Genomic DNA, 57,671 nt, shown 5'->3' on the forward strand with positions numbered 1-57,671 from the left:
CCGACATAGTCGGCCAGTGTTAAGGGTCTGAGTCTGGCGGCGAGGGGCCGGACATCAGGCTGAAAATCAAAACTCAGGCTGTTCACTTGTTGCGTAAGTCGTCCACTTCAACCCCAGCCGGAACTTCAAACTTAAACAGGCTGCTGTCGATATTGATATTGTTCTGAATGGCTAAAAATTCAAAATCGGTTTTCTGGCCGTTGTTATCCAGCACCGCCATATGTGACAAACCTGTACCTGCAAAAGTCAGCACCAGCTGGCGCACCGGATTGTCTTTATCTTTTGGTGTGATAATAAACTGCTGGCCTTCACCACTAACCTCATATTGTGCCCACAGGCTGGCGTCGTTGGAAGTTAATAGCACGAAGGGCGTGCGGTTCACTTCTTTCTTGGCATCATAGAGGCTGACTTGTTCGAGCAGCTCGTTGTAATGCCATAAGGTTTTACCATCACCAATAAACAGGTTTGGCTCAGGGCTTAAGGTTTCAAACCGAAACTGTGAGGGTTGTTTTAAGGTTAATACCCCTTCACCTTGTTCCTGCACCGGCTGGTTTTTGGCATCGACCACAGTTTGCTGAAAACTGGCCTGATAACTGTAAAGCCTGGCCAGTTTGTTTTTTAGTTCTGCCGCCTGATTGGCGGCAAAGGCAGTTTGACTGAACAGCACTGTGTTGCTTAATAAAACTGTACCAAGCACAAATAATAACTTCTTCATTTAAAACCCTTTTGGCGGCGGAGGTGCCAACACTTCTCTGTTACCGTTATGGCCAGGGCCACTGACGATACCGACTTGTTCCATGGTTTCGACTAAACGGGCAGCGCGGTTATAACCAATACGGAAACGACGCTGCACACCGGATACCGACGCTTTACGGCTTTCCGTGACAAAAGCCACAGCCTGGTCAAACAGCGGATCGGACTCAGCATCTTCATCTTCCAGTGTTTCACCTGGTAACAGGTTTTCTTCACTGGTTTCGCCGCTTAAAATGTCCGGAATATAATTTGGCCGGCCACGTTTTTTCCAGTCTGCCACCACTGCATGCACTTCATGGTCGTCGACAAAAGCGCCATGCACCCGGTTAGGCACACCAGAGCCTGGTGGCAGATATAACATGTCACCCTGGCCTAATAAACTTTCTGCACCTTGTTGATCCAAAATGGTGCGCGAGTCAATTTTTGACGACACCTGGAAGGCAATGCGGGTTGGAATATTGGCTTTAATTAAACCTGTAATCACATCCACAGACGGCCTTTGTGTTGCCAGAATCAAATGAATACCGGCGGCGCGCGCTTTTTGCGCGATACGGGCAATCAGCTCTTCAACTTTTTTACCCACAATCATCATCATGTCGGCAAATTCATCGATGACCACGACAATAGAGGGTAATTTTTCTAACAACGGCGGCTCACCGCGCATATCGTCCGACGGGCGCCATAACGGGTCACGCAGAGGTTTACCTTCAGCAATGGCATCCGCTACTTTGACGTTGTAACCTTTTAGATTCCGCACCCCAAGCGCCGACATCAGCTTATAACGGCGCTCCATTTCACCCACACACCAGCGCAGGCCATTGGCCGCTTCTTTCATGTCAGTGACAACTTCGGTTAATAAGTGTGGAATGCCTTCATAAACGGACAGTTCCAGCATCTTAGGGTCAATCATCAGGAAACGTACATCGTCCGGCGTAGATTTGTAGAGCAAACTACAGATCATCACATTAACGCCAACTGACTTACCCGAACCCGTGGTACCTGCCACCAATAAATGCGGCATTTTGGCAAGATCGGCCACCACAGACTTACCGGCAATGTCTTTACCCAGCACCATGGTTAGCGGCGATTTTGACTGTTCAAAAATTTCATCGCCAATTACTTCCGACAACCGCACTATTTCGCGGTGCTGGTTGGGCAGCTCTAACCCTATATATGATTTACCCGGAATCACTTCCACCACCCGCACACTGATAGCCGATAAAGAGCGGGCTAAGTCCTTGGATAAACCGGTTATTTTGCTGACTTTCACGCCAGGTGCTAAATCAAGTTCAAAGCGGGTAACCACAGGGCCAGGGTATACACCCACCACTTTGGCATCGACGTTAAAGTCGAGCAATTTGGCTTCCACTAAACGCGAGACTTTTTCCAAATCTTCTTCAGAAATCGGATTGATGGTTTTGTTTGGCCGGTCGAGTAACTGGATAGAAGGCAATTCATCTTCTGATTTAACAACTGCTGCGCCAGTGCCAATATTGTCGTCTTCATCGTCAGCGTCAAATTCCGCAGCTGCAGCCGCGGCCACATTGCTGCTGGTAGTCGAAGCCTGATGATAAGGCACATAGTCTGTCAAAGCCGGATTCGCGCTTTGGGTATGCACAAAACTCTGTTGTAACTCAGCTTCGGCGTATCTGTCGTCGATAGCGCTGAAAGTTAAATCATCATCCGACAGGGCATCGACGCTGACAAAAGCATGTGCCTCTGTATTCACATCCAGTGGCGCAAAAGGCAAAGGCTCTACTTCTGCATCCGATGGCGGGAAAAAGGCGCGGCTTTGTAATTCAGGATGCACTTTGATGACAGCTGCCGGTGGCTCAATTGCCAGTTCTGCGCGCTCAACCTGAGGCATCAAAGCATGTTGCACCACAGGTACTGCAGAGACTGTGTCTTGTTTTGATGGTTTTGTGGCTTTTTGCAAATAAGCCTGAGTATCGAAGTCGGCACTATTGGCGGTCGTGCTGAAGTTGTGGTCCTGTTGCACCTGGTGCAAAGTATCAAAACTGAGCACAGGCTCGACCGGCTCATCTGTACGTAATGAAAAGGCAGGTTCAATCCGCTCTGCGGCGTCTTCAACACTGCTTTCATTGCCGACAACACTGCCTGCCAACTGAACCTCAGCTTCATCGTTGATAGTATGCGGACCAGACATTAAATCTGCGGTTAAATCTTTTGCTGTTTCATGCTGCTCAGGCTCAGCATAAGGCGCCACTTTCTGAGCAGAGCGGGCCACAGCTTTGGCGTGAATTGTCTCGTTGGTTATGGCGCTTTGTTGTGGTTCACGCCATTGACGGATACGTGCTGGCAGGTCATTGATAAAATACCAGCTTTCCACCACCAACCGGCCAAGCTCATCGGCAACAGTCAGCCAGGAAATTCCGGTCAATAAAGTTAAACCAATACAAAAACTACACAGCAGCAATAAGCTGCTGCCAACAAAATTTAAATTGGGTAATAACTTACTGGCAATGACATCCCCTACCACACCGCCGGATGAATAAATGTAAAAGTCGTCAAAGTTAATGCTGCTGATGGCGCAGGCTGAGATCACGGTCAGCAACAGGCCAAGCAAGCGCAGGCCGAGGATCATATAGTCCAGTGAAATCAGATCTTTAAAACGTTTAAACAACAGATAACCACAAAAAGCAAAAAACGGCGGAAACAAATACGACAGCCAGCCAAATACACAAAACAGAATGTCGGCCACTTCAGCACCAACGGGTCCGGCAAAATTCTGAATATCGGTTTGATAGCCGGTTTGTGACCAGCTTGGATCGGCAGGGTCAAAACTTAATAAAGCCAATAACATAAATGCGGCTGCGCCCGCAAAAAGGATCAGTCCAACTTCAACCAGACGCTGAACACCATTGAGTGAAAATACCGTTTTCGCTTGCAAGCCAGTTGCCCTATGAAAAAACAAAAAAATGCCTTGTTACGATACCAGAGAGCAGCTGCAAGTGCATCAGTTTAAAGGCTGCCTCCGGGCGCATTGTGATGCTATCTGCTTGTTATTTAACCAGCTACTGTGACAAAAGTGGTTTGTTTCACCTCTTCCATCACCACATAGGTCCGGCTTTCGCGCACACTGGGCAGCCTTAATAAGGTTTCGCCCAATAATTCACGATAGGCCGCCATATTGGCCACCCTGGTTTTTAATAAAAAGTCAAAACTGCCGGATACCAGGTGACACTCCAGAATTTCGTCCAGCTTTTGTACCGCTTTGCTGAATTCATCAAAATCCTCAGGTGAGGTTTTACTTAAGGTTATTTCGACAAACACCAAAAGCGCAGCACCAACCTTGCTCGGGTCAACCAAAGCGGTATAACCCAGAATAAATTCATCAGTTTCCAGCCTTTTTACGCGCTCCAGACAAGGGGTTGGACTCAGCCCCACCCTTTTGGCCAGTTCGACATTGGACAAGCGGCCGTCTTTTTGCAGCTCAAGCAAAATTTTACGGTCGATACGGTCGAGTTTTTTCAGCTCTTTATATTGCGGAAACATACCAGATAATAATTCTTTTAAAGTTCAATATTTAGCATTTTCCACTATTGAACATCACAAAAACAACCATTCATTCCACAAAAATCACATTATACTAGCGAAATATTTTTACCAACCCTACACAGGCAGAAAATCATGATTATTGGCGTGCCAAAAGAAATCAAAAACCACGAATACCGCGTCGGTATGACTCCAGCCAGCGTTCGCGAACTGGTTGCTCACGGTCACAAAGTTTATGTTGAACATAATGCCGGCAGCGGCATCGGTTTTGGTGATGCAGATTACACTGCAGCAGGTGCTGAAGTGCTGGCAACAGCAGCTGAAGTTTTTGCCAAAAGCGACATGATTGTAAAAGTAAAAGAGCCACAGGCTGTTGAGCGCGCTATGCTGCGTGAAGGCCAAATTCTGTTTACTTACCTGCACTTAGCACCGGATTTGCCACAAACTGAAGATTTGATCAAATCAAAAGCTATCTGTATTGCTTATGAAACTGTGACCGACAACCGTGGTGGTTTACCACTGTTGGCGCCTATGTCAGAAGTAGCAGGCCGTATGTCAATTCAGGCCGGTGCCCGCGCTTTGGAAAAATCCTGTGCTGGCCGCGGTATGTTGTTAGGTGGTGTGCCAGGTGTAGAACCTGCCAAAGTTGTAGTGATCGGTGGTGGTATGGTGGGTACCAACGCTGCACAAATGGCTTTGGGTTTAGGTGCTGACGTTGTGGTACTGGACCGCAGCGTTGACGTATTACGCCGTATTAATGCCCAGTTTAACGGTGCCGTCAAAGCGATTTATTCCACTGCTGACGCGCTGGAAAAACATGTACTGGAAGCCGATTTAGTGATTGGCGGTGTATTAATTCCAGGTGCCGCTGCACCTAAATTAGTGACCCGTGAACATGTTCGTAAAATGAAACCAGGCTCAGCTATCGTTGACGTGGCTATTGATCAGGGCGGTTGTGTGGAAACTTCTTATGCCACCACTCATGCTGAACCAACCTTTATCGTGGACGATGTGGTGCACTACTGTGTGGCCAACATGCCAGGTGCTGTGCCTTTAACTTCTACTTTTGCACTGAATAACGCCACTTTGCCTTTTATCATTAAACTGGCGAACAAAGGTTATAAAGCTGCGCTGTTAGAAGATCAGCATTTATTAAACGGTCTGAACGTGATCAACGGCCAGGTGGTGAATCAGCATGTTGCTGAAGCCTTAAACCTGACTTTTGTCGATCCGCGCCAGGCATTAAACGCGAACTAATTTATGGTTTGCAAAAAAAGCCAGCTTCATGCTGGCTTTTTTATTGCCCAAATCAGACCAACCGGCAAAACTGGGTCTTGTCATGGCTCGGGCAGCCGCGTTAGGATAAAAAACTGATAAAAAAGAGCAGCCTGCATGTTATCCCGAGCCACATTATTGTTCAGTATTCTAATGCTGTTAAGCCTCGCCGCTTGCCATGCTGCCGGCTTATCGGAAACATTCAGCCTGGTGCAGCTACAGGTAAAAGATCAGCAAATTCAGGTGCAGTTAGCTGATACGCCGGCTAAACGTAGTCAGGGACTTATGGGGCAATCACCGCTGAAACATGGCATGTTGCTGTTGTTGCAACAACCAGCAGAAATGGTGCTCTGGATGAAAAATACACCGGAGTCGCTGGATGTGGCTTTTATTGATAGCAACTGGCGTATTGTAGCCATCCGCTCGATGCAGGCCAATACCGAAACCCTGCATCCGTCTGAGCGCATTGTGCGCGCTGCACTGGAAATGCCGCCTGGGTGGTTTGACCAAGCCAAGATTAAAGTCGGTGATCAGCTGATTTACTGCCCCGAACAGCCGAAACTTTGCAAAAAGCACTCCGGCGGCGCTAAGCCCGATAGTCTTTTGGACGTGAAAAATTAAATAAGTGAGGCGCTTACGATAAGCTTTAGTTCAGGCTTGTTGGGGGCATGACAACAAGGGCAAGAACCCCGCTAGATCACAAGCACGTTTCACTGTCAGCGCTTAAAGTTCAGCGTCGTCTTTATGCAGATAAATGTCGCTAAAACCAAAGCGGATAAATTCTTTTTGCCGGAAGTCTTTAATGGCAGCGCTGCGTTTAGCAGTCATTGCCACCTGCTGTTCCATCTTTAAAAAAGCAGTTAAATCAATGCCTTCAGCTGCAGCCACTGCTTCATAAATGTCGCGGAATTTGTCGTAACTAAAGGCAATTTTACGCGGTTGACCTTTAAACTTATAAGTGATAGCTCTGGCCATTATTGTTTCGCCTCCGCTATTGTAGTCTTGGCTTTTTGCGCGTTTAAAAGCGGATTGGCGTACATCTGACGAAGATAAGGTTGCACTTCGGCTGGCAAAGCGTGAAGCCTCGCCATAAAAGCACCATTATCAGACTCTGCCGTGGTTTGTCCCGCAGCCTGATAATTGGCCGGATAGAAACGATAACCCTGATAAATTTCGCGGTCGATAGCTGCTGCCACGCTTTCCGGACTCTCTAAGTCTTCGTTTTTCTCCAGTACAGCACCAAAGTGCACATGCACCCTGCCTTTGTAGCCCACTATGCCTTTGATAATACTCTCAATATCTTCAAATTCTGTTTTTTGATAATTGCCTTCTGTTGCCAGCTGATAAAGCTCATTGGCTTTGGCGGCGTCACAAGGGTCGTATTCATAAGACAAACACACCGGCACTATCTGTAACGAGCGCATATAGTCAGTAAATTCTATTTGTTGCTGTTTGCCATTGATATAAAACATTTTCAGGATGGCCGGATCTGTTGCGTCATTGCCATCTTTAGCCCGGCCTTCTTTTTGCGCTATCCAGATATGATGACCAGTTTGCAGTGAATGGGCGATATAGGCAGACAGTTGTCCCAGCGCTTTAATCATCTCGCGTGGGCCTTTGGCGGAGCGGCGGACAATAAAACTTTTGTTCAGTTTCATCAGCTCAGTGGCGCAGGGCTTTTTCAGTAAATTGTCGCCAATGGCAATACGGGCGGTATCAAAACCCTGTTGATGCAAACACCAGTTCACCAGCGCCGGATCCATCGCAATATCCCGATGATTGGACACAAATAAATAAGACTTGGTTTTATCCAGCGCTTCCAGACCGCTAAAAGTAACTCCGGCCGTGGTTTTTTTCAGGCTTTTATTCAGATAGACAGCAACATAACCTTGTACTGCTTCTACCGACTTAAAACCAGACCAGTGCCGGCGTAAATACCAGCTGACCATTGGTGCCGCGATAAAATTCAGTAACTTAGATTGACTGCCAAGGCGATGCTGCACTATGGCACGGATAAACTCCGGATCGGCAATAATACGCTGTACTGCAGCCGCAACTTCGTTATCGTGGTATGGGCGGATATCGTCAAAATTTGCAATGGGATCGGTCACACTGTATTACCTGGAAAATAAAATCAGCGCTATTTTACCCATTCAGATCAAAGTGCCTAGCAGATTGTGGCAAAACAACAAAAAAACTTAGTGTCTGTGCTCAAATCAGGCGGATTTTGCCAGCTTGTGATTAGAGGCAGGTAGCCAGGGTTGTACCCTGTCGTTCAGCAGCATCAGCACTTCACCGGCATAAAGTGCCTTGCCCTGCAGACTGTGGCCATCTTCGAGCAACAACAGCTGACAGCAAGTGCCTTGTTGTTGGGTGACCAGCGCCAATAATGGCTGCTGGCCGCCGACCCAGACCAGTTCAGCACAAGCGGGCTGATAATCTGCGGATATCGCAGTAAACCACCAGCTTTTGTGGCCGGTCTGGCGCAAGTACTGCTGTGCCGCCAATGCATCTATAGCAGCGGCAAAACAAGCGGCGGCGGGATATTGGAGTTGCTCCAGCGCATGCCAGAACTGCCAGAACAATTCTGCCTGGGCCATCGTAAAATCTGGGCTGGGACTGCTGTTTAAATCAGTCAGCTGAAAAGGTGTGCGATGCAAAAACTGCCCGGTTTGCAATTGCAGCTGCCCGGTTTGGGTTTGCCACTGCCAGGAAGCTGAAGGTGTAAAAGCGCACATGCTGACAACCTTTGGAAAAAGTTTGGATGCCGCCGTTTTACACCTGTCAGATCAAGATGTTAAAGAATATTTTGGACTAACCTGCCCTGATCGCCACCGGATCGTTATAAGCTGTTGACGATCGAACGGATAAGCTGTGGTCCCTGATAAATAAAGCCGGTATAAATCTGTACTAACTGCGCGCCGGCATTGAGTTTTTCCTGAGCCGACTCGGCACTGTCAATACCACCTACGCCGATGATCGGCATATCAGGCCCAACAGCGGATCGAAGCTGCCGGATCACTTCAGTGCTTTTTAACCGCACCGGCGCCCCGCTTAAACCGCCACTTTCATTGGCATGCTTTAAACCGGCCACAGCACTACGCTCCAGTGTGGTGTTGGTGGCTATAGCACCATCCATTTTGCTCTGTAATAAAGTTTCAGCCACTTGTTGTACTGCAACTTCATCCATATCAGGGGCGATTTTGACAAAGACCGGCACATACTTGCCATGTTTGGCCGCTAAATCCAGTTGCTCGTTTTTCACAGCGTTCAGTAAATCCAGTAGCGCATCACCAAACTGCAAATCGCGCAGGCCTGGCGTATTGGGTGAGGAAATATTTACAGTGATATAACTGGCATATGGGTAAACTTTGCGCATGCAATGCACATAATCATCTTTACCCTGCTCGTTTGGCGTGTCTTTGTTTTTGCCAATATTGATACCAAGTACACCTTTGTATTGGGCTTTTTTTACGTTTTCAACCAGATAATCAACACCTTTATTATTAAAACCCATACGGTTAATAATAGCGTTTGCCTCTGGCAGGCGGAATAACCGCGGTTTGTCATTGCCGGCCTGTGGTCTTGGTGTGACTGTACCTACTTCAATAAAGCCAAAACCCATTTGGGCAAAGGCATCAATACAATCGGCATTTTTATCAAGGCCAGCTGCAAGTCCAACCGGATTATCAAAAGTGATACCGGCCACTGTCAGAGGTTTTGGCTGGATCTGCTGGCGCCATAACATCGACAACGGCGTATGCTGTAAAGCTTTTAAGCTGTCGAGGGCAAAATGATGCGATTTTTCCGCATCAGCACAAAACATCAGATCACGTGCAATTTTGTAAAACATAACCAGGCCTTTGTATTTAATGTAAAAAGATAACGCAGCACATTTTAAAAAAATGCCCCGGCAGTCGGGGCATTTCTGTTTGATGTCAAACTTTAGTTCACAACCGCGTTATTTCACGTTGTCGCAGTGGTGGCTTAATAACATCAGCTCACGCAAGGCAACAGAGAACTTGGCGAACTCGTGGCTCTTGGTGGTTTTAAACTCGGCCAGCATCATGCTCCAGCGCGACAGCACCAGTTCATTCGACTTCAGCCAGTTCTGGATCACTTCGTCTGACGAACAGGCGTTGTGACAGGTACGAACCACGACCTGAGACAGCGCACGTTGTTGCCAATCCAGCTCTTCGCGGTATGAAGCGCGCGCCAGAGCCTGCCAGTGGTTGCTGACCGGCTGTTGGGTGATTTGCTCCAGGAACCAGTGTAAGTCCAGCTTGTCACCGAGCTTAAAGTAAATTTCCGCAGCCAATAACAAGTCGGTTTTTTCCGCATCAGCGACCTGGGCAATATCCATCACCGAGAACACAGTGCTTAACTGTGCCAGATAACGTGCCACATTGACCGGCACCTGCTGTGCCACCAGGCTGTCCTGATGTTCCTGCAGTGCTGCCGCTTCTGCAGACGCCAATAATCTTGGTAACTGCTCAGAAATTTGCACAAAAGCTGGTTTGAAAAACGCCACAGTTTGCGCGATATCCATTGCTTTGTTGCGATGACGCAGGAACCAGCGTGTTACACGGCGCATAGTACGGCGTAACTGGAACAACAAGCGGGTTTGCAGATCAGCGGCAATGACGTTGTCTAAATCTTCCAGTTGATGCCAGATACTTTCCACATCAAACAGTTCACGGGCGATGGTGTAAGAAATAATGACTTCAGCCACAGTGGAGCCTGTTTCTTCCATCATCCGGTGCGCAAAATTGGCGCCCATATCGTTCACCAGCATATTGGCAAGCTTAGTGGCGATAATTTCGGCTTTCAGCGGATGGTTTTCCATTTGTGTTGCATAACGCTCCTGCAACACTTTCGGGAATGCACCAATCAGCTCTTGTTTAAAGAACGCATTGTCAGACACTTCAGGCGTCACCAGCTGCTCTTTTAACACCATTTTGCCGTAAGCGGTCAAAATGGCGAGCTCTGGACGGGTTAAACCAACACCTTTCACCATCCGCTCTGCCAGCATGTCGTCCGTTGGCAGGAATTCCAGCTCGCGGTTTAACTTGCCGTCTTTTTCCAGGGCATGGATAAAACGGGTGTATTCTTTGAGCTGCTCAGCACCTAACAACGAAGAGACTGAAATACTCTGGGTCTGACGGTAACAGTCGTTAATGACGATGTCCGCCACGTCATTGGTCATGTCGTACAGCAACTCGTTACGCTGTTTCAGCGTCATATCACCGCTGGCGACCATGGCGTTGAGCAGAATTTTGATGTTCACTTCGTTATCTGAACAGTCAACACCACCGACGTTATCGATAAAATCGGTATTAATACGGCCACCGTTTGCAGCGTATTCAATACGGCCACGTTGGGTGGTACCTAAGTTACCGCCTTCACCAATAATTTTGGCTTTGACTTCTTTACCGTTTACACGCAGCGGTTCAGAAGCACGATCGCCCACTTCGGCATGGCTTTCGTCCGTCGCTTTGACGTAAGTACCGATACCACCGTTCCAAATCAGGTCCACTTCCATCATTAATGCAGCGCGGATCAACTCATTCGGCGTTAATGAGGTTTTGTCAGTGCCAAGCATGGCCTGCATTTGCGGGCTCAGTTTAATGGCCTTGGCGCTACGCAGGAAGACACCGCCCCCTTCAGAAATCAGCTCTTTGTTGTAATCATCCCAGGTTGAAGTCGGCAGATTAAACAGGCGCTGACGTTCGGCAAACGAAGTGGCAGCGACCGGGTTTGGATCCACAAAAATATGCATATGGTTAAAGGCAACCTGCAGGCGGATATGCTCTGATAACAGCATGCCGTTACCAAAAACGTCACCGGCCATATCACCGATACCAACCACGGTAAAATCTGTGGTCTGACAGTCAATGCCCACTTCACGGAAGTGGCGTTTCACTGATTCCCAACCGCCGCGGGCAGTGATACCCATGCCTTTGTGGTCGTAACCGTTAGAGCCGCCCGACGCAAAGGCGTCACCTAACCAGTGGTTGTATTCCAATGAAATGCTGTTGGCGATATCAGAGAAAGTTGCAGTGCCTTTATCTGCTGCCACCACCAGGTACGGATCGTCTTCATCCAGGCGCACCACTTGTTTTGGCGGCACAATCTGGCCTTGCAGAATATTGTCGGTCACATCCAGTAAACCGCGGATAAAGGTGCGGTAACAGGCTTTACCTTCGTTTAACCAGGCTTCACGGCCACCGGTTTCAGGCAGTTTTTTACAAACAAAACCACCTTTGGCGCCTACAGGCACAATCACAGTGTTTTTCACTTGTTGTGCTTTCACCAGGCCCAGGACTTCAGTGCGGAAGTCTTCACGACGGTCAGACCAGCGTAAACCACCCCGTGCAACCTTACCAAAACGTAAGTGCACACCTTCCACCTTCGGTGAATACACAAAAATTTCGAAGAATGGCAGTGGCAATGGCATATCCGGGATCATGGCCGGACGTACTTTAAAGGAGATATAAGGTTTATCTGTGCCGTCAGCTGCTTTCTGGAAGTAGTTGGTGCGCACAATGGCCTGAATAATGGCCAGGAAACGACGGATAATGCGGTCGTCGTCCAGGTTTGCCACGTTCTCCAGCTGGGCCAGAATTTCAGTGTGCAGTTTATCGGCATCAGCCTGACTGTTGTTCTCAAGCGCAAACTTGGTGTTAAAAAGTTTCACCAGCAGATTGGCCAATAACGGATACCGGCCAAAAGTCGATTCAACATAAGCCTGGCTGAAAGTACCGCCGATTTGACGTTTGTATTTGGCAAAAGCACGTAACAACGATGCTTCACGGCCCGTTAAACCTGCACCCAGAATTAAACGGTTAAAACCATCGTCTTCTAAATCACCTTTCCAGACCTTGGCAAAAGATTCCTGGAACAGCTGCTGGGCAGCTTCAAAGTCTAGTGGCACCTTGCCGTTTAATTCCATACTGAAGTTTAAGATCCAGCTGACCGAACCTTCAGGGCAACGCACGGCATAAGGAGTTTCACCAATCACGCGCAGACCAAAGTTTTCCAGCATCGGCAACACGTCAGATAAATGGATTGGATGGTCTTTATGGAACAGGTTCAACCGCACTGCTTTAGACTCAGCGCTTTCTTCCTGTGGCCGGTAGAACAGCATTTCCAGCGTGTTGTCTTCGCTTAAGGCTTCCAGCTTGGCAATGTCTACCAAAGCATCATTTGGCAACATTTCTTCTTTATAGGCACGCGGGAAAGCGTTGACATATTTGCGGCTGAGCTCACGGCCACTCAGTTCACCAAAACGGCCAATCAGGGCTGTTTCCAGTTTATCTTCCCAGGTACGGGCCGCTTCAATCAGATTGTTTTCGATATCTTTCACATTGAACTCGATATTACTGTCGTTGATCCGGACAAAATAATGGGTCCGGGCCAGCACGGATTCAGAGAAATAGGTGGTAAATTCCACCGGTTCGGTACTGCCTAAAAACTGCTGCAGAATTTGCTGGGTTTCTTTACGCAGCTGTGTGTTGTAACGCTCGCGCGGCACATACACCATGGCGGAGACAAAACGGCCAAATGCGTCTTTGCGCATAAACAGCCTGGTCATGTCACGTTCCTGCATTTGCAGTACGCCAGTGGCAATTTCCAGCAGCTCATCGCTGTCTGCCTGAATCAGCTCATCACGCGGATAAGTTTCCAGAATATTCAACAGCGCTTTATAAGCATGGGTACCAACAGCAAAACCAGAACGGGCCATCACATTGGCCAGTTTGTTTTTCAGCAGTGGAATATCACCGGCGCTATTGTTGTATAACGATGAGGAGTACAAACCGATAAAACGGTCTTCACCCACCACATTGCCGTTGGCATCAAAACGTTTAATACCGATGTAATCGATATAAGCCGGTCTGTGCACCCTGGATTTGTTGTTGGTTTTGGTCAGGATCAAAAGATCTGTGCTTAACGCCTGTTTGCGCGCCACATCCGGTAAATCTGACAACATTAAATCGCGCGACACAGAACGGCGCATTAAACCGAGGGCTGTGTCGGCCTGACCGGCGATGCGATAGTCACCCTGCACCGGCACTATGCTGTACTGGCGGTAACCCAATAACGTGAAGTTATCTTTGGCCAGCCAGTTTAAAAATTCGGTTGCTTCGGCCAGTTGTTCTTTGCTGGCTTTACCACAATGGTTTGGCAGCTCGCGGATCACCTGCTCCAGCTTGGCACGGGTTGGCTGCCAGTCGCTGACAGCAAGCGACACGTCCTGCATCACTGAATCCAGCTCAGCAACCAGATTGTCGATAGCCGTTTTGTCAGTCATCCGGTCGATTTCAATATGGAACACCGTTTGTTGGGTGCTCGGGTTGGCTTTGGTACCCAGTTTGTTAAATTCGGTGATATTGCCTTTGTCATCACGGAAAGTCTGCAGCGGGTAATGCAGCAGTAAATGCGCTGTGATGTTGTGGCGGTTTAATGCAATACGCACCGAGTCAACCAGAAACGGCATGTCTTTGACCACAATCTCAACAATAGTGTGTTTGGATTCCCAGCCATGACGGGCGATTTCCGGATTAAACACCCGGATTTTGGCGGCATCCTCAGTGTGGGTGTTAAAAGTTTGCCACAGGCTTAAAGCTGCACCATATAAGTCGCTGTCATTGCGACCAAACATGTCTTCATTGGCAACATTGCCGTAAAGCGTGAAGGCGAATTTCTCGACCAGTTCGACCTGATCTTTAACTTTTTGGCGGATGAGTTTACTTACATTTTGTAGAAGTACAGATGGTTGACCGTCTATCAGTGCCATTTTTGTATCCTTGTTTTAATCTCTGCAGAGGGGAAGCAGGATTGTGCATTACATACAGAGCGTGTCAGGTGCGAAGTTTATTGCCTATTCCCGCGCTTTTCGAGCTTTATTTCCGCCTTTCAAACTGGTTGTACCAGAGCAAAAAAGCTGATTTGACAAGATATTCAGCCTTGTTAAATAAGAAAATGGCCCGCAGGCCATTTTCATTAGTTTTTTTGCATAAAGATGCTGGATGGGTACAGCAGACGGCAATACATCAAGCCGTCTGTATTTTGGCGTTTTTAGCGATTTTTTGGCCAGAAGAAGGCCGCAAGTGCCGGCAGTACAAAAACTGCGCCCAGCATATTGACGATAAACATAAAGGTTAACAGTATGCCCATGTCTACCTGGAACTTCAGTGCGGAGAACACCCAGGTGCTGACGCCGATGGCCAGAGTGACCGCAGTAAAGAGCACGGCACTACCGGTCGACTTTAAGGCTTGAAAATAAGCCTGACGCAGCGGCACACCCTGACTCAGTGGTTGGGTCATATTGGTCAGAATATAAATACCGTAATCCACACCAATACCTACACCCAATGCAATTACTGGTAAAGTTGACACCGTCAGGCCAATTTCCAGTAACGTCATTAAGGCGGTTGCCAGTACTGTCACGACATAAAGTGGCAGGATCACGGCTAAAGTGGCACGGGCTGAGCGGAAACTTAACAGACACAGCAGGATAACAGCACCATACACGTACCAGGTCATTGGGTCCTGTGCAGCCGCGACCGCCTCGTTGGTGGCAGCCATTACACCCACAGGGCCTGATGCCAGCATAAACTTCGTGGTATCTGTGCCAAGTTCGGCACCGATACGTTTGGCCTCTGCCACCACTTTTTCGATAGTTTCAGCTTTATGGTCATTCAGGAAAATAATCACCGGCATCACAGAGCAATCAGGGTTTAATAAACCTGTGCTGGTTTCAACCCGGGAAGAAGACTGAACCAGAGACTCTGTGGTGCGTGGCAAAATCCGCCATTTGACGTTGCCTTCGTTAAAAGCCGCGTTGATAGTTTTTGACACTGAAGGCAAAGACACCGCACTTTGTACACCAGCTACGTTTTCCATTTGCCACTGGAACTGGTCAATCTTTTCCATAATAGGATGGAAAGTACAACCATTGGCATCGGTTTCTACCATCACATTGATGTAGTCTACCGAAATGGCATAACGGTCTGTGATCAGGAAAGTATCCTGGTTATAGCGAGAATCTTCGTGTAGAGATGACGCGCCAGGATGCAGATCGCCAATTTTCAGCTCTTTACTCTGGATATAACCCAGCGTAAATAAGCCGGCCGTTAAAGCTAGAATGACAGCTGCGACTTTTGGCTCAGCGCAAGCCGACAGTTTGTACCAGAACTTGTCAGCGACAGGTGTGGGTTCCGATACTGCTTTGACGTAACTGGCTTTAAAACGCACATAAGACATCAACACCGGCAGCAGGATAAGGTTAGTCAGAATAATCACGCCAACACCTAAACTGGCGGTAATGGCCAGCTCACGAATGACGCCAATTTCGATAATCAGTAACGTGATAAAACCTACAGTGTCAGATAGCAGCGCCACACCGCCAGGTACTAACAATCGGCGAAAACTGGCCTGAGCCGCTGTTTTTGCATCAAGGCCTGCCGCCACGTTTTTGCCGGTGGCGTTGATCATCTGCACACCGTGGCTCACGCCAATGGCAAAGACCAAAAACGGTACCAGAATGGACATCGGATCGATACCAAAACCCATGACTGTTAATAACCCCATCTGCCAAATTACCGCTATCAGGGAACAGGCGATAGGCAACAAGGTTAAGGTGATAGATTTTGAGAATAAAAACACCATCACTGCGGTGATAAGAATTGCCACTGCAAAAAATGCCAGTACGCCTTTAGCGCCATTGGCAACATCACCGACCATTTTGGCAAAACCAATGATGTGTACGGTAATTTTGTCATTTTCAAACTGACCTCGTACATCTTTTTCCAGTTGATTGGCAAAAGCGATGGTGTCGAGTTTTTCGTTGGTGTCCGGGTTGATTTCCTGCAGTTGGGCTGTGACCATAGCGCAGCTATAATCGTCAGCCACCATTCGGCCAACAATGCCCGCTTTTTCGATATTTTGTTTGACGATGGCAAGGCCATTGGCGTCATTGACAAAATCCGCAGGGATCACAGGACCACCGGCAAAACCATCTTCCACCACTTCAACAAAGCGGGTACTTGGGCTAAACAGGGATTTTACCAAAACCCGGTCCACACCAGACATGTAATAAACCTGATCATGGATTTTGCGGAATGAATCAAAAAAGTCCGGGTTAAAAATATTGCCTGAGGCGTCACAAACTGAAATCAGAATATTATTGGCACCACCAAAATCTTTGGCGTGCTTCAGATAGGTCTGCATATATTCATGTTTGAGCGGAATATTTTTGGTAAAGGCAGCATCCAGTTTGATTTGGCTCGCCTTAAATAGCAAAAACAAGGTGACCAGCACAAAAGCGACCAGCACCAGACCGCGATGCCGGAACAGCGCATATTCACATTTATTAATAAAACGGTTCGCACTCATGGTTATTCAGTTTCTTTTGTAGGAATTGTTTTGATACCAACTTCGGTTGCCAGAACCAGGTTAGCGCCAATTTTGACCGCGTTCAGAATGGCTTTGCCGTCAGCTTCGTTCATCGCACTGAAGCTCTGGCCATCGTCTACACTGACCATTAAAGTACCGGCATTGCCCAGTAAATACACTTTACCATCGCTGGTGCTCAGTACACTGTTCAGCGTAGCCGGTGATGGCACCTGAATTTGCTGCCAGCTCTGGCCCTGATCGGTGCTACGGAATACGTGGCCGCGTAAGCCAACGGTGATTAAGCTCAGTTGTGCCGTTCTGGTGATACCAAATAGCGAACCATTATAAAATTCCGGCTGGCGCTGCCAGGTGGCGCCAAAGTCCAGACTCTTGGCAAAAAAGCCTGCTTCACCAACCAGATACAAGGTACTGCCGTCGGCATATAAACGATTAAAATGCGGTAATACTGACTCGGCTTCAATGGCATACGACTCGGGATCAGTTTCTTTTAATTCCGCAAGCAGCGCCTGATCGTCTTCACTGGCTAGTTCCGGGTGAAACTCACTCTGCCAGCTTTGGCCGCCATCTTTGCTGCGGTAAAACATCCCATAGGCACCTACAGCGATGCCCTCTTTGGCGTCTTTAAAAAATACATCAAATAAAGGTTTGTCGAGTTCTGGCAAAAATTGCTGAATCACCCAGCTTTGGCCACCATCGGCTGAATGTAAAATGCTGGCATCATGCCCAACCGCCCAGCCATGCAACTCATCGGCAAAATAAACCGAGTTCAGATTTGATTGCAGTGGCACCGGCATCTGTTGCCAGTTCGTACCGTCCTGACTCAGCAGTATGTGGCCTCTTTCACCTGCACTGACATAAAACTTACCCGCAACAGGTACTATGTCAGTCAGGACTGAATGCACAGCCTTTGGTAATAAATAAGCTGCCTGTGGCTGCACCTGTGCCGCTGCCATATGCGATGTCAGTAAACAACATACACTCAGACCAGAAAGTAGTTTTGAAATCATTAGAGCTATTACTCGAGGGTTAAACAGAAACAAAAACGGTTGGCAACAAGCCAACCGTTTTTGCCGGACTTTCAGATCAACGGGTTCCCTCACGGCGCAGCGCTGCCGGCGTGAAGTCGTTATCCGATAATTTCACTGAGAAATTATACATCTTATCTTCGTTATCTAAACCGATCGCAATATAACGACGTGAGTTCAGATCATGATAGACCTCGAGTGTACTCCAGTGAGTTGGCACTTCATAATAGTTCAGACCATGGGCTGTAGCGACACGGTATAACTCACCACGCGCATCATAAAGGTCCGCCACATGAATTTGCCAGCTGTCCTCGTCGATATAAAACACCCGTTTACCGTATACGTGGCGCATGCCGTCTTTTAACTTGGCTTCAACAACCCAAACACGGTGTTTTTCCCAGCGTACGTAGTCTGGGTTTAAATGACCAGCGGTTAACAGACTGGCGTATTTAGTGTCTTTGCTATGCAGTTTGTAGCTGTTGTATGGAATTAACATTTCCTGCTTGCCTTTGAGCTCCCAGGTGTAACGGTCTGGTGAACCGTTAAACATGTCAAAATCATCTGTGGTGCGCAGACCATCTGAAGCTGTACCTGGCGCGTCATAAGCCACATTTGGTGCACGGCGTACACGGCGCTGGCCAGTGTTGTAAGTCCAGGCCTGACGTGGTGTTTTCACCTGGTCCATGGTTTCATGGACTAACAGTGCAGTACCCGCCAGACGTGCCGGCGTCGTCACGCTTTGTTTAAAGCGGAACAGAATGTTTTCCGCCTGCAAAGCCTCTGCGGTTGCTTTTTGATCTGAATATTTGAACATAATTTGTTCATCAAAACCGATCAGGGTATAAGCACCTGTTGCCGTTGGAGCAGCCTGGCCACCGTTACGGGTTGCAGCCACACCACGGAAACGTACGATGTGGTTCCAAATCGCTTCCAGACCGTTGGCAGGAATTGGGAACGGAATACCGATAGCGGCATTAATAATACCGTTGCCACCTTGAACCAGTTCGGCTTTGCCGGCAATTTCCTTAGTTGCATCATACACATACTGTGGGTATGACGCTGAACGATGTGTTGGATACACGTTCATCTTAAAGGTTTCCGGATACAGGTTAAACAGCGCCAGCTGACCCGGTGACAATAACGATTTGTATTGTTCCAGATTGGCTTTGGTCACTGTGTACACCACTTTATCAGCGGCAAATGGATCCGGGTGATGATCGCCTGGCTTATAACCAGCAGGCGCCGACTGAATACCACCGGTCCAGGCCGGGATACTGCCGTCTTTGTTACCGGCTTTTTCCGCGCCAAGCGGTGTTAAATCAGCACCTAAACGGGCAACCTGGTCTGGTGCAACTTTGGCCATTGCGCCACAACTTAAAACCAGCGCAATCGCGGACGATAGCAGGGTGAGTTTTTTCATAAGACTGTCTCGTCCCTTATAATGAATATTTGATGTTAAAAGACACAAAATCACGGTCTTCAGTGTTATTGGTGGTGCCTACACCGTCGAAGAAGGCGTTGTAGGAAATTTCAGCTGACCATTGGTTCAGATAATCGAAGCTGACAGCATAGCTCAGCGATTTTTTATCTTCAGAGAACATAAACAACGGATCAGGTGTAATACCGTTTACGTCATGTGAGAAGGTCAGACGTTGTGACAGGTTCACACCAGCTAAAACGTTGTTGTAGTCGGCTTTGGCAACGACACGGTAACCCCATGCTGAAGCTGTTGGGAACGGGTTGGTTTCCGGGCCATTGGATAAACCAGTGTGTAAACCGGTTTTAATCACTAAAGGACCGCCTACACCATTGGTTCCCATCAGCGGATAACCGCTACGGTCAGTATTTGGACCGTTTAAACGCAGTATGTCCTGATGGGGCATATCTTTGATTTTAATACCACCAATTTCAGCCAGTAAGGTGAAGTTATCGGTGTTCAGCACAGGGCCGAATAAATGGGTAATAGTCACCTGTGCCTGAGTGGTATCTGCCAGGATATAACCCTGGGCAAATTCACCCGGCTGAACTTTTTTACCATCATAACGGCCAATTTGTGAAATACCGGCAAAACCGAGGAAGTTTGCCAGTGCCGGATTTGTTGCTGCGCCATTGGCCAGCTGCTCCGGCATACCGGCATACAGAATTTCTACGTCGTCGATTTGCAGTGGTTCATCCTGACGGTAGGCCAGTTCACCTGCGATAGAAGTACCTTCCAGTGTGGTGTTAAAGCTAAAACCATAAAGTTTGATATCTTCCGGATATTCAATCAGACCTTTTGACATGCCTTTGAGGTTCGACACGTTTTCTTTGGTCATATTACCGGCGTTGGCAACCAGATAACCGATATCAGCCTGCACTGCCGCAAGGCGGAAGTCAGAGGCAATACCCGAAATAACCGGCGTGCGGCTGTGGTAATTCATGTAATACAAAGCAAATTCAGTGTCGTTCAGTTCAGGCGCGAAATATTCTAACTTGGCACCATACTGACCACCGTCTTCCGGCTCAATTTCACCGGCATCGCCATAAGGACGCAGCGTAACTTTTGTTGGATAAGCCAGATAAGACGCTGATAAAGCGCTGATTGCAGCCTGAGCCTGTGCTTTTTGCGCGGCAGAAGCCTGTGGATTGGCAAGTACAGCGCTGGCCGCTTTGATATTGGTGCCGATGCTGTTTAAACCAGCCAGTAAGGTTGATAAATCAAGATCCGGGTTACCGGCAAAACCTAACTGAATATTCTGGTTGTAACCGCCTTTACCGGCAAAGTCGTTGGTGGAGAAATAAGTGCCTGGCACCGGCAGGTAGCTGTTTTGCCAATCGTACTGATAAAACACTTCAGCTGACAGCTGTTCAGTTAAACCTAAAGATGCTGAGATCATCCCTACCGGAATATAAGCTTCTTTTAAATCAGCACCTGGTAAACGGGCGATACCGACATCGATTGGTGTGATGTTGATACCGTGCTGAATTAACGTACTTTCACCCCAGCTTAATACCTGATTACCGACACGGATGGATAATGGGTTAGCACCATCATTCAGCGCAAAATTGGCAAATACATAAGCATCTAATAAACGCAGGTCACGACAGGCTAAATCACGGCCTTCATCATCGGCACATGGATCCACTCTGTTGCCTGAAACAGGATTGGTGTAAGCACCATCATTGTCCATCAGGGCGGCGTCATAAAAATACATAAAGCGGGTAAAGAGACCAAAATCACCTTTGGTCACTGATAATTCGTGAGTGCCTTTAAACAGCTCAGAGAACATGTCACCTTTGTCGTAGTTCAGGTTGCCGGCATCACCGTTTGATGAATAACCGCCTCTTTGTTGCCAGACTTGTGACGAGGTGTAGATAGTGTTACTTGCAGCGTTGTAACCAGTCCAGTTCAGCGCCGGATTGTTGGCTTTACTGATAGTGTCCCAGTTTCTGTCCTCAGCGCGCCAGCTGGCGCCATAAGAAAAGCTTGAGTCAAATACAACTTCTACGTCGTCGCCTAATGTATAACTGGCGGCTTGAATGGATGTTGCAGACAAGGCTAACAGCGCAGACGCGACACCTATTGCTAAAGGATTTTTAGCAAAGGCAAATGGCCTTTTGTTCATCTTGTGATCTCCCCCCCTGTCCCTGCAGGTCTATTTTGTTTTTGTAATGAATGAGCCGGTTCAACTGCTCTGATCTCTGCTCACTTGGGTAAAATAATTACATCATTTTATAAAGGGCGCAAGGCTTGCGATGTCGTAAATCTGTTGATTTGTCTTTAGTTTTTTCTGCGAACTGTCCGATTCTGTCAGTATTGGCCAGACCTCAGTTTAACTGGGTTTACAAAAAATGTACGAATAAGGGTTAAGTTGATGAAAACAAAAGGCAAATGACAAAATTTTCCAGCCTGCGTTTTAATCTGCCGTTTAAAGTAGCTACTCTAATTTATTTTTTTAAGCCCAATAAACTTACCCGTTGCTGTGGTCGTCAGTTCAAAATAACCATTTAAACCAAAATGACTGATATAAGGCCGGAAATGGTGGGCTGGCAGCTGCACTTTTTCGCCGCTGTCTGCCCACACTAACACTTGTGTAATAGCACCCTGATAATACGCGAGGCACTGCTCTGCACTGAGCACTGCGTGAAATCTATAGGTTTTGTTCATCACTGCAGACTTCGGCTGACCTTTTCATACAAATCATTGCTAAGTCCCGGTAACGCGAGCAGTTGCTGCAGTTGCTTTTGCATCAGCTGCTGCCGGTTTTGGTCAAAACGTTTCCAGGACAACAGCGGCGTGACCAGTCTGGCTGTCAGCTGCGGATTGACCGCATCAAGTTTTTGCAGGATTTGGGTCAGCAGCAGATACCCCCTACCGTCTGTGCGATGGAACTGCAGCGGGTTTTGCATGGCAAAAGCACCATACACAGCCCTGACTCTGTTGGGATTGGTCCAGCTAAATTGCGGGCACTCTGATAACGCGGCAAGACTGTCAAAGACAGCGGGCGATGGGCTGATTGCCTGCACACTGGCCCATTTATCAAACACCTGCGGGTTCTGCGCAAAACGCTGACCGAGATCGGCCAGCATAGTTGCAGCGGTATGACTTTCAGCAAAAACGGCAGCTTTAATAGCGGCCAAACGGTCCGTCATATTGTCCGACTGCTGATAATGCGAAAGTAACAGTTCATCATGGCCGCTCAGCGCCAGGTAAGACAAACATAATGCCTGCAGTTGCCTGCAGCCGGTTTGGGTCTGTGAATACTGATAAGGAGCGCGCGGTAATTTGTGGTAACAGGCCAGTAAGTCAGGCTGCAAAGCCAGGGCTATTTGTTGGCGGAAATCCTGTAAGCTTTGCAAAATTGCATCCACCGGGATCTCATCGTATTGTTCAGCCAGGGTGTCGTAACCAGGCAGCGTTAATAATTCTGCGGTAAAAGCCAAATCAGCGAGCGGCTGTTGCAGCAGTTGTTGCATACTGGCAATCAGCGCTTGTGGGATCATCACTGTTGATTGTGCTGAGGCTGATTTTTCTTGTTGCAGCCGCGCGGCTTGTTCAACGGACTGATGAACCAAAGCTGACCACAGTTGTTGCATCGCATCCCAGCGCGCGACCCCATCCTGCGCTTTGGCGGCAATCAGCAGCAACTCCTGCGTTTGATATTGCACCTGTAGCTTCACAGGCGCAGAAAAATCGGCCAGTAACACCGGCACCACATCGTCCGGCACATTGCTAAAACGCCACTCGGCACGTTCGTCGTTCAGTACCAGCAATTGCTGCTGATGATAATCAGTACCGGCACTGACAAGTTCAAAACGGACCGGTAGCACCAGTGGTAACTTGGCGCTGCCATCTGCTGTTGCCGGCGTATGTTGACTAAGGCTGAGATGCAGACATTTTTCAGTGCTGTTGTAACTGTAAGTTGCACTAAGCACCGGGGTACCGGCTTGCTGGTACCAGCGGCGGAACTGCTGAAGATCAACACCGCTCGCGTCCTGCATCGCCTGCACAAAATCATCACAGGTGACGGCCTGGCCATCATGCCGTGCAAAATACAGATCCATGCCTTTTCTGAAACCCTCAGCACCCAGCAAGCTGTGTTGCATCCTGATCACCTCAGCGCCTTTGTCGTACACTGTCACGGTATAAAAGTTATTCATCTCAAGCACTTGCTCAGGCCTTATCGGGTGCGCCATAGGGCCAGCGTCTTCGGCAAACTGGGCAGTGCGGATGGTTTTTATCGCATCAATGCGGCATAAAGTTGGCGAGCCCATATCGGCACTGAACTGCTGATCACGGAACACCGTCAGGCCCTCTTTTAAACTGAGCTGGAACCAGTCACGGCAAGTGACCCTGTTACCGGTCCAGTTATGGAAATACTCATGACCGATAATACTTTCAATATGGAAATAGTCAGTGTCGGTGGCGGACTCCGCATCAGCCAGCACGTATTTGCTGTTAAAAATATTCAGGCCTTTATTTTCCATGGCGCCCATATTAAAAAAGTCGACAGCCACCACCATATACACTTCAAGATCGTACTCCAGACCATAGGTGGTTTCGTCCCAGCGCATGGCTTTTTTCAGCGACTCCATGGCAAATTCGGCACGGCTTTTATTGCCTTTATCCACATAAAACGCCAGTTTGACCTCTCGGCCGCTGCGGGTTTGATAGCTGTCTTCGAGCACATCAAAATCACCTGCGACTAAGGCAAATAAATAACAAGGTTTAGGGAAAGGGTCGAACCAGCTGACACGACGTCTGCCATCGGCGAGTAACGCTGAGGCGGTTTGATTGCCATTTGATAACAGGTGCGGATACTTTGTGCTGTCAGCAATGATATGGGTGGTAAACACAGCAAGCATATCAGGGCGGTCCGGATAATAAGTGATACGGCGGAATCCTTCGGCTTCACACTGGGTGCAATAAGCACCATTGGAAAGGTATAAACCTTCCAATGCTGTGTTTGCGGCCGGGTTTAGCAGAGTCACTATTTTCAGTTCAAATACGTCAGGCAAGTCCTCTAATATCAGCTGTTCGTCATCAAGCTGGTAGTTTGTGACCAGGGTGCCGTTGAGCCAAACCCCCTCAAGTTGCAGATATTGACCATCCAATACCAGGGGCGTAACTTCGCCTGTTCTGCGCCATTGGCTGATGGCTGTGACCCGGGTTTGTTCCGGTGCTAAATCAAACTCAAGCTCAATGGTATCAATGGCATAAGATGGTGCCTGATAGTCAGCTAATCTTTTTGCCTGGCGGGTTTGACTCATAATTGCTCCGTTGATCGTTGCTGGTATTGTGCCTTGCTGCGGTTGTGGCAAGTGTACTGAAATCAGTGGCCTGTGCAACCTGCTTTGCTGGCACAGATATATCGGATGACATAAAAAAACCTGAGCTTGCTCAGGTTTTTAGTTTTAACGAAGGGCTAAGCGATATTACAGCGACCGCTGCAATGACATCAGCCTTTAATTGCCACCGGGTTTGGCACTGACGTTGGTGGTGTCAGTTTCAGGATCTTGATACCGCAGTACGCATAGATAATGGCTAAAACCGGATTAATCAGGTTGAAGAACGCATAAAAAATGTATTCCAGCGGGCTGACGTTGAGCACGCCATGCATATAGGCACCACAGGTATTCCAGGGCACCAGCGGACTGGTAATGGTGCCGCCGTCTTCCAGCGTGCGTGACAGATTCACTGGTGCCAGCCCTCTTCTGGCATATTCGTCTTTATACATTCTGCCCGGCATCACAATGGCCATATACTGATCAGCAGTCAGAATATTGGTGGCAATACAGGTCGCAATAGTACTGGTGATTAAAGAGCCTGTGCTATGCGCTTTGGCCAGAATCGCTTCCACAAAACGGCGCAATAAACCTGTGTGCTCAAGCACCGAACCAAAAACCATGGCCGACATAATCAGCCAGACAGTGTTCATCATTTTTGCCATACCACCGCCGGACAATAACTTATCCAGTTCAGCATTTCCGCTTTCGATCACAAAACCGCTATGTAATGTGCTCCAGATCACTTTGAGCAAGCCAAGCGCTGTCGGCAAAGTGTCATCCGCCATTTTATTCACCAGTTCAGGCTGGAACAGCAATGCCCAGACACCTCCGAGTAATGCACCGATAAACACTGTTGGGAAAGCAGGTACTTTTTTAATCGCCATGATCATCAGCACCAGCATAGGCACCAGGTTCAACAAGCCGATATTAAACTGCGCCTGTAAATCAGCGCTGAGTTTGACTATTTTTTCTGCGTCCGCGACAGCTCCACTGTTGAAGCCCAGAGCAGCAAAAATAACAATGGCAATAACCAGACTTGGAATTGTGGTCCAGGTCATATGGCGGATATGGTCAAACAGTTCAGCACCTGCCACGGCCGGCGCCAGATTGGTGGTGTCTGACAAAGGCGAAATTTTATCACCAAAATAAGCACCGCTGATAATTGCACCCGCAGTGATGACCGGTGACAAACCAAGCCCCACTGACACGCCAATCAACGCGACACCTATGGTTGCGGCTGTGGTCCATGAGCTGCCGATAGACATAGACACAATGGCGCATAAAATACAGGTAGCCGCATAAAACCAGGCTGGATCCAGCACTTGCAGCCCGTAATAGATTAAAGCCGGTACTGTACCTGCCAGTAACCAGGTGCCAATCAGTGCGCCTACGGCAAACAGAATCAGCACAGCGCCCAGCGACAATGAAATGCCATGGATCATGGCTTTTTCCATCTCAGCCCAGCTGTAACCATTTTTTAAGCCGATAATGACGGCGATAGCAGCCCCAACAAAAAGCGCGATTTGGTTTGGACCATAAGAGGAATCACTGCCGTAAAGGTATACCGACAGGCTTAACAGGATGATTAATACCACCAGTGGAATTAACGCATCCAGCAGACTGGGTCTTTTGATTTGATTTGTCATTATTGCTACTCAGTTGCCCTTAAGGGCGTTTTTTGTAATTGTCAGAGTACGCCAACCAGATTCAAAAACACTGCGACTATTGCCACAGGTGTGAACCAGCGGATACAGAAGCGCCAGATAGTATAAGCAAGTGGCGTTGTATTCAACTCTTCTTCGATGGCATGACGTTTCATCACCCAACCGGTAAATAATGCCACCGACAAGCCGCCCAGCGGTAGCAGAATATCTGAGGTCAGATGATCAATAAACTCAAAAAAGTTGTGAACGTCTTTGCCAATAAAATGAAAGTCAAACTGTGACCAGGCCGCACCACTAAAGGAGAATACCGTCAACAGACTTAAACTCCAGAGCACCACGCCGCCAAGCAAAGCAGCAGGTACCCGGTTAAATCCTTTAGATTCAACCAGCCATGCCACCACCGACTCCATCATGGCTATGGTGGAGGTAAAAGCAGCCAGCACCAGCATAATAAAAAATATTGGCCCGAGCACGGCTCCGCCCGGCATAGTGGTAAAAGCGACGGGTAAAGTGACAAAAATAAGGCCAGGCCCCTGACCTGCGTCTAATCCCTGACTGAACACTATCGGATAAATCACCATAGCGGCAATAAGCGCCACTGACGTATCAGCCAGTGCAATCCACACCGATGTGCGAACTATAGAAACGTTATTGGGTAAATAAGCGCCATAAATCATCATCACACCAGAGGCTAAACTCAGGCTGAAAAAGGCATGGCCCAAAGCTATCAGCACCCCATTCATCGTCAGTTTGGAAAAGTCCGGGTAAAACATAAAACGGGCTGCCTGTAAAAACTCACCGGTCAGACAGGCATATATTGCCATGCCAACTAAAAGTAAATACAAAGCCGGCATCATCCATTTTACGGCACGTTCCAGACCATTTTTGAGACCACGCGCAACCACGGCACAGGTGGTCACAATGACGACCGTGGTCCAGAGCAACAAATTACTGCTATCTGTTGAAAACTGACCGAACATCTGCCCAAGTTCGGTAGCGGATTTGCCGGCAAATTCCCCTGTGGCCGCTTTACCAACATAAGCAAAAGCCCAGCCGGCAATCACCGAATAAAATGACAAAATCAAAAATCCGGCAAAAAGACCAATCCAGCCAGTCAGTTGCCAATACGGATGGGCATTGGCTTCCAGCGCCAGTATACGTGCTGATAAACCAGGGCTTTGCCGCCCTCTTTTACCCATCAGTACTTCGGCCATCAGTACCGGCAAACCAATTAATAAAATTGCCAGCAGATAGACGAGCACAAAGGCGCCACCGCCGTTTTGCCCCATGATGTATGGGAACTTCCAGATATTGCCAAGACCAACGGCGGCACCTGTAGCGGCGATAATAAATGTAAAACGGCTGGACCATTGGCCATGAACAGAAGGACGGCGCTGTGACATGCGTAAAACCTAAAATAAACGACACAAAAAAACACAAAGGACTGAAACCAGTCCTTTGTCGGTCGAGCGTAAAGCGGCTGAACTATTTTTTCGCCAGTTTACTGCTCATGATCAGATCTGCAGTGATAAGCGCTGTCTCTTCCAGGAAAGGATCCAGTTTTTCCAGCACTTCAGGTGCGTCTTCCGCTTTTTTTACCGGAGGCAACTTTAATCTGGCCAGACGTTCATTGGTACGGGCCAGTTCACGGGCGGCCAATTCATCTTTTTTCGCGATACGTTCTTTTTCGTTCAGAGAAACAGTTTTTACATCTTTTTCTTTCTGATATTCAGCTATGTCTGCCAGCAGGAACTTAAACTCCGGCTCTTTGGCAATACGTTGCTGGTGTTTTTCCATCAGAATTGGTAAAGCCACTTTGATGTCGGTTGCACTGCTATAGCCGGCAGGTGCAATGGAGTCCCATGGCAAGGCGTTTTTCTCTTTGCTTTCGCCCCATTCAGCCGGATCTATCGGTGATGGGAAGGTGATATCAGGCACCACACCTTTGTGCTGGGTGCTGCCACCGTTGATACGGTAAAACTTCGCAATAGTGTATTGCACACTGCCAAGCTCACCGTCGAAGGTGTCATAAATCCGGCCCAGGCCACGGTGTTGCTGCACCGTGCCTTTACCGAAAGTGTGTTCACCCACAATCACAGCACGACCATAATCCTGCAGCGCAGCGGCAAAAATTTCCGACGCTGAAGCACTATAACGGTCCACCATCACGGTAAGCGGGCCTTCGTAAAATACACTGGCGTCGGTATCGTCATTTTGGGTAATGCGACCGTTACCTTCACGAATTTGCACCACCGGGCCTTTATCAATAAACAGACCCGTCAGCGTAATGGCTTCAGGTAATGAACCACCGCCGTTGCCACGTAAATCAACAATAATACCTTCGACTTTCTGCTCTTTGAGTGCAGCCAGCTCTTTGCGCACATCTTCTGTCAGGTTGTTGTAAAAACTCGGGATATTAATCACACCGATGTTTTTGCCATTCTGATGCAGCATCGACTTAAATACTTCGCCTTTGGCTGCTCTGTCTTCCAGACGGATCTTATCGCGGATAATTTCGATTTGTTGTGGCGTCGCCCCTGCCGTATCGCTGGCCGCCATCACCTGCAAACGGACTTTCGAGCCTTTAGGGCCTTTGATTAGGTCTACCACATCATCCAGACGCCAGCCGACCACATCAACAAAATCTTCATTGCCCTGTGCCACGCCAACAATACGGTCTTTTGGTTTCAGCTTTTTGGTTAAATCAGCCGGACCACCGGGCACCAGACTGGCAATGGTGGTGTAGTCATCGTCCAGCTGCAACACAGCACCAATACCTTCAAGGCTCAGGTTCATTTCCTGCTGGAAACGGTCAGCGTTACGTGGGGACAAATAAGAAGTGTGAGCTTCGATACTACGGGCATAAGAGTTCAGGACCAGCTGAAATACATCTTCACTTTCCGTTTGTGCCAGCCGTTTTTTTGCGCTCTTATAACGTTTTAATAAGATGTCTTTGATTTCAGTCTCGTTTTTACCAGCTAACTTCAGGTTTAACGCATCAAATTTTACCCGCTGACGCCATAACTCGTTGAGCTGCGCCATGTCCGCAGGCCAGGGAGCGCCTTCCCTTTCATATTCGTATTGATCGGCAGTGGTAAAATCGAAGGGCTTGTCCAGCAAAGAAATTGCGTAATCAAAACGTTCAGCACGACGTTGCAGACTCAGGTTAAACATCTGATAGGCAAAATCAAACTGGCCTTTTTGAATGGCATCGTCAAACTGAAACTTGTATTGGGCAAAACCGTCAATGTCACTTTTGAGCATCACGTTGTGGAAATAATCCAGACTATCCAGATAGCGTTCAAACACTTTGGCTGATAACTCGTCGTCAATCTGCACCTGCAGATAATGACCACGGGTAAAAATTGCCGCAACCCTTTTACTGGCGGTGAAATGCTGGTCCAACTGCGCCAGCTTTGGCATCACCACAGTATCGGAATTTACCGCTGCCAGTACCGTACTGCCTGAGATCAGCAGCAATGCTGCCGCTATACCGGATAATCTTTTCATCTGAGACTCTGCGTTGTTAAGCCTGATACAAACTGCCGCTATGCGTTTTGACCACCATACCAGAGGCTAACTGCACTACGACGTCCTGTTTAACCACTTCGACTACGGTAGCTGGCATTGGGTTCTGTCCTAGTTTGACTAAAACTTTAGCGCCCACCACCAACTTATCTGTCGCAACGGCCTGCAATTCTTTTTCAGCAGCCGGGGCTGGCTGAGCTTTCGGCCGTGGTTCTTTCAGAGTAGAACTTTTTGCTGCTGCAGCGGCAGACTTTGTTGCCGGTTTTTTGTAACCAGTTTTGTCAGTTTTACGCTCAGCACCGGCAACAGCAGCTGCTTTTGGTTTTTGCGCCTGCTGTTTGGCTTTTTGTTCAGCAATTTTTGCTTTACGAACTTCAGCTGCTTTTGCTTTGCTTTCAGTCAGGGTTTTTAATGCATGTTCAGCTTGCTGCTGGTCAATCAGCTCGCCCGCTGTGCCATCCAGATCGACCCTGGCCACCCCTTCTTTCACTGCGTCCAGATAACGCCAGCTGGAGGTGTAGACGCGCAGCGCCTGACGCAACTGAGTTTTGCTCAGCTGCGGATTGTCTTTTAAACGTTCAACCAAATCCTGGAAGATACCGATTTTCAGCGGTTTCGCTTCACCAGTCAGCGTGAAACACAGTGGAAACTGTTCACTTAATAAGGCTACGATTTCTTTCACGTTGTGTGGTTTAACTTGCGGTTCGACTTGGCTGGTCATGCATTAATACTCTTCATCTTCTTCGTCATCTACATCGGTATCGCTGTCGTCATCGTCAGCATCATCTTCATCGAGGGCTTTATCCAGAACTTTTCTGGTGTGAGCCAAAGCCCAGTCGATTAATTCGTATTCGTCGGCTTCAATCAGCACCAGACTGCCACGCAGCTGGTCCCAGATATCACGCATCAGTTTGTCTATCAGTGCAACTTCAGTGTCATCGGGAATTTGTTGCCATACCGCATGGTATATAGCATTGATCCGGTCTGCAACCAACTCTTCATCACCTTCCCAGTCGCCGACATCGCCAACGCCGAACAGGTAATCATGGATTGAAACCAAATCCTTCATAAAGTTTGTTCCAACCGATCTTCAAAAACAGCCACCAGCGCTGCCAATCCTTGTTGATCGGCGTCATCAAAACGGGCAAGCGATGGGCTGTCGATATCCAGAACAGCGATGATTTCATCGCGCAGTCTGACCGGCAACACGATTTCTGAATTGCTGGCTGCGTCACAGGCAATATGGCCAGGGAACTCGTGCACATCTTTCACCAGCTGGATTTCGCCTGTTGCCACTGCAGTACCACAAACGCCTTTGCCGACAGGAATGCGGACACAAGCAGGTTTACCCTGGAATGGGCCTAACACCAATTCACCTTGTCTTAAAATGTAAAAGCCTGACCAGTTCAGATCAGGCATTTCATTAAATAACAAAGCGCTCAGGTTGGCCATATTGGCAATCAGGTCGGTTTCATCTGCGATCAGCGCCTGTGCCTGCGCTGTTAATGTGCGGTAAAAGTCTAATTTTTCAGCAAACATGGGTGTTCAGTATCTGACTATCACAAAGGCCACTACCTTACTTGGTTTGGCTTTAAATTTAAACCTTTAGCCAGAACATTTATCAGGGCTTTGCCAGTTCAAACTGTATTGACAGCTCAGCACGTACCTGATTATTACCAAATTGCACTGTATCAGAGGCCATCATTGCCATTTTATGCATGGGCGCCGGTGAAGCGCCCTGCTCCTGAATTTGATGTACCTGCTTGATCTTCCGTCCGCTTAATCTGGCCAACTGCTGCGCTTTTTGCTCAGCATCGGCGTAAGCCAGTTGCAGCGCCTGCTGATACAAAGGTGCAGGTTCAGAGACAACAAGCTCAGCCGGCGCCAGTTGTGTAATGCCAAGTGCAGCGGCCTGCTCTAATAACGCCGGATATTTGCTTAAGTCACGCACCTGTACCGTCAGCTCGCGTTCAACCCGGTACATCTCAACCGCCTTTTGATCCTGCTGATATTCAGGGTAGATACGCAGCGGTGCATTATTAATGTCGCTGCTGGCAACACCCAGTTGTTGCACCATAGCGGTCAGTTGCGCAATTTTAGCGTCAACTTCTGTTTTGGCTTTACTCACCGACGTTTGCCTGCTGCCCACTGTCATTTGCAGTCTGGCCCTGTCCGGCGCCGCTTGTACAACACCCGAGCCCTGCACTGAGATGAGCGCTATTTGTTCCTGAGCCAGTGCCTGAGTGCTCAATAGCAGCGTCAACATGGTCAGAGGCAATATCATTTTCATTGATGTGTTCCTTTTGTGGTGTTTATGCAATCTTTCGCCAAAACATAAGCCTGCCAGCTGCCGATGAACTCTGGCTGAAATATCAGAGCCGCCATGTTAATGGCGGCTCTGAATAGAAACTGTTAAATGATGTTGCCGGTCGCTTTGGGGTTATTGCACGATTTTATCGACCTGCGCCTGGGTCAGCGGGTGATAACCCGGCCGTGCCTGTTGATAAACCTGTTTGGCAAAATCCTGCCAGTGTGGATTATGTGCCAGTGCCCGATACAGCGGCACCACAAACTTGGAACGCCCTACTTTTAATAAAAACTGCCGTAACGGCTGTTTTAAGGCTTCGTAATTGAGTGGCACCGCAAGCCGGCTCCATGCCACAAATAATTCCGCATTCTGGCTTTGACTAAAGCCAAATTGCTGATCAAGGTTGATTAGCTGTTGTCCCGACAACTGACGCGGTAACTTATCCAGTAAGTGCAGCCACTGGTGTACTGTCCACTGGCTTGTTTGCCACTGGGGTGTGCCGGCAACAAAAAGCGCAAGCTGCTTTTCTACGTCGCTAAAGGCATCGGATGGCCGTTTTGGATAAGTGTCCGGCAAGCCACCCTGAAATACCCATTGCTCAACTTCGGCCTTAGACACCACTTGCGGGTATTTATCTAACAGATTGGTTTGTAAAAACTGTAAAAACCGCGCTGTATCCATCGACCGAAAAGCAAAAGTTTTAAAATATAAAGACACAAACTGATCAAACCGCTCGCGGCCAAAGCGTTGTTCCAGAAAACTTAAAAACAGCTGACCTTTGACATAAGCGACAGGGCTAAATGCTTCATCCGGGTCGCGGCCCTGGAGCTTGAGCTTTAATGCCTGATCGGCTTGTGTTAAATCCGGCATAGTGCGGGTTAATTCGGCCACACTCAGGCTGTATTCCATATCGGCGCGGCCTTTGCCGTACACTTCCGCCATGAGTCTGTTTTCAAAAAAGTTGGTAAAACCTTCGTTTAACCACAAATCTTCCCAGTTGCTGTTGGTGATTAAATTACCCGACCAGGAATGCGCCAGCTCGTGGGCTATCAGACTGACCAGACTTTTATCGCCGGTGATCACTGTAGGGGTAATAAAAGACAAACGTGGATTTTCCATGCCACCAAAGGGAAAACTGGCCGGCAAAATTAATAAATCATAACGGCCCCATGGATACTGACCATATAGCTTAGACGCCACATCCATCATGGCCTGAGTGTCGGCAAACTCATTCACTGCTTTTTTCAGCCAGGTTTTTTCGGCATAAACGCCGGTTTGCGCTGACATGCTCTGAAAGTGCAAATCGCCTACAGCTAAAGCCAGCAGATAGGACGGCACAGGTTGTGGCATGTCAAAGTGATAATCGCCGTCACGTTCGGTATTTTTGCTGTTATCAGCACTCATTACTGCCAATAATTGTTTTGGGGTGCGGATGCGCGCCTGGTAACTCACCCTGACCGCCGGCGTGTCCTGCAGTGGGATCCAGCTTCTGGCATGAATTGCCTGAGATTGGCTAAACAAAAACGGCTGCTGTTTTTCACTGGTTTGCGCCGGGCTTAACCACTGCAAACCGCTGCTATCTGCTGTAGTGTGATAATACACCCGTACTTTCTGACTGCCTGGTGATAGCTGAATACTCAGGCTTTGGCCCAGAATGCCGGCCGCTTCGCCTAACTGAAAATAAGCGCTCGCCCACTGCCCGTCAGCTTTTTGCTGTAATACTTTTTCAATGACCAGAGCGCGACTATCAAGTACGAGGGTGTTGGCATCCTGCTGCTGTCGTTTCAGTTGATGTTCAACAAAACCACGCAGTTCAGACTTGTCAAAATCGACAGTAACATCCAATAACAGATGGCGGGAGCTGATTTGTTCAGGATTGGAAAAACTATGCTGGTCGCGCACCTGCGCCTGTAACTGTGCGCTGAAACTCACTGCCATCAACAGCAGGAAAAAATGAAACAGATAAAACATTTGTGGCATAACGGCCTCCGAAGTTAAGGCCGTTATCATAGGCGCAGCGCCAAATGAAAAAAAGCAGTTAAATGCTGTCAGAATAAAAACAACCTGTGTATTCAAGGTTTTTGCTGATTATTGAAGTCTTCAATACGACTTAATACAGCCTGACACAATTGCGGCCATTGGCTTTAGCCTGATACAAAGCGTGATCGGCAGCAGCAACCAGTTCATCCAGCGATTGTAAAGACAAGGAAAATCCGGCAATGCCGATACTGCTGGTCACTTGCTGGCCGGCAAGTTGCTCCGGATACCAGAGTGCAATTTTTTCGCGGATCCGCTCGGCAAGCGCCAGCGCAGATACCGCACTGGTGTCCGGCAACACTGCAATAAACTCTTCACCACCCAGACGCCCTAACTCATCCGGCTTACGCAACTCCGCGTTCACTCTGTCGACAAAACCACTTAAAATACAGTCACCTACGGCATGGCCAAAGGTGTCATTCACCTGCTTAAAATGGTCTAAATCAAAAACCAGCACCGCCAGATCCTGCTGGTATCTGCGGGCTTTTTTCAGATAAAGCCCGGCAATTTCCAGAATTTTTCGTCTGTTGTAGCACTCGGTCAGCACGTCATGATCAGCCATACTTTGTAACTGACGCTGTAAATCTTTGATTTTGCTAATGTCGGCTGCCACAAGACCAGTGGCAAATAATTTGCCTTCGGTGGAATAAATCGGGAATTTAATCGATAAAAAATCACGGTCTATACCGTCCACCGGCACCACTTCTTCCACACTGATTGGGGTATTGCTTTGTTGTGCCAAAAGATCGGCACGCCTGAACTGAGCTGCGGTTTCGGCCGGGAATAACTCACTGTCTTTGCGACCAACAAAGTCGCTGACCGGCCGCTGAAACAGCCGGCCGTATTGTTGGTTCACATACAGATATTCGCCATCCAGTGATTTGGCACCAATCACAGCCCCCGAGTTATCGGCGATAGCTTTAAAAATTTGCAGTTGTTGTGCTGACCAATCTTTTTCGTCACTCATAGCGATAACCAAAGTCCGTTATGGTTGCCCGCAAAAGCAGGTTATACCTCAAGTCAAAGGTAGCAGAGGCCAGAGAGGCCGGTGAAAAATATTACGAAAATCTGATATTAGCTTGATAAGCCACTACTTTGCTTCGGATTGGCCGGATAATAGCGGGCATTCTGTACTATCTGGTGTGGAAAAAAACGGGTGTCTTTGTGCGGCAATTTCATAAAACCACCTACACCTTCTCCGGCAATAAGCGGGATATTTTTGACGATATTCGCTAATAACGCACTGAACTCCTGCTCTTTTGCCGGATCAAGCAAATGAAAATAACTGTGAATTTTCATATAAAGTGTGGTTACTTCAAAAATTATACAGCCGCTGTGCCTGATAAGGTTCAGTTTGGCAATGTCCGCCATAATAGCGTCCGGTAACACCAGCTGTTCGTCCGGATCTTTCCCATCTTCAAAATACGAATGTTGTTTGCTGCTGTCATCCGGACTTAACGTAGATGCCACTTCATAAGGAATACAAGTACCAGCAGCGGCGGCAAAAGGATGTTCAGTGCTGGTTCTGGATAAATGAATCGTCTGACGGGCATTAAACAAACAGGCTTTAAAAATACCGACTTTGCCAATGGCCTGCGCCAGATAAACCACATTATTCACCGCCAGGCTAAATGCACTATAAAGCCCGGCGTCGTAGAGGTGCAGATTACAATCAATATAAACCCCCTGCTGTTGCCAGTGAATGGCAAGCCCTCCCACCACCGGATAACGTGCCAGCCGGCTTACCGCAGCAACAAAGGCTTTTTCCGTTTCGCCCATGCCTTCCAGATAGTTTTTGTAATAACGCTCCAGCTGGACATCGTCCACATACTGAATACCCGCTTCTTCGCTGTGCTCGCGTAAAAATGATTTACGCGACGAATACACCACTGTATCCAGTTCTTTTGTTTCATCGTTAGCGCGTACCGGCAACAAGGGATTGTCATCAAATAACCTGAGTTCAGGCAGTACCAGCTGCTTTAGCCTTGGCATCACTTTGAGGAAATAATCGCCGGCATCAGCGCGTAGCTGTGCGTCGTCGGCCAGCATACTGTCGAGGATAGTGGCAAATTCCATCGGTAAACCCAGGCTGCGGGCCGGAATGGCTTTACGGCCAAAACGACAGGACTGCCCCGACGCCAGCGCATATAAGGTACCGGCCACACCCTGTTCGTCAAATCTGGGGCTGGATAAAGCGCCAAGGCGCTGCTCGGTGCCGATAAAATACACATCCCCCAACCTGGCGTTGGACGTTTGTAAATCGGCTGACATCAGCTGCATCACATTATTGCTGATGTACTGGCCCTGCTCGTCCGTCTGGGCAAACACCGACGAGCCCCAGTCCACCAGGCTGATTTGACCGCTTTGTTCATCAAACACTATGTTGGAGGGTTTAATATCACCATGCACTATCGGGCAAAGTTCGCCGTCTTTGTGATGACTGCGCAGCACTTTTAATAATGCAGCCAGCTGAGCGGCAATATCAATGACCAGCCGCACCGGCAAGCGGCCATGGCGCAGGCTGTACTGTTCCAGATCCACCCCTTTGGCCCGGCCCATCATCAAAATGCCCTGCTTTTTGATCAGCTGATAAGTGATATAACGTGGCACATTGGCATGATTCAGTTGCGACAGCATAAAGGCTTCGTCGGCGAGCCTTTCCTGAATATGTTGTGGCAGATTAATACGGGAAAATTTAAACACACATTGTTCGTTGCGCTGATCAAGGCCGGCAAAAGCAAAACCATAAGCGCCTTTGCCCACCAGCTCAATGTCGCGATACCCCAGCTTTTGCAGCTCTTCAATACAAAGTGCCACCCAGTCTTTGAGTTTTTTAGCGTCGTTGGCATTGAGCAGATAAAAGGACTGTTCTTCCGGAATGTAGAAATTGCGAAGCTGGTGTTTTTCCATGCTGAACTCTGTTGCTACCGCTGAGAAAATTGCTGTGTTAAACATACTTTGTTAAACGACAGGACGTTACCACGTGATTTGCGTACGGTAAATCAGCCGTTGTCAAAGTTGTTGTTGCGGCCGTTGCGGCTGAAGTCGCCACATCAGCACCACAGCTATCCCCAATAACAGCGCTGAGAGCTGTAACATCAGCTGAAAATTGCCACTGTATTGCACTGCAACACCGGCAAGCCAGGGCGCGATGATTTGTGCCAGACCATAACTTAAGGTGAGTTTGCCCATGGCCGCTGCTGCATTGTGCTGATAACGCCGCCCGGCGAGCGTCAGCATCAGGCTGACAATACCAATAAAAGTGATGCCAAATAACAAAGCGCCCAACACGCCTGAGAGCGCGCTTTGGTTATATAGCGGCAATAACATTGCGATAATTTGCAAAACTAAGGCCTGTAACAAAGCGTTTTCAAGGCCAAAACGGCGCGCCAGAGCATCCCAGATAAAAGGTGCCGGCGTGGTCACAAGTCCAACACCAACCCAGATCCAGGCGCCAAGGTTTTGCAAGGACCGAATATTTTCAAGCTCAAGCAGGATAAAAGTGGTGCCGGTGGCAAAAGCAAAACCGGCGCAAAAATAAACCATCAGCATCGTCCTAAGCCACTGGCCGCGCTCTGGACTGTGGTTATTTCTGTTGCCAGATAATGGTTGTGGCGCAGGTAGCCAGCACCAGGCTGGAAACAGTAATAACAGGCTCAATGCTGCAAACACCCACCACAGCTGATCCCAGCGTAAGTTTTCTGCATAAAGGGAACAAACAAGACCAGATAACAAAATACCTGCGCCCATACCGATAAAATGGCCGCCCAGTTGCGGTTTAAAACCGCTTCTGGTGAGATAATTCAGTACAAAAGCTGACGCCAGTAATAAACCGGCAATGCTGGCAAAGCCGCCGGCAAAACGTAAAAAAGCCCAATAACTGAAGTCGGTGGTCAGTCCCATGCCAAAGGTGCTGAGTACCGACAACAGCAAAGCGACACGATACAGCCGTAATTTTGTGTTGTTGTTACTCAGCCAGGCCACAGTTAAGGCGCCTGTCAGATAACCGAGATAATTAAAGGTGGCCAGAAAGCTGCCCTGCGCTTTGCTCAGTTCAGTCTCTGCAAGCATCAGCGGCAGCATTGGGGTGTAAGCAAAACGCGATAAACCAACACTGAGAATTAAAGCTGCAATACCTGCCAGAATGACTTGCGTCGCTTTGGGTGTGAGCCGGCTTATTTCTCGCATAAAGAGCTCTTGAAAATAATCACTCAGGCTGATTAAGCCTGAAAAGTGCAGACGCTGCTATGCGACTTCCGTCGTAAAACACGCTGATGAAAAACAACAAACCCACCAAAATGGTGGGTTTGTTGTTCAAACTCTGTCTCGCGCTTTGGCTTAACGCATATTCACCAGCATACTGCTCGGCTCTTCCAGATACTGTTTCCACAGGTTGGTAAAGCGGGCAATAGTGCCGCCATCAATCACACGGTGATCACCAGACCAGCTGACCTGCATGATAGAGCGTGCAACCACATGGCCTTTGTTGTCAAAACGCGGCAGCTGCTGCACCTTGCCAAGGGCAACAATAGCCACTTCAGGTTTATTGATAATAGGCGTTGCTACTGTGCCGCCAATAGCACCAATGTTAGATATGGTGATAGTGCCACCTTTTAAGTCGCTTGGGCTAACACGGCCTTCACGGGCTGAATCGGTCAGTTTGGTTAAGTCCTTGGCAATTTCGACAATCGACTTATGCTGACAACCTTTCACATTCGGCACCAGCAAACCCACTTTAGAGTCTACGGCGATACCTATATTGTGATCGTCAAAATAAGTAATTTCAGAACAATCGCTGTTCACCTGGCTATTTAAAATCGGGAACTCATTTAATGCCAATGACATCGCTTTCATAAAGAACGGCATCATCGTGAGCTTGACGCCCTGCTTGGCAAGACCGTCTTTTAAGCTCAGCCGAAGCGCGATTAAGTCTGTTAAATCAATCTCTTCACAATAAGTAAAGTGTGGAATAGTCGACACCGACTCAGCCATTTGCCGTGCCATCGCCGCTTTAATGCCTTTAATAGGCTCGACACGACGACCGCCCGTGTTCACTGCAGAAGCAGCAACTGCTGCCGTTGTTGCTGATGTCACAGCAGCGGCTGTTTTTGCGGCGCAAACCGGCGCTGATGCGCCACCACTGACAAATTTCTGTACATCTTCTTTATAAACACGGCCTTTGGCGCCAGAGCCTGCCACCTGAGTTAAATCAACATTCAGTTCACGGGCTAAACGACGTACTGCAGGGCTTGCCACTGCTTTGCCGTTATTGGCTACCACTGTGGCAACCACTGTTGCCGACATTGCTGTTGGGGCATTTGTGACACTGGCAGCAACTGGCGTAGCAGCTGGCGCTGCTGAATGTGCTGCTACTGCCGCAGCTGCACCTTCCACCACTCTTTCGATGGCAAAAAGTGGCGCGTGCACTTTGGCAATCTGACCTTTAGCGGTATAAAGCTTTACCACTTTGCCGGCATATTTGGCCGGAATTTGTACTAAAGCTTTGTCGGTCATCACATCACAGACCGGCTGATCTTCGGCAATGACATCACCTTCTTTGACCAGCCAATCCACCACTTCACATTCAACAATACCTTCGCCGATATCCGGCAGCAGGAAGTCTTCAGTGATTTTGCCGGAAACCGCGGCGGTCTGAGTCGCAGCTGTTTGTGCCTGAGCCACTGGTGCTGAAGTTGGGGTGGCAGTTTCACCGGCAATTTGCATTTCAAATAAAGGTGCGTGCACTTTGGCAATATCACCTTTGTTGTAATACAACTTGCTGACCACGCCGTTAAACACCGATGGAATTTGCACCAGTGCTTTGTCGGTCATCACGTCACAAACCGGCTGATCTTCAACTATGGTGTCGCCTTCTTTCACCAGCCATTCGACCAGTTCACATTCGACAATACCTTCACCGATATCCGGCAGAATAAAATCTTTTTTCATTATCGCCTCTATCAGGTTTGGATCAGAACTTCACTGAAGCCACAATAGCTTCAAAAGTTTTTAAATGATCTGCCACGTATTCACGTTCCAGCGCCAGTGGATACGGTGTATCTAAACCACATACCCGTGCAATCGGGCTTTCCAGATGCAGGAAACAACGTTGCTGAATAGTCGCGGCAATTTCACCGGCAAAACCGCCTGTTAAAGGTGCTTCGTGGTTAATGACTAAACGGCCGGTTTTGGTCACCGACTTCACTACGGTTTCCACATCCCAGGGCAGAATGCTGCGAAGGTCAATCAGCTCACAGGAAATGCCTTGTGCCGCAGCCATTTCAATGGCTTTTTGGCAAATTTCAATTTGCGCGCCCCAGGCAAGCACTGTCACGTCTTTGCCTTCCTGCATCACTTCGGCCACGCCTAAAGGAATTTCGTAATACTCTTCCGGCACTTCGCCGGTGGAGGCACGGTACAGTTTTTTAGGTTCAAAGAAAATCACCGGATCTTCTGAAGCGATAGACGCCAGTAACAAACCTTTGGCCTGGTATGGGTCACGAGGTACCGCAATTTTTAAACCCGGGGTGTGGGCAAAATAAGCTTCAGGTGACTGGCTGTGGTAATGACCACCCGCGATACCACCGCCGTATGGCGTGCGAAACACCAAACCACCGACATTAAATTCATTGCCTGAGCGGTAACGGAACTTGGCGGTTTCGTTGACGATCTGGTCAAAGGCCGGAAAAATGTAGTCGGCAAACTGAATTTCAGCCACAGGCTTCATGCCCTGTGATGCCATGCCATTGGCAAAACCAGCAATACCCTGTTCAGTTAATGGGGTATTAAAACAGCGGTCTTTGCCGTATTTTTCCTGCAGTTTAGAGGTTGCACGGAACACACCACCAAAGTGGCCAACGTCTTCACCAAAACAAACTACGGTGCTGTCTTTGGCCATCGCCAGATCAAGGGCGTTATTAATGGCCTGCAACATATTCATCTTCGCCATTATGACATTCTCCCTGAAGTGATTGGATAAGCATCCGGATATTTACGGATGTGCGCTTTGAGTTCAGCCAGCTGACGCTCAAGTTCAGGGATAGGTTCGGCGTACACATCAGAAATCAAGTGTTCAATGCCAGGTTTTGCCACTTTTTCTGCCACTTTTAATGCATCCAGAATTTCAGCACGCAATGCTTCAATCTGTGCTTTGTCGGCTTCATCATCCAGCCAGCCTTTGGCCAATAACCATAAACGGAAACGCGAAATAGGGTCGTTTTTGCGCCAGTGTTCTTCTTCTTCCTTGCTGCGATAACCACTTGGGTCGTCAGACGATGAATGCGCGCCTAAACGGTAGGCGATAGACTCGAGCAACACCGGCTCGTTGGTCTCAAGCGCATATTCACGCGCCATTTTAGTCGCCTGGTACACGGCCAGAATGTCGGCGCCATCCACCCGGATGGCTTTCATGCCATAACCGACAGCACGACAGGCAATACCGTCACCTTTAAACTGCTCGTTAGCAGGGGTAGAAATGGCATAACCATTGTTACGGCAGAAAAACAGCACCGGCGCTTTGTGCACAGCGGCCATATTTAAACCGGCGTGGAAGTCACCTTCAGAGGCTGCGCCTTCCCCAAAATAACAAATGGTGACGTTGGATAAACCACGCAGTTTTTGCGCGTAGGCATAACCTGCTGCTTGCGGGATTTGGGTACCCAGCGGGCTTGAAATGGTCATGTAATAAATATCTTTTGAGCCGTAATGCACTGGCATCTGACGGCCTTTACCAAGGTCTTTTTCGTTGGAGAACAGCTGGTTCATAAACTGTTCCAGCGAAAAACCACGGTAACGTAAAGCACCCTGTTCACGGTATTGCGCCATGATCATGTCTTTGTCATCCAGCGCAGCTGCACTGCCGACTGTGGCGGCTTCTTCGCCTAAACACTGCATATAAAAGCTGATGCGGCCCTGACGCTGCGCAGCAAGCATACGCTCGTCCAGTACCCGGATAAAACTCATGCTGTGATACATTTTCAGCGCGGTTTCTTTGTCCAGTTCAGGTGCCACAGCACCAGGGTAAATAGTACCGTCGTCCTGCAGAATACGAAGAGTTGGGATCTGTAACGCGTGCCCACTGGTAAATCCGGCTGTATGCACAGTCGAAATGGTGGCGTTGTTAGGGTTGGTCATAGGTCTCTCTTTAGGTTTCGGGTAACGCGGACCTTGGTTGTTTGCCGGCATTACCTTGAATTGAACCAGACTGGCGGCGCACCATTGCTCTGTGGCAATTTGTGGCAGGCAAAACCAGCTTCTCCCCATGGTGCCGTTTAAGCTGGCGCTTCAGATAACGTTTTAACTGCCCTTGTTTTTAGTACTCACAGCAAGTACCCATCAGGGCTTTACGTCAACGTCAATCTGAGCTGCGCCTGCAGCACCCGCTATTCTTGTTTTTAGAATATGATCGATTTTCAGAATGCGCCGCAACTTTACCTTTACGTAAACTGCATTGCAACCGGATCAGCCATTAAAAATTAGCAGAAAGCCAAAACAAAGCGGCAAGAAATGTTGATCCGGCCCTTCTCAGCCGCATGTCGTGCATAGCGGCGCAGCACTTTGTGTTTCGAAGTTTAGTCACTGCTCTGACAAGACACCCAGGCATAAAAAAGCCACAACACATGTGGCTTTTTTGACAGTCCCGGTCACTCAGGCTGTTCGGCCTGCCACTGAAATGGGTTTCACCATCAGCATGGCTCTTTGGCCTATGGCTACTTTGGCATTGGGGAAAATGAGCGCTTCACCCGGCTGCTCTACCACATATTCAATACCTTCGTCCCTGGCCAGCACTGTGCCGGGCGCAAACTGGGTAAAGTTTTCGATATCTGCGGCAAAACAAAGCTCAAACGCCTCAGTTTTTTTGTTAATGGCGCGATATACCTCAAACAAATGAAAATCTTGTTCGGCAAAAGTTTTGCTGCTGATTTGAACGCCACTGATCAGATTTCGGAGCAGCAGTGCAACATCAGCAAAACGGCTATGGTCGTTTTGGCCAAAAGGCCGCGCTTTGCCAAGCTCCAGCGTAAAAGCATGGGCGTTGTGCTGCTGGGCGCCGTAATAACTAAAAGTGGTGGCCGGCGTTTGCATTAATAAAAAAGTGTTCACGCCACAGCTGGCCCATAAGGTCAGTTGTTGCTCAGACCAGGGTTTGCCGTGCAAATAAGGATACACCGCAAATTTTTCAAATTTGGAACCCCGAATGGCGGTGTGTAAATCGTATAAAGCACGGTTACGCCCTTCCGGCACTGCTTGATAAAAGCGGCTGACATATTGCTCTAAGCGTGCACAACGGAGTTTTTCAAAGGACAGCCCTGCCGCTTCCGCCTGCTGTTCAGACGGCGCCTCTGCCAACACCGCAGCGTCTATCTGATGAGCGCCGGAGAAAAACCTGTTCATATTGTCTTTTATTTCACGCACTCCGGCATTCATTGCCGGCGGATTGCCGAATAAAAACAACACCCGCTCTGACAGCTGCAGTTTTTGCAGCAGAATGTCTTTAACCAGCTCGGCACATATTTCAATGGGCGCTGTTTCGTTACCATGCACACCTGATGACAGCACTATGTCATTATTGCCATAACTGACAGGTGTAAAACAAATGACCCCGGTGTCCCAGATGTCGCACTTTGTGCCATTTTGCAGCACAAAACTTGTTGCCGGGTAAAAGTGTGGGTGTTTGAGGGTAAAAGCCAGAAAGTCGGCATCGCCAAGCACTTGAGGCAAAGCTGTAGGTAACGCAGATAACATAACTGGTCCTTGCAATGTTGAGCAAACAAACTGCCGGCGTCAGAGTTGCAACAGCCTGAACGGCAGAGCGTTATTGTAGCCAGCTCAGTGACGGCTTTGCAGCAAAAAAATGACGGCCAAAGGCCGTCATAGTGCAAAAAGCTTGTTTATACCGGCATCAGCGACTAAGCGCAGTTGTTGCCGCTGTCGCTTTACTGGCAGGAACTGCCATAAATTGAGCTGGCCCACTGCGGATTATCGATAAAGGGGTTGCGGTTTTTCTGTAGCTCGTAAATGCGGTTGTTACGGCGCTGCTCAAAACTGTCTACCGGATCGGCTAAATGCCAGGCGAGCAAAACACAAAGTTTCCCCATTTGTGGAGCTGTACTGCCGGTTGGCGCAATATTCGGAATAGATAAATCCGGGGTGCCACTGTCATCACCGCCCTGATAACGCACGTCCATATAAAACAACATCCTGGCCACGTCACCTTTAACCGCTGCACGAGGCTCAAAGCTGTCGCTGTCGGTTTTATTCAACGGCGCTTCGGCAACGGCTGTGCCGCCATTATCAAAGTCTTTATTGCCACGGGTAGAATTTAACGACACATCTTCCGGTCTTAAATGATGTAAGTCGGTATGGGCGTACTGGCTTTCATTCGGGAAACCATGGCTCTTGGCCCAAACGTGCTCGCGGTTCCAGGCATCCAGAGAGCTGCTGGTATTCACTCTGAAAGTTTTTGGCGTGCTGCGTCCGGCGTACAGCAGAATCACGTTGTTGGTATTGGCCGGATCTTCGTCGGTGTAGCTTATCGCATCCCAGACTTCGCTGTAGCTAAAACGCACATGACCACGCAAAATATTATTTAACGCAGTTTTCAGTGCCGGGCCTGTTAAGCCTGTGGTGCCAACATAATAAGTAGGTAAATTAACTGTGGTTGAATCGCCGCTGCCGCCGCCGTCACAAGCAGTGCTGAATACACCGGAACCCGGCGTGCCGGCATTGGTTGTCACCTGCCAGTCGGCCGCAGTATTGCTGTCTGGTACGTTTTTGCGCGCGATTGACTTATCAACCGCATTTAAACCCCAGCCGCTGACTGCATTTTCAAAAGCCACCAAGTCAATTTCGGTGCTGCCCTGGCGCAGCCGCACATAATCACCACTATTGCCCAGTGACAAAGTCATGCCTGACTGATTGGCAGTTTTTCCGGTCAGCGCCTGCAAGGCACTGCTGTTTTTTGCCACCACAAAATAACCACCGGCGCTGATGGTGCCGGTGAGATTAAAACTGCCACCGTTATCGGCCAGGCTATAACCTGTTAAGCTGACCGCAGCGCAGCTGTCGTTATAAATTTCGATATATTCTTCGGTACTGTCATTGTTCGGTGCATCATAAAGCACTTCCGACAACAGCAATTTAGCCTGTACTGGTTGCAAAATAAGGCAGCAACAAGCCGCCAGAATAAGACGTTTCATCAGTTCCCCACTTTATACTTATCTATTTATGTTGTTTCGTTAGCTGCAAAGAGCCAAGTTAGTTTGTCGATGCACCAGGCAACCCGTTCAGGCTTATCAAAAACGCGTAAAAACAAGTTTTTTGCATCAACAAGCATGATGGTTTTGGTATTGCGCCGGTGATTGACTGTCGTGAACTTTCAACACTTTGCTGTTAAAAAGCACGACAGCGCCACAGCATAAAGCAGGAATATGACAATTACCTTATTTAAAGTTAACTTATTAACAAATGTCTGACAGTTAGAAACTGCTGTCTCAATCATGGGGTTGAGCCACGGCAGGTAAAACTTCTCAGGCCCACATCACCAGAATGGCCGCCACTACTATTAACCCAAGCCCGAGATAATGCTGCTGTTTTAGCTTTTCCTTAAAGAAGAATGCAGAAATCATTAAGGTAAACAACACTTCTACCTGACCCAGAGTTTTTACCAGCGGTACTATTTCCAGGCTCATAGCAGTAAACCAGCCTAAAGAGCCAATACAGCTGCTGACACTGGTCAGTAAAGTCAGCCTTGGTTTTGCCCATAAGGCACTAAGGGTTTTAGCGTCACGCAGCGCCAGATAAAAAAGCAATAACAGCGTTTGTAAACTAATCACAAACAGTAGTACCCAGGCCGCACCATAAGGAAATGGCAAGCCAAGGGCTAAACTGGCCTCCCGTACCCAGAGCGACGTGAGCGCAAAGGCTAAGCCGGAAGCGCCGCCTATCAGCACTGTCGGCCAACTGATGGTGTTGATGCTGGTTAAACCACTTAATAAAAATACTGCAATGCCACCAAGCACAACCCCAAGCCAGCCCAGTGGGGTCAGTGTGCTGGCAAAAAATAATACCCCAAGCACAGCAGCAAAAATGGCTTCACTTTTGGCAAGCCCAACGCCTATGGCGTAATTTTTTTGCTTAAAAAGCACCACCATCAAGGCTGTGGCCAGAATTTGCATCAAAGACGCGGCCACCACATAAAATACAAAGTTGCCGTGAAATACCGGCATCAGAGCATCGGGCGATTGATACAAACCCCACAGATACAAAGCCGCTAACGGGCTGGCGTAAATAAAACGCGCCAGCGTTACCCCCAACACATTCACATCCACACTCAGTTGTTTTTGAAAGGCGTTGCGCCAGGCCTGCATAAATGCAGCTAATAAAGTAAATAAAATCCACATCTTATAAGTCTCGTTTCTGTGCTTTGCTGGCCGCGGCTGCGCTGAAGCTTCGGTAGTGGTTAAATCAGGAACAGAAAATTGCACTGCCGGATGGCCGGATGGATATGGCCAATGAGGTTAATGTAACGGATTTTATGCTTGCTGTTGCCGGAGATTCTGACAAAACAGGTTAAAAACCCAGCAGTTAAACCAGCTGCCCCAGACATTCCGTTGCAATCAGGAGGAAAAGTATTATGATAAGCCCCAACGTCGGTACGTAGCGCAGCTTGGTAGCGCACTGTCATGGGGTGTCAGGGGTCGGAGGTTCAAATCCTCTCGTACCGACCATTAATCTCCCGCTGTAAATTCTTGTTTTCTCTCTGATGTCTTTTCATCAACGACTTTTTAAAAACTGATGGCAATAACGCACTGCCGGATTGCGCAGCAGCATATGGTGACTGATCCAGCGTTGGCCGTCCGCCCATGCCAAATCGTTGTGATCAGCTGAAGTATAAAACTCAACTGTCTGTACCCTTTTGCACAAAAACTCACGCTGTAATAACAGATACAACAACAGACGGCCCGGTGAATAAGCCGAAAAGTCTTCATCGTAGGCGGTTTTTAACAAGATCAGCATTTGAGCTGATGCAATACAAAGCTCCATCGCCACCGGTTGATCATTCAGGCAAAGCTGATAAACACAGGCTTGCTCAGTTTTGGCAAAATTTTGCAACAGCTGAAGATAAAACTGCCCTTGCCTGTTGTTCAGATGCACTGCTGTGCCTATTTTTTCTTTCCAGCCTTTAGATTCCAGAGCGCCAAATTGCGTCAGTGCGTGTTCCATCTCGGCTGCTTTGGTGAAACAGTTCAGTGTTAAGTGCAAACCCACCTGTTGTACCTTATCAAAACGCCGCTGCAGATTTTGTCTGAATTTTTTACTGCGTCGTTGCAGGTAATCAGCAAAACTTCCTGCACTGACGTCGACATTAATGGTCAGTGCATGAGGCATTATTGTTGCTTGCAACGGGCTGCTATCAGAGTTTATCGGGCTATAAGCAGGGTCCTGACAGGGCAAATCCAGTCCCAATGTAAAACCAGGTAATAATGGCAATAACTGCGCCAAAATGGCAGGGTTTTGCAGCAACAACGGAGTCACCTGTGCCTGTGCCGGTAAAAATAACGACCATTTGGTGACCCCCTTGCGCTGCACTAACAGCATGCCGTCAATCACACCGCCACTTTGATGCACACAAAGCCAGACAGCGTCATGGGCAAAATACTGCAGCATGGCTTCGATAAATCTGCTGTCGAAATAAGGATGCTGCTGATACAAATCAGTATTGAGCTTGTCCCAGGCGCTTTTAAACAAACCAAGCCCCTGCTTTGCACAGTAAAGACACCAAGAGTCCATCCCAACCTCTTTATTACTCTGACAGCAGACGTTATGCCTGAAAAAGGCATAGTATTTTTATATAAAGTAGTAATTTGGTATTAATCTGTTTATAAACGCAGGCTTTTAATAAAGCCAGCTGCTTTGAACAACACCTTTGGTTGGTAAAGCAAAAAAACGTCCAGTACCGGAGCCAGTTTGATGTCAAAAAAAGTTTATTGTATCGCTCAGTTTTTACCCAAAGCCGGCCAGGAGCAGGCGCTGTTTCAGGTATTACAAAGCCTTGAAGCCAATACACTCAGAGAAGATGGCTGCCTGCAATACCGCGTGACACGGCAGATCAGCAGCCCCTTTGCCGAAGGTAAAAGTTTTCCGCTGGTGTTTAATGAAATCTGGGCTGATTTAGCCAGTTTTGAAGCGCATTGCCAGCGCCGCGAAATTCAGACCTTCTTCAGCCGTTATTGCCTGGCTGAAGACGGTCTGGCCGAAGACTGGAATGTTTGTATTTATTCTGATGAGCCGGTAGGTTATGACGCGCCGGAGTTCAAGCACAAAGCATAATGCTGCGTGCTATAAACCAGCGCCTGGCATTATATTAATAAAACCAGCTCAACCACTGCTGATAAAGCGGAATGCCCACCAGCACGTTCACCGGGAAGGTAACACCAAGGGCTGCCAGCATAGAAAGGCCAATATTAGCGCTGGGAATAGCTGCTTTAATGGCTGCAGGCGCGGCAATATAAGAGGCGCTGGCGCATAAAGTGGCCAGTACCAAAGCGCTGCCAAGTGGCAACTGCAGTGCCAACGCCGCCAGAATGCCGACCCATGCCAGTACAAAAGGCGCTGTGGCGGCAAAAGCCAGCAAACGCCAGTGTTGCAGTGGCAAGGGTGAACACACCCGTGCTGTACAAAGGCCCATTTCCAGTAAAAACATCGCCAGCATGGTTTTAAATCCGCCCAGCAGCACCGGCGACAGAGGCGCCAGTCCCTCCGGACCATAAAGCACACCAATCAACACACCGCCGCCTAACAACAACACACCCCGGCTGGTTAACGACTCGCGCAAAATGCCGCCTGCACTGCCCTTGCCGGTTAAACGCCGGTGTAACCATAACATCATCACAATGGCCGGCAGCTCAAGCAGCACCAAATAGAGGGTTGTTTCTGCATTGAGCGGTAACTCAGCCTTTTCGGTGAGCGCCAGCACCACAGCAAAGGTACCGGCACTGACAGAGCCATAATGGGCGGCCACACTGACAGCGTCATCCTGATTGAGCCTGACCAGGCTTCTGAGCACCGGATAACACAACAAGGGCAAAATAAAACCCAAAGCGGCAATGGTGAGAAGTTCAGGCACTATCTGCGCCGATAACTGGCCATGTAATGCCAGCCCGCCTTTGAGGCCAAGCACCAGCATTAATAAAATTGACAGGGTTTCATAAATCGACTGCGGAACTTTTAAATCCGACTTTAATAACCCGGCCACCAGACCCAGGGCAAAAAATGCGATGACAATATCCGGCACTGTGTACTCCCGTTTTTTATGAGGTTTTAGCCAGTTGCTTTACAACCATTACCAAAGCTCGCTACCTGAGCTTCGGTGATAACAGTTCGGGTAAAGCCGGCTGTTGAACAAAGCGCACAGGGATGTTTTTACTGTGCTCTGTTGCCGGGTGGCGATTTTGCCTGTGTTTGGGTATATTGAATAATTAAATATAAGCGACACACATATAGATAATCATCAATGGATATAAGGCATTTAACTTTTCGTTTGCTGCAGGTGTATGTACAGGTGGTACGCCTTGGGTCGGTTTCTGCTGCCGCACGCGCCTTGCATCTGACCCAACCCACAGTGTCCTTGCAACTGAAAAAACTCAGCGAAGAAATTGGTGCCCCTTTGTTCGAACTTCGCCAGCAACAGCTGCAGCCTACTCATGTGGGCCAACAGTTATATCAGGCCGCCTGCGATGTGCTGGGCCGTTTTGACGACTTTTCACTTAGCCTGACCGAAGCCGAACAAGGCACCAGTGGACATTTAAGTTTAGGTATAGTCACCACGGCCAGTTATGTGATGCCACAAATTCTGGGTGGTTTTTATCGTCAGTTTCCCAATATTAAAGTGACGCTGAATGTGGCGAACCGCGCCCAGATGTTAGCCAGGTTTGAACAACAACTGGATGATTTATATGTGTTTAGCCACCCACCTATCGGCCACACTGTGCAGGCAGCGCGCATTTTAAAAAACCCGTTAAGCCTGATAGCACCGGGCAGCCATCCGCTTTGCAACACAACCACGGCCCTGACAATCAACCAGCTGCGCCAGTACCGTTTTTTACTGCGCGAGCCTGGCTCTGCCACCCGGCTGATGTTTGAGTCCTGGCTGAGCAGTCAGGGCATCGAGCTTGGGGACACCATGCAAATTGAAAACAATGAAGCAATCCGGCTTGGTGTTGCCGCTGGTTTAGGCCTTGCCGTGGTATCGGCGCATAGTTTGCCGCGCCATCACAACGACAATATTAAAGTGCTTGAAGTGGCTGGATTTCCGCTTGACGGTCACTGGTATCTTGTAAGGCGTAAAGACAGGCGGCTGCCGCAAACCGGTGAGCAGTTGGTGCGTTATATCAGCCGGCATCTTGGCGACTGTGTCGAGTCCAGATGGATTGTCAGTGGTATTGAACAGCTGGGAACCGCCCTTGGCGCGCATCCGGTATGAATTGATGCGCAACGCCGGCTCGGGGCAGACGGTGCCTAAAGCCCTGCCAAACATTGAATGTTAGGTCCTTCACACAGCATCTGGAGCTTACAACACTGTTAGCTGACAGAAGCTTATAAAAACCAGATGGCGTCAGGTTGACGAATGCCGGACTCAGAGCGAGCGCAGCGTAGATTCAGAGGTGACTCAACCATGCCTTTAATACATCCGGCGCAGCCCGATATTGTTTTTGTTTTTTCTCTGGCAGAATGCCGTGTTGATTGGCTGCTTTGCTGTCTGACGAGGTTCCAGATCTGCAGACGCTCAGACACGCAGCCGCAACAGATTTATATGACCCCCACTTTGACCTTGCATAATACCGGCACAGGAACAGTTATGATTGATTTACGCAGCGATACCGTCACCCGTCCAACTGCGCTGATGCGCGAACTGATGGCCAAAGCAGAAGTGGGTGATGATGTCTTTGGCGACGATCCCAGTGTCAACCAGCTGCAGGCTTACGCTGCCGAATTACTGGGCTTTGAAGCAGCGTTATTTGCCCCCAGCGGCACCATGACCAACTTAATAGCACTGATGAGTCACTGTCAGCGCGGTGATGAAGCCATAGTTGGCCAGAACTGGCACACCTATAAATGGGAAGGCGGTGGCATGGCGGTGCTTGGCTCTATTCAGCCACAACCTCTGCCCCATCAAGCGGACGGTTCTATTGCTCTGACTGATATTGCCGGCGCTATTAAACCGGACGATCCACATTTTGCCCGTACCAGACTGATAGTGGTGGAAAACACCACGGGCGGTCAGGTGTTGTCGCTCGATTATATGCAGCAGGTGCAACAGCTTGCGAAGCAACAGGGCCTTGCCTGTCATATAGACGGTGCCCGTATTTTTAATGCCGCCACAGCCCTTGCTGCCAAAGACGGTTCGGATCTTTACCAGAAAGCACGGCAGCTGGTGGCGGGTTATGATTCGGTGTCGGTCTGTTTATCCAAAGGTTTGGGAGCACCCGTTGGTTCTTTGTTGTTAGGCAGTGCTGAATTTATCAAAAGAGCAATTCGGGTACGTAAAATGCTGGGCGGCGGTATGCGCCAGGCCGGCATTCTGGCAGCCGCCGGTTTATATGCATTGCAGCATCAGGTGCGGCGTCTGACTGATGATCACTATCATGCAGCTATATTGCAGCAAGGTTTGGCGGCGCAGGCCGCGCACTTCGGTCTGACGCAGCTGTTTGTGCCAGCACCAGTGCAAAGCAATATTCTGTTTTGTGATTTGGCAGCCGATTTTGCTGCCTTTTATCAGCAGCAGCTGCAGCAACAAGGTATTCTTTGCACCGGCGGCAGTTATCAGGCAGCTCAGGGGCCAAGAGTAAGGCTTCGGTTTGTCACCCATCTGGATATCAACCGGCAACAGATTGAGCAGGTGCTGGCAGTAAGTGAGCAAGCGATGCAGCTTTGGTGTTTAAAGCAATAAGTCATTGGGAAACAATCTGTTTCCGCTTCTGCTGCTGAGTTTGTTGTGATCTTTTGTTAGGGTCTTGTGGCTCCTCTGAACGGCCTGGCTTTTTATCGACCTTGCCGCTGTAACAGCTTTTGTGAATTAAGGTATTTATGCTGCGTTATTTTGAAAAACTAACCGAACCCTTCCCGGCGGCAGAGCCGGCTCAGCCGCCCCATGGCCTTTGGGCTTTTTGCCGGCATTATAGTCAGGGTATGGTGTTGCCACTGTTGGTGATGGCCTCTTTAACGGCGTTATTGGCCATGCTTGAGGTGTCGTTATTTGGTTTTATGGGTCAGCTGGTTGACTGGCTGATTGAAAAAGACCCGGCTACTTTATGGCAAACCGAAAAAGACACCCTGATCCGGATGGGGCTGCTAACCGCTATCGGTATTCCACTGCTGGTGTTATTGCACTCGGCGGTCATTCACCAGATGATCCTGGGTAATTTCCCGATGGCCATCCGCTGGCAGGCACACCGCTATTTGCTTAAACAAAGTGTCAGTTTTTATCAGAATGATTTTGCCGGCCGTATTGCCACCAAAGTGATGCAAACCGCCCTTGCCGTGCGTGAAACCGCCACCAAACTGCTGGATGTCATGGTGTATGTGCTGGTGTATTTTGGCTCTATGTTGTATCTGGTGGCAGATGCCGACTTTCGTTTGGTGTCGCCACTGTTGGTGTGGCTGTTGTGTTACATCTGCCTGAATATCTATTTTGTACCGCGGTTAAAAGCTGTGGCCAGCCGTCAGGCCGATGCCCGTTCGGAAATGACCGGCCGTATTGTCGATAGTTACACCAATATCAACACCATCAAGCTGTTTTCCCATACCAGCCGTGAAGCTGATTACGCCAAAGACAGCATGACGCAGTTTCTGGTGCCTGTGTATCAGCAGATGCGGCTGGTGACCTGGCTGACGTTTTCAGTGCAAACTTTAAATTACCTGTTGGTGTTTGCCGTTGGCAGTATGTCGATTTGGTTGTGGACTGAACAGGCCGTCACTATTGGTTCTATTGCTATTGCCGTCAGCCTGTCGTTGCGCTTAAACGGCATGTCACAGTGGATCATGTGGGAAGTCAGCAGCTTATTTGAAAATATCGGTACTGTTGCAGACGGCATGAATACCCTGGCCCAACCCCAGCAGGTGCAGGATGTGGCCAATGCTAAAGCTTTAACTGTTCAGGGCGGTGCTATTGAGTTTCGCGATTTAACCTTTAACTACAGCAAAGCTGTCAGTGCGCAAAAAGCGGCGGTGCTTGATCAGCTGTACCTTGTGATCAAACCCGGTGAAAAAGTAGGTTTAGTTGGCCGCTCCGGTGCTGGTAAATCAACGCTGGTGAATCTGTTATTGCGCTTTTACGATCTGGAACAAGGCAAAATTCTGATTGATGGTCAGGATATCAGCCAGGTGCAACAGGAAAGTTTAAGAGCTCAGATTGCCATGGTGACGCAGGACACTTCTTTACTGCACCGCTCGGTGCGCGACAACATTCTGTATGGCAAACCTTCGGCCACTAAAGCTGAATTACTGGCGGCGGTTCGCGCTGCAGAAGCTGACGTGTTTATCAATGATTTAACCGACCCAAAAGGCAACACTGGCCTTGATGCTCAGGTTGGTGAGCGTGGCGTAAAACTGTCCGGCGGTCAGCGCCAGCGTATTGCCATTGCCCGGGTGCTGTTAAAAAATGCACCAATTTTGATTCTGGATGAAGCCACCTCAGCACTCGATTCTGAAGTGGAAGCCGCTATTCAGCAAAGTCTGAATACCCTGATGGCCGGTAAAACCGTGATTGCTATTGCTCACCGGCTCTCAACCATAGCGGCGATGGACAGACTGATAGTGCTGGATCAGGGCCGGATTGTGGAGCAAGGCAGCCATCAGCAGCTCATTGCTCAAGGCGGCATTTATGCCCAGTTATGGGCCCATCAGACCGGCGGTTTTATCGGACTGGATTAGCGCCTGTCTGTTGCTGATAGCTGATGAACAATAAAAAAGCCCTATCCGGGCTTTTTTATTGTTCAATTTGTCACGAAACTTTTACCGCAATTTTTACCGCAACTCCGGGACTGGTTTTTCAGGACAACCTTGGGTCGCTTAATGCAATACCAGGATGATTTTTTGCCGCAGCAACAAAAGCATTCAGTGCGTTAAACGGGGTTAAATCGGTTAAATTGCGAAATGCAGCCCAATCCAGTAATGCATACAAACTCATCGCCAGATAGTTCCAGCGCTGGAATTCACCTTGCTGCGCCTTTTGTTCCAGTACAGTTAACACTGCATGGGTACGTTCGCGTTGCAGATTAAAAAACAGTTTGTTGTCGTTGGTATCAAACCCACTGCGCTGACACAATAAAATCTCCACCAGCGAATCATTCACAGCATTGATCAGTGTCAGGGTATTCTCTTCATCCCAACTCAGTGGCGCCCAGCTGAATTTTTGCGATAAATATCTGAAAATCACCCCTGAATCAAACACCACCTGCGCGCCGTCACTGAGCATCGGCACTTTGCGCGTCGGATTGAGTTTGATCAGCCGCTCTCTGTCGGCAGATTCAAAAATATTCATGCTGATAAATTCATGTGGATATTCAGCGAGCAGCAGACGTAAACGGCGAACATAAGGTGACGATTGTGAACCAAATAATTGCATATTGACTCCCTTTTAATAACAAGACGCCCGCAAAGCGGGCGTTTGATGCAGCATATTGTTATTCAATTTGACGATGTGATTCTATCGGCCTTTCCGCCTGTTGTTCAACCGGAGGCTGATACACAGGTTCTGGTTGTTGGTACACAGGTTCAGGCTGTTGATACACAGGCTCCGGCTGCTGATATACAGGTTCAGGCTGCTGGTACACCGGCTCTGGCTGTTGATACACAGGTTCAGGCTGCTGGTACACAGGCTCAGGCTGTTGATACACCGGCTCTGGCTGCTGATATACCGGCTCCGGCTGCTGATATACCGGCTCTGGTTGCTGATACACAGGCTCTGGCTGTTGATATACAGGCTCCGGCTGCTGATATACCGGCTCTGGTTGCTGATACACAGGCTCTGGCTGTTGATACACAGGCTCTGGTTGTTGGTATACAGGTTCAGGCTGCTGTTCTATTGGCCGGGGTTGCTCAACTTGTCTGAACATATCTCTGTTATGAGTACGTTCGAGCTCGGCCGGCACCTCTGCAGTTGGCAGCTGCCGATCGGCCGGTACACCTGAGTTTGTCTGGTCAGTGACATCAGGCACAGGCTGAGGTCTGATCTCCTGTTCAATTCCTGAGTCTTTCAGACTGTACTCTTTTCTGTCCTCAGAAACATTCAAAGCCGGGTTCAGTCTGTCCTCTGTGCGTTGGTCTGTACCTTGATCTGTACTTTGGCCCGCTGCCTGTTCCGGTTGAGTCTGATCTGGTTGCACAGCATCGGGCTGTTGCCCAATCTCAACGGGGTTACCGTCGTTATCCCGTACTATATCCCTGTCGCGTTGCCGGCGTTCGACATCACGGGCCGGATCTGAACGCATCACCTGCTCCTGCGCCGGTGCCGGATACTGGCGCTGAATATCCTGATCACCAGGCAAGGCTACATTCTGTTGCTGGCGCTGTTCAGCAGCCCAGCGCCGTCTTTCGCCAACATCGTCTTGCCGGTAATCAGCGCCACTGAACTCGCGGTTTGGCTGATAACTGGTGTGATATACCACACCATGGCGGTGCTGTGGGTTATGGCGCCAATGCCGGCGTTCTTCATGACGGATAATATCATCATAACGGTAATACTTTGTTGGTCTGTGGTAATGGTTGATCACCACCACTTCGCGTCTTGGCCAGTAAAAAGTGGAAAAATAAAAGCTGGTGGAGACTCTTGCCCCTGAACCCCAGTACACCACAGACGCATGATTGCCATAGACAGGATGTGGCCAGTGGATGGGCGGGTATTCGCGCCACCACCAGTCGCCATACACCACGCGGGTGTCATACACAGGTACATACACCACTTCACGTTGACGAGGCTCGATGATAATGACTTTTTCTTTTTCACGGCGCTGCACCGTGATGTGTTCCTGATCTTTCAGATTGCCAGCTGCATAGGCCTTTTCCCTCAGGCTCTGCACTGTGGCCATCACCTGTTGCTGTTGAATTAAAAAGGCATCACCAAGCTTTTGCGTCCATTCCAGCTCATTGTTCATCTTGGTGAGCAAGGGCGCAAAAGCAACCAGAGCCCGTACGCTTGGATCCCAGGGTTCGTTTTCGGCGGCTTTTAATGCTTGTTCGGACGTCATGCCTTTTTGTGCGCTGAGCCAGCGGGTGGCTTTTACAATTTCCAGCGGATAAGTGGCGGCAATGAGCACATGGGAAAGCACTGTATCCGGATATAACGCAACAGGGGCCAGCATTTGATCAAGCTCGGCCTGGCTGAATAGCTTCTGACCGGCGCTGGCTTTTTGCTGCTGTGGATTTGTGGTTGTAGCCTGCTTGCTGGCACCGGCAGAAATCGTTTTGGCCTGACGTTTTGTTGCGTCTGCCGTAGGTTCCGCCGCCATAGCCAGGGGTAAATGTAACGCCAGCGCAAGACTTAACGTCATGGTTGACAACCGTAACACTGAGCTTTTCATCAACAAACTCCTGCTGCCTGGGCAGCTTCTTGCTAAAACGACAGAAACAGGCATGGATGCACCGGTGATACGACATCCAGTTATCAAAGGTTATGACACAGCGGATCTGAACTGGTTCTGAATTAACCGCCGGCATTCATTTTTTAATTTTTAACGGGACTTGTGCCACAACTGCCGTGGACGAAACCCGGTAACCAGCGCTGTGCCTGTTAACACAGTCAAAGCCCCCACTGCGGTGTGCCAACCTACCTGCTCATGCAAAAATAACGCACCCCATAACACACCAAACACCGGGATCAAAAAAGTCACGGTCAGTGCGGGTGTGGCCCCAACTTCCTGCACCAGCTTAAAATACAACAGATAGGCCACACCGGTACAAACCACGCCAAGAACCAGCACTGCAAATGCAACCTGCAGGCTCAGCTCGATGGCTGGCCCTGGCAGCAAGGTTAACGGCAACAATACCAGCACAGCACCCCACATACTGCCCTGCGCATTGGCAAAAGGTTCAACGGCTTTGGCCCTTCGGGTGTAATGGGTGGCAATGCCATAACAGCAGGCAGCACTTGCCGCTGCGGCTACGGCCAGCAAAGCGCCGCTTTTAAGCAGTACAGGGTCAAACCCGACCAGAATGGCAACTCCACAAACGCCAAGCAGCAAACCTGCAACTACGGCAAACGATAACGGCTGGCGGAAAAACAAAATACCAATCAGCGCGCCCCAGATAGGTGCTGTTGCGTTTAACACCGACAATAACGACGCTGTGAGCACTGTTGCCGCATAAGCAAAGAGTAAAAAT

At 48.8% G+C, this 57,671-nt stretch carries 43 protein-coding genes and 1 tRNA gene (2 of these 44 running past the window's edge); 7 read left to right on the forward strand and 37 right to left on the reverse strand.

Features of this window, described 5'->3' with window-relative positions; all coding sequences use genetic code 11:
- From N3Z11_RS07300 to lrp, 4 genes are all read right to left on the reverse strand, one after another.
- On the reverse strand, positions 1-86 hold the 5' portion of the coding sequence (locus tag N3Z11_RS07300) for a replication-associated recombination protein A (protein ID WP_260656504.1). 1,258 nt of this gene lie to the left of the window's left edge; the window shows 86 of its 1,344 coding nt (coding positions 1-86); its start codon is at positions 84-86; its stop codon lies off the left edge, out of view.
- Entirely contained in the window at positions 83-715 is a 633-nt protein-coding gene (gene lolA, locus N3Z11_RS07305) for an outer membrane lipoprotein chaperone LolA (protein WP_260656505.1), read from the reverse strand. Before lolA ends, N3Z11_RS07300 begins: the two co-directional genes overlap by 4 nt.
- Positions 716-3,664 carry a DNA translocase FtsK gene (locus tag N3Z11_RS18050; RefSeq protein WP_313771343.1) on the reverse strand — a complete coding sequence of 983 codons (2,949 nt, stop codon included), beginning with the start codon at positions 3,662-3,664 and terminating at the stop codon, positions 716-718.
- Between the two features lie 116 nt (positions 3,665-3,780).
- Positions 3,781-4,269, reverse strand: coding sequence for a leucine-responsive transcriptional regulator Lrp (gene lrp, locus N3Z11_RS07320; protein WP_260656506.1), 489 nt, complete (start codon positions 4,267-4,269; stop codon positions 3,781-3,783).
- Between the two features lie 135 nt (positions 4,270-4,404).
- Between lrp and ald the strand changes: the two genes are divergently transcribed.
- Together ald and N3Z11_RS07330 are read left to right on the forward strand one after the other, a co-directional pair.
- Entirely contained in the window at positions 4,405-5,526 is a 1,122-nt protein-coding gene (ald, locus tag N3Z11_RS07325; RefSeq protein ID WP_260656507.1) for an alanine dehydrogenase, read from the forward strand.
- Between the two features lie 135 nt (positions 5,527-5,661).
- A complete protein-coding gene (locus N3Z11_RS07330) occupies positions 5,662-6,165 on the forward strand; it encodes a DUF192 domain-containing protein (protein ID WP_260656508.1) in 504 nt (167 codons plus the stop codon).
- A gap of 102 nt (positions 6,166-6,267) precedes the next feature.
- On the opposite strand, the gene N3Z11_RS07335 is transcribed toward N3Z11_RS07330, so the two are convergent.
- From N3Z11_RS07335 to N3Z11_RS07470, 28 genes are all read right to left on the reverse strand, one after another.
- Complete coding sequence (locus tag N3Z11_RS07335) at positions 6,268-6,519, reverse strand: DUF2960 domain-containing protein (protein WP_260656509.1); 252 nt, start codon at positions 6,517-6,519, stop codon at positions 6,268-6,270.
- Positions 6,519-7,655, reverse strand: coding sequence for a 1-acyl-sn-glycerol-3-phosphate acyltransferase (locus N3Z11_RS07340; protein WP_260656510.1), 1,137 nt, complete (start codon positions 7,653-7,655; stop codon positions 6,519-6,521). Before N3Z11_RS07340 ends, N3Z11_RS07335 begins: the two co-directional genes overlap by 1 nt.
- Before the next feature lie 105 nt (positions 7,656-7,760).
- Positions 7,761-8,144, reverse strand: coding sequence for a hypothetical protein (locus tag N3Z11_RS07345; protein WP_409566856.1), 384 nt, complete (start codon positions 8,142-8,144; stop codon positions 7,761-7,763).
- Positions 8,145-8,386: 242 nt separating this feature from the next.
- Positions 8,387-9,397, reverse strand: a complete 1,011-nt coding sequence (gene pyrD, locus N3Z11_RS07350) for a quinone-dependent dihydroorotate dehydrogenase (RefSeq protein ID WP_260656512.1) — start codon at positions 9,395-9,397, stop codon at positions 8,387-8,389.
- 108 nt (positions 9,398-9,505) lie between these two features.
- Complete coding sequence (locus N3Z11_RS07355; RefSeq protein WP_260656513.1) at positions 9,506-14,341, reverse strand: NAD-glutamate dehydrogenase; 4,836 nt, start codon at positions 14,339-14,341, stop codon at positions 9,506-9,508.
- Between the two features lie 281 nt (positions 14,342-14,622).
- Positions 14,623-16,941, reverse strand: coding sequence for an efflux RND transporter permease subunit (locus tag N3Z11_RS07360; protein WP_260656514.1), 2,319 nt, complete (start codon positions 16,939-16,941; stop codon positions 14,623-14,625).
- 2 nt (positions 16,942-16,943) lie between these two features.
- Complete coding sequence (locus N3Z11_RS07365) at positions 16,944-17,915, reverse strand: WD40/YVTN/BNR-like repeat-containing protein (RefSeq protein WP_260656515.1); 972 nt, start codon at positions 17,913-17,915, stop codon at positions 16,944-16,946.
- 130 nt (positions 17,916-18,045) lie between these two features.
- The gene (locus N3Z11_RS07370; protein WP_260656516.1) at positions 18,046-19,407 is read right to left on the reverse strand and encodes a DUF1329 domain-containing protein; all 1,362 of its coding nucleotides are present in this window, start codon (positions 19,405-19,407) and stop codon (positions 18,046-18,048) included.
- 16 nt (positions 19,408-19,423) lie between these two features.
- A complete protein-coding gene (locus N3Z11_RS07375) occupies positions 19,424-21,592 on the reverse strand; it encodes a DUF1302 domain-containing protein (RefSeq protein WP_260656517.1) in 2,169 nt (722 codons plus the stop codon).
- 317 nt (positions 21,593-21,909) lie between these two features.
- Complete coding sequence (locus N3Z11_RS07380) at positions 21,910-22,134, reverse strand: DUF2835 domain-containing protein (RefSeq protein ID WP_260656518.1); 225 nt, start codon at positions 22,132-22,134, stop codon at positions 21,910-21,912.
- The gene (pepN, locus tag N3Z11_RS07385) at positions 22,134-24,737 is read right to left on the reverse strand and encodes an aminopeptidase N (protein ID WP_260656519.1); all 2,604 of its coding nucleotides are present in this window, start codon (positions 24,735-24,737) and stop codon (positions 22,134-22,136) included. The genes N3Z11_RS07380 and pepN overlap by 1 nt, the downstream gene beginning before the upstream one ends.
- A 188-nt stretch (positions 24,738-24,925) precedes the next feature.
- Positions 24,926-26,401 (reverse strand): Na+/H+ antiporter NhaC, encoded by a 1,476-nt coding sequence (gene nhaC, locus N3Z11_RS07390; protein ID WP_260656520.1) that lies wholly within the window; start codon positions 26,399-26,401, stop codon positions 24,926-24,928.
- 41 nt (positions 26,402-26,442) lie between these two features.
- Complete coding sequence (locus N3Z11_RS07395; protein ID WP_260656521.1) at positions 26,443-27,822, reverse strand: sodium-dependent transporter; 1,380 nt, start codon at positions 27,820-27,822, stop codon at positions 26,443-26,445.
- Between the two features lie 82 nt (positions 27,823-27,904).
- Positions 27,905-29,929 carry a carboxy terminal-processing peptidase gene (gene prc / locus N3Z11_RS07400; protein WP_260656522.1) on the reverse strand — a complete coding sequence of 675 codons (2,025 nt, stop codon included), beginning with the start codon at positions 29,927-29,929 and terminating at the stop codon, positions 27,905-27,907.
- A 16-nt stretch (positions 29,930-29,945) separates the two neighbouring features.
- Entirely contained in the window at positions 29,946-30,668 is a 723-nt protein-coding gene (proQ, locus tag N3Z11_RS07405; RefSeq protein ID WP_260656523.1) for an RNA chaperone ProQ, read from the reverse strand.
- A gap of 3 nt (positions 30,669-30,671) precedes the next feature.
- Positions 30,672-31,016, reverse strand: coding sequence for a hypothetical protein (locus tag N3Z11_RS07410; RefSeq protein ID WP_260656524.1), 345 nt, complete (start codon positions 31,014-31,016; stop codon positions 30,672-30,674).
- Positions 31,013-31,486 (reverse strand): GAF domain-containing protein, encoded by a 474-nt coding sequence (locus tag N3Z11_RS07415; protein WP_260656525.1) that lies wholly within the window; start codon positions 31,484-31,486, stop codon positions 31,013-31,015. Before N3Z11_RS07415 ends, N3Z11_RS07410 begins: the two co-directional genes overlap by 4 nt.
- A gap of 82 nt (positions 31,487-31,568) precedes the next feature.
- Positions 31,569-32,237 (reverse strand): SIMPL domain-containing protein, encoded by a 669-nt coding sequence (locus N3Z11_RS07420; RefSeq protein WP_260656526.1) that lies wholly within the window; start codon positions 32,235-32,237, stop codon positions 31,569-31,571.
- Positions 32,238-32,387: 150 nt separating this feature from the next.
- On the reverse strand, positions 32,388-34,235 hold the full coding sequence (locus tag N3Z11_RS07425; RefSeq protein ID WP_260656527.1) for a M1 family metallopeptidase: 1,848 nt from the start codon (positions 34,233-34,235) through the stop codon (positions 32,388-32,390).
- Between the two features lie 130 nt (positions 34,236-34,365).
- On the reverse strand, positions 34,366-35,259 hold the full coding sequence (locus tag N3Z11_RS07430; RefSeq protein WP_260656528.1) for a GGDEF domain-containing protein: 894 nt from the start codon (positions 35,257-35,259) through the stop codon (positions 34,366-34,368).
- A gap of 107 nt (positions 35,260-35,366) precedes the next feature.
- Positions 35,367-37,202, reverse strand: coding sequence for a protein kinase domain-containing protein (locus tag N3Z11_RS07435; RefSeq protein ID WP_260656529.1), 1,836 nt, complete (start codon positions 37,200-37,202; stop codon positions 35,367-35,369).
- Positions 37,203-37,304: 102 nt separating this feature from the next.
- Complete coding sequence (locus N3Z11_RS07440; protein WP_260656530.1) at positions 37,305-38,480, reverse strand: YbfB/YjiJ family MFS transporter; 1,176 nt, start codon at positions 38,478-38,480, stop codon at positions 37,305-37,307.
- A gap of 150 nt (positions 38,481-38,630) precedes the next feature.
- Positions 38,631-40,241, reverse strand: coding sequence for a dihydrolipoyllysine-residue acetyltransferase (locus tag N3Z11_RS07445; RefSeq protein ID WP_260656531.1), 1,611 nt, complete (start codon positions 40,239-40,241; stop codon positions 38,631-38,633).
- Positions 40,242-40,263: 22 nt separating this feature from the next.
- A complete protein-coding gene (locus N3Z11_RS07450; RefSeq protein ID WP_260656532.1) occupies positions 40,264-41,241 on the reverse strand; it encodes an alpha-ketoacid dehydrogenase subunit beta in 978 nt (325 codons plus the stop codon).
- The gene (locus tag N3Z11_RS07455; RefSeq protein WP_260656533.1) at positions 41,241-42,425 is read right to left on the reverse strand and encodes a thiamine pyrophosphate-dependent dehydrogenase E1 component subunit alpha; all 1,185 of its coding nucleotides are present in this window, start codon (positions 42,423-42,425) and stop codon (positions 41,241-41,243) included. Before N3Z11_RS07455 ends, N3Z11_RS07450 begins: the two co-directional genes overlap by 1 nt.
- A 513-nt stretch (positions 42,426-42,938) precedes the next feature.
- The gene (gene astE, locus N3Z11_RS07460) at positions 42,939-44,036 is read right to left on the reverse strand and encodes a succinylglutamate desuccinylase (RefSeq protein ID WP_260656534.1); all 1,098 of its coding nucleotides are present in this window, start codon (positions 44,034-44,036) and stop codon (positions 42,939-42,941) included.
- A 191-nt stretch (positions 44,037-44,227) separates the two neighbouring features.
- Positions 44,228-45,490: an endonuclease gene (locus N3Z11_RS07465; protein ID WP_260656535.1), complete on the reverse strand. Its 1,263-nt coding sequence runs from the start codon at positions 45,488-45,490 to the stop codon at positions 44,228-44,230.
- Between the two features lie 330 nt (positions 45,491-45,820).
- Positions 45,821-46,693, reverse strand: coding sequence for a DMT family transporter (locus tag N3Z11_RS07470; protein WP_260656536.1), 873 nt, complete (start codon positions 46,691-46,693; stop codon positions 45,821-45,823).
- A gap of 250 nt (positions 46,694-46,943) precedes the next feature.
- Here N3Z11_RS07470 and N3Z11_RS07475 point away from each other — a divergent pair.
- Positions 46,944-47,020, forward strand: a tRNA-Pro gene (locus N3Z11_RS07475).
- 46 nt (positions 47,021-47,066) lie between these two features.
- Here the strand turns inward: N3Z11_RS07475 and N3Z11_RS07480 are convergent.
- Entirely contained in the window at positions 47,067-48,041 is a 975-nt protein-coding gene (locus tag N3Z11_RS07480; RefSeq protein ID WP_260656537.1) for a GNAT family N-acetyltransferase, read from the reverse strand.
- A gap of 222 nt (positions 48,042-48,263) precedes the next feature.
- Here N3Z11_RS07480 and N3Z11_RS07485 point away from each other — a divergent pair, with 222 nt between their 5' ends.
- A complete protein-coding gene (locus tag N3Z11_RS07485; protein ID WP_260656538.1) occupies positions 48,264-48,623 on the forward strand; it encodes a putative quinol monooxygenase in 360 nt (119 codons plus the stop codon).
- A 34-nt stretch (positions 48,624-48,657) separates the two neighbouring features.
- Here N3Z11_RS07485 and N3Z11_RS07490 read toward each other — a convergent pair whose 3' ends face one another.
- Positions 48,658-49,587 (reverse strand): sodium-dependent bicarbonate transport family permease, encoded by a 930-nt coding sequence (locus N3Z11_RS07490; protein WP_260656539.1) that lies wholly within the window; start codon positions 49,585-49,587, stop codon positions 48,658-48,660.
- Positions 49,588-49,806: 219 nt separating this feature from the next.
- Here N3Z11_RS07490 and N3Z11_RS07495 point away from each other — a divergent pair, with 219 nt between their 5' ends.
- From N3Z11_RS07495 to N3Z11_RS07505, 3 genes are all read left to right on the forward strand, one after another.
- A complete protein-coding gene (locus tag N3Z11_RS07495) occupies positions 49,807-50,775 on the forward strand; it encodes a LysR family transcriptional regulator (RefSeq protein ID WP_260656540.1) in 969 nt (322 codons plus the stop codon).
- A gap of 375 nt (positions 50,776-51,150) precedes the next feature.
- Complete coding sequence (gene ltaE, locus N3Z11_RS07500) at positions 51,151-52,242, forward strand: low-specificity L-threonine aldolase (RefSeq protein WP_260656541.1); 1,092 nt, start codon at positions 51,151-51,153, stop codon at positions 52,240-52,242.
- A gap of 137 nt (positions 52,243-52,379) precedes the next feature.
- Positions 52,380-54,224 (forward strand): ABC transporter ATP-binding protein, encoded by a 1,845-nt coding sequence (locus N3Z11_RS07505; protein ID WP_260656542.1) that lies wholly within the window; start codon positions 52,380-52,382, stop codon positions 54,222-54,224.
- Positions 54,225-54,342: 118 nt separating this feature from the next.
- Here N3Z11_RS07505 and N3Z11_RS07510 read toward each other — a convergent pair whose 3' ends face one another.
- The 3 genes from N3Z11_RS07510 to N3Z11_RS07520 all read right to left on the reverse strand — a co-directional run.
- The gene (locus N3Z11_RS07510; RefSeq protein ID WP_260656543.1) at positions 54,343-54,918 is read right to left on the reverse strand and encodes a glutathione S-transferase family protein; all 576 of its coding nucleotides are present in this window, start codon (positions 54,916-54,918) and stop codon (positions 54,343-54,345) included.
- A 58-nt stretch (positions 54,919-54,976) separates the two neighbouring features.
- On the reverse strand, positions 54,977-56,872 hold the full coding sequence (locus tag N3Z11_RS07515) for a DUF3300 domain-containing protein (protein ID WP_260656544.1): 1,896 nt from the start codon (positions 56,870-56,872) through the stop codon (positions 54,977-54,979).
- 150 nt (positions 56,873-57,022) lie between these two features.
- Positions 57,023-57,671: the 3' portion of a DMT family transporter gene (locus N3Z11_RS07520; RefSeq protein WP_260656545.1), read on the reverse strand. Its footprint extends 233 nt past the window's final position; only the last 649 of its 882 coding nucleotides appear in the window; its start codon lies beyond the right edge, outside the window; it ends in the stop codon at positions 57,023-57,025.

It is taken from the genome of Rheinheimera sp. 4Y26 (assembly GCF_025245835.1).
GTDB lineage: Bacteria > Pseudomonadota > Gammaproteobacteria > Enterobacterales > Alteromonadaceae > Pararheinheimera.

Excerpts from the sequence above, each read along its gene's own strand:
- lolA (WP_260656505.1), bottom strand. The coding sequence starts at position 715 with ATGAAGAAGTTATTATTTGTGCTTGGTACAGTTTTATTAAGCAACACA.
- lrp (WP_260656506.1), bottom strand. The coding sequence starts at position 4,269 with ATGTTTCCGCAATATAAAGAGCTGAAAAAACTCGACCGTATCGACCGT.
- ald (WP_260656507.1), top strand. The coding sequence starts at position 4,405 with ATGATTATTGGCGTGCCAAAAGAAATCAAAAACCACGAATACCGCGTC.
- N3Z11_RS07330 (WP_260656508.1), top strand. The coding sequence starts at position 5,662 with ATGTTATCCCGAGCCACATTATTGTTCAGTATTCTAATGCTGTTAAGC.
- N3Z11_RS07335 (WP_260656509.1), bottom strand. The coding sequence starts at position 6,519 with ATGGCCAGAGCTATCACTTATAAGTTTAAAGGTCAACCGCGTAAAATT.
- N3Z11_RS07345 (WP_409566856.1), bottom strand. The coding sequence starts at position 8,144 with ATGGCCCAGGCAGAATTGTTCTGGCAGTTCTGGCATGCGCTGGAGCAA.
- pyrD (WP_260656512.1), bottom strand. The coding sequence starts at position 9,397 with ATGTTTTACAAAATTGCACGTGATCTGATGTTTTGTGCTGATGCGGAA.
- N3Z11_RS07355 (WP_260656513.1), bottom strand. The coding sequence starts at position 14,341 with ATGGCACTGATAGACGGTCAACCATCTGTACTTCTACAAAATGTAAGT.
- N3Z11_RS07360 (WP_260656514.1), bottom strand. The coding sequence starts at position 16,941 with ATGAGTGCGAACCGTTTTATTAATAAATGTGAATATGCGCTGTTCCGG.
- N3Z11_RS07365 (WP_260656515.1), bottom strand. The coding sequence starts at position 17,915 with ATGGCAGCGGCACAGGTGCAGCCACAGGCAGCTTATTTATTACCAAAG.
- N3Z11_RS07370 (WP_260656516.1), bottom strand. The coding sequence starts at position 19,407 with ATGAAAAAACTCACCCTGCTATCGTCCGCGATTGCGCTGGTTTTAAGT.
- N3Z11_RS07375 (WP_260656517.1), bottom strand. The coding sequence starts at position 21,592 with ATGAACAAAAGGCCATTTGCCTTTGCTAAAAATCCTTTAGCAATAGGT.
- N3Z11_RS07380 (WP_260656518.1), bottom strand. The coding sequence starts at position 22,134 with ATGAACAAAACCTATAGATTTCACGCAGTGCTCAGTGCAGAGCAGTGC.
- pepN (WP_260656519.1), bottom strand. The coding sequence starts at position 24,737 with ATGAGTCAAACCCGCCAGGCAAAAAGATTAGCTGACTATCAGGCACCA.
- nhaC (WP_260656520.1), bottom strand. The coding sequence starts at position 26,401 with ATGACAAATCAAATCAAAAGACCCAGTCTGCTGGATGCGTTAATTCCA.
- N3Z11_RS07395 (WP_260656521.1), bottom strand. The coding sequence starts at position 27,822 with ATGTCACAGCGCCGTCCTTCTGTTCATGGCCAATGGTCCAGCCGTTTT.
- prc (WP_260656522.1), bottom strand. The coding sequence starts at position 29,929 with ATGAAAAGATTATCCGGTATAGCGGCAGCATTGCTGCTGATCTCAGGC.
- proQ (WP_260656523.1), bottom strand. The coding sequence starts at position 30,668 with ATGACCAGCCAAGTCGAACCGCAAGTTAAACCACACAACGTGAAAGAA.
- N3Z11_RS07410 (WP_260656524.1), bottom strand. The coding sequence starts at position 31,016 with ATGAAGGATTTGGTTTCAATCCATGATTACCTGTTCGGCGTTGGCGAT.
- N3Z11_RS07415 (WP_260656525.1), bottom strand. The coding sequence starts at position 31,486 with ATGTTTGCTGAAAAATTAGACTTTTACCGCACATTAACAGCGCAGGCA.
- N3Z11_RS07420 (WP_260656526.1), bottom strand. The coding sequence starts at position 32,237 with ATGAAAATGATATTGCCTCTGACCATGTTGACGCTGCTATTGAGCACT.
- N3Z11_RS07425 (WP_260656527.1), bottom strand. The coding sequence starts at position 34,235 with ATGCCACAAATGTTTTATCTGTTTCATTTTTTCCTGCTGTTGATGGCA.
- N3Z11_RS07430 (WP_260656528.1), bottom strand. The coding sequence starts at position 35,259 with ATGAGTGACGAAAAAGATTGGTCAGCACAACAACTGCAAATTTTTAAA.
- N3Z11_RS07435 (WP_260656529.1), bottom strand. The coding sequence starts at position 37,202 with ATGGAAAAACACCAGCTTCGCAATTTCTACATTCCGGAAGAACAGTCC.
- N3Z11_RS07440 (WP_260656530.1), bottom strand. The coding sequence starts at position 38,480 with ATGCGAGAAATAAGCCGGCTCACACCCAAAGCGACGCAAGTCATTCTG.
- N3Z11_RS07445 (WP_260656531.1), bottom strand. The coding sequence starts at position 40,241 with ATGAAAAAAGATTTTATTCTGCCGGATATCGGTGAAGGTATTGTCGAA.
- N3Z11_RS07450 (WP_260656532.1), bottom strand. The coding sequence starts at position 41,241 with ATGGCGAAGATGAATATGTTGCAGGCCATTAATAACGCCCTTGATCTG.
- N3Z11_RS07455 (WP_260656533.1), bottom strand. The coding sequence starts at position 42,425 with ATGACCAACCCTAACAACGCCACCATTTCGACTGTGCATACAGCCGGA.
- astE (WP_260656534.1), bottom strand. The coding sequence starts at position 44,036 with ATGTTATCTGCGTTACCTACAGCTTTGCCTCAAGTGCTTGGCGATGCC.
- N3Z11_RS07465 (WP_260656535.1), bottom strand. The coding sequence starts at position 45,490 with ATGAAACGTCTTATTCTGGCGGCTTGTTGCTGCCTTATTTTGCAACCA.
- N3Z11_RS07470 (WP_260656536.1), bottom strand. The coding sequence starts at position 46,693 with ATGTGGATTTTATTTACTTTATTAGCTGCATTTATGCAGGCCTGGCGC.
- N3Z11_RS07485 (WP_260656538.1), top strand. The coding sequence starts at position 48,264 with ATGTCAAAAAAAGTTTATTGTATCGCTCAGTTTTTACCCAAAGCCGGC.
- N3Z11_RS07495 (WP_260656540.1), top strand. The coding sequence starts at position 49,807 with ATGGATATAAGGCATTTAACTTTTCGTTTGCTGCAGGTGTATGTACAG.
- ltaE (WP_260656541.1), top strand. The coding sequence starts at position 51,151 with ATGATTGATTTACGCAGCGATACCGTCACCCGTCCAACTGCGCTGATG.
- N3Z11_RS07505 (WP_260656542.1), top strand. The coding sequence starts at position 52,380 with ATGCTGCGTTATTTTGAAAAACTAACCGAACCCTTCCCGGCGGCAGAG.
- N3Z11_RS07510 (WP_260656543.1), bottom strand. The coding sequence starts at position 54,918 with ATGCAATTATTTGGTTCACAATCGTCACCTTATGTTCGCCGTTTACGT.
- N3Z11_RS07515 (WP_260656544.1), bottom strand. The coding sequence starts at position 56,872 with ATGAAAAGCTCAGTGTTACGGTTGTCAACCATGACGTTAAGTCTTGCG.